This is a genomic window from Allobosea sp. P4_C6 (assembly GCF_056402015.1).
This window is the reverse complement of sequence record NZ_JBFUIF010000037.1, coordinates 1-42,342: the sequence shown is the minus strand read 5'-3', so window position 1 is coordinate 42,342 and position 42,342 is coordinate 1. Positions and strand designations below refer to the sequence as shown.

Annotated in this window: 24 protein-coding genes and 1 pseudogene; 16 read left to right on the top strand and 9 right to left on the bottom strand. The window is 65.2% G+C overall.

The features are described 5' to 3' along the window. A pseudogene (locus AC1DVA_RS21230) lies at positions 1-452 on the bottom strand (right-handed parallel beta-helix repeat-containing protein); the annotation flags it as partial. Positions 453-745: 293 nt separating this feature from the next. Between AC1DVA_RS21230 and AC1DVA_RS21225 the strand changes: the two are divergent. Together AC1DVA_RS21225 and AC1DVA_RS21220 are read left to right on the top strand one after the other, a co-directional pair. Then, positions 746-2,095, top strand: coding sequence for a lipopolysaccharide biosynthesis protein (locus tag AC1DVA_RS21225; RefSeq protein WP_265051304.1), 1,350 nt, complete (start codon positions 746-748; stop codon positions 2,093-2,095). Next, entirely contained in the window at positions 2,092-2,850 is a 759-nt protein-coding gene (locus AC1DVA_RS21220) for a 4'-phosphopantetheinyl transferase family protein (RefSeq protein WP_476807185.1), read from the top strand. Before AC1DVA_RS21225 ends, AC1DVA_RS21220 begins: the two co-directional genes overlap by 4 nt. Here AC1DVA_RS21220 and AC1DVA_RS21215 read toward each other — a convergent pair. The 6 genes from AC1DVA_RS21215 to AC1DVA_RS21190 all read right to left on the bottom strand — a co-directional run bounded on the left by AC1DVA_RS21215 (position 2,819) and on the right by AC1DVA_RS21190 (position 19,345). Next, entirely contained in the window at positions 2,819-5,074 is a 2,256-nt protein-coding gene (locus AC1DVA_RS21215) for a condensation domain-containing protein (RefSeq protein ID WP_476807184.1), read from the bottom strand. The two genes, AC1DVA_RS21220 and AC1DVA_RS21215, sit on opposite strands and share 32 nt — an antisense overlap. 8 nt (positions 5,075-5,082) lie before the next feature. Next, positions 5,083-13,074 (bottom strand): hybrid non-ribosomal peptide synthetase/type I polyketide synthase, encoded by a 7,992-nt coding sequence (locus AC1DVA_RS21210; RefSeq protein WP_476807183.1) that lies wholly within the window; start codon positions 13,072-13,074, stop codon positions 5,083-5,085. Next, a complete protein-coding gene (locus AC1DVA_RS21205; protein ID WP_476807182.1) occupies positions 13,067-15,100 on the bottom strand; it encodes an amino acid adenylation domain-containing protein in 2,034 nt (677 codons plus the stop codon). The genes AC1DVA_RS21210 and AC1DVA_RS21205 overlap by 8 nt, the downstream gene beginning before the upstream one ends. 322 nt (positions 15,101-15,422) lie before the next feature. Further along, complete coding sequence (locus tag AC1DVA_RS21200; RefSeq protein WP_476807181.1) at positions 15,423-16,202, bottom strand: methyltransferase, TIGR04325 family; 780 nt, start codon at positions 16,200-16,202, stop codon at positions 15,423-15,425. A 474-nt stretch (positions 16,203-16,676) separates the two neighbouring features. Then, positions 16,677-18,086, bottom strand: a complete 1,410-nt coding sequence (locus tag AC1DVA_RS21195; protein ID WP_476807180.1) for a mannose-1-phosphate guanylyltransferase/mannose-6-phosphate isomerase — start codon at positions 18,084-18,086, stop codon at positions 16,677-16,679. A 35-nt stretch (positions 18,087-18,121) separates the two neighbouring features. After that, positions 18,122-19,345: a polysaccharide biosynthesis/export family protein gene (locus tag AC1DVA_RS21190; RefSeq protein ID WP_476807179.1), complete on the bottom strand. Its 1,224-nt coding sequence runs from the start codon at positions 19,343-19,345 to the stop codon at positions 18,122-18,124. Positions 19,346-19,760: 415 nt separating this feature from the next. On the opposite strand from AC1DVA_RS21190, the gene AC1DVA_RS21185 reads away from it, so the two are divergent. The 13 genes from AC1DVA_RS21185 (at position 19,761) to AC1DVA_RS21125 (ending at position 39,486) form a co-directional block, all read left to right on the top strand. After that, positions 19,761-20,744, top strand: coding sequence for a UDP-glucuronic acid decarboxylase family protein (locus AC1DVA_RS21185; RefSeq protein WP_265051312.1), 984 nt, complete (start codon positions 19,761-19,763; stop codon positions 20,742-20,744). Then, positions 20,744-21,535 carry a WecB/TagA/CpsF family glycosyltransferase gene (locus AC1DVA_RS21180; RefSeq protein ID WP_265051313.1) on the top strand — a complete coding sequence of 264 codons (792 nt, stop codon included), beginning with the start codon at positions 20,744-20,746 and terminating at the stop codon, positions 21,533-21,535. Before AC1DVA_RS21185 ends, AC1DVA_RS21180 begins: the two co-directional genes overlap by 1 nt. A gap of 93 nt (positions 21,536-21,628) precedes the next feature. After that, positions 21,629-22,642, top strand: a complete 1,014-nt coding sequence (locus AC1DVA_RS21175) for an NAD-dependent epimerase/dehydratase family protein (protein WP_476807178.1) — start codon at positions 21,629-21,631, stop codon at positions 22,640-22,642. A 146-nt stretch (positions 22,643-22,788) separates the two neighbouring features. Beyond that, on the top strand, positions 22,789-24,264 hold the full coding sequence (locus AC1DVA_RS21170; protein ID WP_476807177.1) for a sugar transferase: 1,476 nt from the start codon (positions 22,789-22,791) through the stop codon (positions 24,262-24,264). A 90-nt stretch (positions 24,265-24,354) separates the two neighbouring features. Then, positions 24,355-26,538, top strand: a complete 2,184-nt coding sequence (locus AC1DVA_RS21165; RefSeq protein ID WP_476807176.1) for a GumC family protein — start codon at positions 24,355-24,357, stop codon at positions 26,536-26,538. After that, positions 26,535-26,849: a hypothetical protein gene (locus AC1DVA_RS21160; protein WP_476807175.1), complete on the top strand. Its 315-nt coding sequence runs from the start codon at positions 26,535-26,537 to the stop codon at positions 26,847-26,849. Before AC1DVA_RS21165 ends, AC1DVA_RS21160 begins: the two co-directional genes overlap by 4 nt. A gap of 246 nt (positions 26,850-27,095) precedes the next feature. Further along, on the top strand, positions 27,096-29,258 hold the full coding sequence (locus AC1DVA_RS21155; protein ID WP_476807174.1) for a right-handed parallel beta-helix repeat-containing protein: 2,163 nt from the start codon (positions 27,096-27,098) through the stop codon (positions 29,256-29,258). Positions 29,259-29,416: 158 nt separating this feature from the next. Next, positions 29,417-31,159 (top strand): type I secretion system permease/ATPase, encoded by a 1,743-nt coding sequence (locus AC1DVA_RS21150; protein WP_476807173.1) that lies wholly within the window; start codon positions 29,417-29,419, stop codon positions 31,157-31,159. Beyond that, the gene (locus AC1DVA_RS21145) at positions 31,156-32,565 is read left to right on the top strand and encodes an HlyD family type I secretion periplasmic adaptor subunit (RefSeq protein ID WP_476807172.1); all 1,410 of its coding nucleotides are present in this window, start codon (positions 31,156-31,158) and stop codon (positions 32,563-32,565) included. The genes AC1DVA_RS21150 and AC1DVA_RS21145 overlap by 4 nt, the downstream gene beginning before the upstream one ends. Before the next feature lie 289 nt (positions 32,566-32,854). Then, positions 32,855-34,267 (top strand): mannose-1-phosphate guanylyltransferase/mannose-6-phosphate isomerase, encoded by a 1,413-nt coding sequence (locus AC1DVA_RS21140; RefSeq protein ID WP_265051321.1) that lies wholly within the window; start codon positions 32,855-32,857, stop codon positions 34,265-34,267. A gap of 579 nt (positions 34,268-34,846) precedes the next feature. Further along, complete coding sequence (locus AC1DVA_RS21135; protein ID WP_476807171.1) at positions 34,847-36,142, top strand: tyrosine-type recombinase/integrase; 1,296 nt, start codon at positions 34,847-34,849, stop codon at positions 36,140-36,142. A gap of 28 nt (positions 36,143-36,170) precedes the next feature. Continuing rightward, positions 36,171-36,929 carry a hypothetical protein gene (locus AC1DVA_RS21130; RefSeq protein WP_476807170.1) on the top strand — a complete coding sequence of 253 codons (759 nt, stop codon included), beginning with the start codon at positions 36,171-36,173 and terminating at the stop codon, positions 36,927-36,929. 436 nt (positions 36,930-37,365) lie between these two features. After that, a complete protein-coding gene (locus AC1DVA_RS21125) occupies positions 37,366-39,486 on the top strand; it encodes an AAA family ATPase (RefSeq protein WP_476807169.1) in 2,121 nt (706 codons plus the stop codon). A gap of 1,140 nt (positions 39,487-40,626) precedes the next feature. Here AC1DVA_RS21125 and AC1DVA_RS21120 read toward each other — a convergent pair. Further along, a complete protein-coding gene (locus tag AC1DVA_RS21120) occupies positions 40,627-40,848 on the bottom strand; it encodes a hypothetical protein (protein ID WP_476807168.1) in 222 nt (73 codons plus the stop codon). A gap of 370 nt (positions 40,849-41,218) precedes the next feature. On the opposite strand from AC1DVA_RS21120, the gene AC1DVA_RS21115 reads away from it, so the two are divergent. Then, on the top strand, positions 41,219-41,854 hold the full coding sequence (locus AC1DVA_RS21115) for a peptidoglycan-binding domain-containing protein (RefSeq protein ID WP_476807167.1): 636 nt from the start codon (positions 41,219-41,221) through the stop codon (positions 41,852-41,854). 158 nt (positions 41,855-42,012) lie between these two features. Here the strand turns inward: AC1DVA_RS21115 and AC1DVA_RS21110 are convergent, their stop codons facing one another. Then, positions 42,013-42,222, bottom strand: a complete 210-nt coding sequence (locus AC1DVA_RS21110) for a hypothetical protein (protein WP_476807166.1) — start codon at positions 42,220-42,222, stop codon at positions 42,013-42,015. Positions 42,223-42,342 lie beyond the last annotated feature (120 nt).

Sequence of the window (42,342 nt, the reverse complement as noted above, 5' to 3'; positions counted from 1 at the left end):
AGATAGGCCACGATGGCGATTGGGATGATGATGCGCGCGTGAATCCTGAAATAGCCGACGATCTGGGCAAGTCTCGCCGGGCGTTCGACCAGCAATGCCGCCACGATGAAGGCAAAGCCGGCATAAAGCGCGACAGCTCCGTCACGCAACGCATCGACCTTGTAGGTGCCGATCCCCTGAAGAGTTCGCAGCAGAACCCAACCCATGAGCAGGGCGGCGCTGATAGCGGGGATTGTGGCGAGAAGCGAGGTTGCGCAGCCGGAAGCCAGGAATGCCAGGATGCCGAGAACAAACAGTATCTCGCCCATGAAGAGCGGCGGCACGCCGAGATAGGCGAAGCTCTTTCCAAAAAGGACATATCCGGCGAAGCCGAGGGCGAGGATCGGGAAATAGCGATCGGTCGCTCGCCGATCGGAAACACCGGCCGCCTGTATTGATGACGCCTCGGCCACGATCCGCTCCCGTCATGCGTCCGCGATCGCGGCCGCCACCAGGCCAGACTAGCGCGCGGGCGATTCGAAGCAGGATGGGCTTTGGGGGTAGCCACACCCTCGGCCTCGGCACCCGTCCACCTTGCGGGTAGTCCCTATGCGCAGCGCAACGGCCGCGGCGGTGACGGTAGACTTCCATCGTCAGGAACGATCGGGTTGCCGCTTGCAACCCGCGGCGGAGGCAAGATGAAACGTGATGAAGGAGCCCGCTCGGCAAGGGACCGGTATCCCTGCCGATGCCGGACAGTATGACGATGGTTCCTGATCTGGAGATGTCCGGCGGGCGGCCCCGAAGCGGTTTCAGGGCGCGCCTGCACCCGGCCATCGGCCCCGCGCTGTCCTTCGGCGACCAGGCGTTTTGCAGCGTCTGCAATTTTCTGACGACCGTCCTGCTGGCACGCGCGCTCGGTCTGGAAGCCTTCGGGCTCTACACGATGGTCTGGCTCGCGCTGTATCTCGCCATGAGCCTGCAACTCGGCCTGATCGTCAGCCCGATGATGAGCATCGGGTCGAAGGAGGATGGGGCGGAAGCGGCAGCCTATTATACCGTGGTCTTCGTCCATCAGGCCGCCTACGTCACCGTGGCGGCGATCGCGATATTCGCCATCCTGAAGTTCGCCACAGTCGCGACATCGCTCGATGGCGTGGCTCTGCCGGGCGCTGCCACCGGTGCTGCCTACCTGACGCAGGATTTTCTGCGCCGCTACCTGTTCGCGCGTCGCCGCCCGACAGCGGTCCTGTTGATCGACATCGTCAATCAGGCGCTCAAGCTCGGCGCGGTCGCCGTTCTCTGGCATATCGGTCTGATCAGCGTCGCCAATGCACTCTGGGCCGTCGCGATGGCGACCGCTGCCTCGGCGGTCTGTGGCCTGTTCCTATCGGGGCCATTTCTCTGGAAGCGAGACATCTTCTCCGACGTCACGCGCCGGCAGTGGCATTCGGCGCGCTGGCTCGTTCTCACCGGCTCCGTGCAATGGGCGCTCGCCTATAGCGGTCTGCTGGTGACCGCAGGCCTCTTCGGCCCCAAGATCCTCGGCGCTTTACGAGCGGCCCAGAGCCTCCTCGCCATCGTAAGTGTCGTGCGCGAAGCGCTTGAGAACGTCGTTCCGCCGCTCGCCGGCGAGGCCTACGCGACGGCGGGATTGCCAGGTCTCCGGCAGACGCTGGGGCGTGCCATCGGATTCGCCTTGCTGATCGGCACCTCGGCGACGCTCGGCCTCATGCTGTTCGGTCCATGGCTGCTCCATCAGCTCTATGGCGGCGAGATCCTCGAATTCGGCTGGGTTATCGCTTGGTATTCGCTCATCTTCCCGATGACGCTGGTGAATGTGGTTCTGGGCTGCGCGTTCCGGGCACTCGAACGTACGCAACCGCTTTTCCTGGCCACCCTCGCGGCAGCCTGCTTCAACTTGCTCGCGGTCTATCCGGCGGCGCTGATCTTCGGCGTGGCGGGGCTGATCACGGTCGGGCTCGTGTCGGAGCTGGTCATCCTGATCGTCCTGTCGATCCTTGTCGCGCGAACGGCTGGCCTCTTCACCAGTCGCCGGCCGCGAGAGCCTGGCCGCGCCGTGGATGGCGAGACGGCAACGGTCCCTTCCCTATGATCCCGCTGTCTCCGTCGCAGGTGCATCTCTGGTGCTGCCGCACCGACCTCGGCGAGATGGAGGCGGCAGAACGGCGCCTGGTCCTGTCCGGCCAGGAGTGCGCCCGCGCCGATCGCTTCCGTGTTGCGGATGCAGGCATCGCCTTTGTTGCCGCGCGAAGCTGGCTTCGACGTGTGCTGGCCGCCTATACGCTTGTCCCGCCATCGTGCCTGCGCTTCGAAGAGACATCGTTCGGCAAGCCGTTTCTCGCCGACGCGGGCAACCGCGCGCCCATCGCGTTCAATCTCAGCCATTCCGGTGAGCTGGCTATCGTCGCGGTGACGGCCGGACCGGCCGTTGGTGTCGATATCGAGCGCATCCGCCCCGTGCCGCCCGACGTCGCCGCGGGATGCCTGACGCCCGGCGAAGCCGCGGCGCTGGCGGCGCTGGCGCCCGAGCTTCGGGAAGAAGCCTTCATTCGTTGCTGGACGCGCAAGGAAGCCTATCTGAAGGCGATCGGCGCGGGGCTGAATACGCCGCCATCGAGCTTCGCGGTGTCACTTGATCCATCCGAGGCAAGGCTTCTGCATGTCGAAGCGGACGCCGGGGAGGCCATGCACTGGCAACTCGCCGACCTGCGGCCGGCGCCGGGCTATTGCGGCGCGTTGGCTGCGCGCCGGCATGGCTGGTCCGCGATCTGGATGGCCCGCCCGGAGCCCGTGCCAGTGGACGGGGGCACCCACGCTATGATGGGACTGGCTGCACTGCATCCATGATGCGTAGCGCCATCGACTGCGAGCCTTCTTCCGAGAAAGCGCCTTCGTGGCCCTCCCCGCGAATGGCGAAGCAGGGGCTGTTGGCCGCGATATGGCTCGCCCAGCCGAGCGTGGGATCGGGCGGCCAGCCTTCCGGGATCGCCTCGCTGCGGAAGAGCAGAACGCGGCCCCGATAATCCGGCAGGACATAGTGCTGGACCAATGTCTCCAGCTCGTCGGTCGTCCGCCAGAAGTCGGCCTCATCGGCCACTTCCTCGGCCGCCCTCCAGAAGAACAGGCGTTTTGCCTGCCGGACGGCGGCGGTCGATTGCAGCCAGAACGACATGCGCGTCGCGAAGTTGCGCGGACCGCCACGCCAGAGCCGACGGGCGAAGCGGCCGGCGCGCCTCAGCCTGAAGCGCGCACGCGCGATATAGGGTTGGCGCAGGAAGTAGCCCGGCGCCCAGCAGTCGATCAGCACGAGCAGATCGACTTCGTGCCCCGCGGCCACGAGCTGCCTCGCCACCTCGAATGCGATCACGCCCGACCGGCAGAAGCCGGCAAGCCGGTATCGGCCGTCGGCCTTGGTCGCGATGATCGCGTTGCAATAGGCGGCTGCCAGCTGCTCGATCGAGGCCGGCGCGGCTCCGTCGAGGGTCGGCTCCGTGAGCTGCAAGGCGACGAAGGGCTGATCGGCCCCCAGTTCGCGCGAAAGCGGGCGGTAGAGGCGCAGATTGTGGGCGGTATGGTTCAGCGCGAACAATGTCGGCTGCGTGCCGGCTTTCTGCAGCCATGTCCGGCGCAGCGCCGAAATGTCGATGGCTGGTGTTGGGAGCGGAACTGCTGCCACGGGCGCCGGCGACGACGCCAGCCGTGCAGCTGGCAACGCAGATGACAAGGGCGCGGCGGGGTCGGCAAGCGCCGCCTCGGCAATGCTCTCGTACTGGGCCACGAGCGCCTTCGCCGTCGCTTCGTCATAGAGGTCGCGGTGATATTCGCAGGTCAGGCGCCAACCCTCCTCCCGCTTCACCAGGATGAAATTGAGATCGTAGAGCGCGCCCGGCAGGGGGGAGGGAATCCCGGACACCTGAAAGCTGTCATTGGCGAGCTCGCCGATGAAGGCGCGCTGGACGATGAAGTTGATCGAAACCGGCGGCCTGCTGGCATCCCCGCTGCCCGGCAGCAAGGGGACGACCTTGTCGAACGGCCATTCGTGGTGATCGACCGCATCCTCGAAGGTGTCGCGCGCCGCCCGGCAGAGGTCGATGAAGGATAGACCGTCCGTGACCTGTGTTCGCAACACCAGCGTGTTGACGAAGGGCCCGACGATCGATTCCAGTTCGACATCGTCGCGAGCCGCCATCTGCGTGCCAAGCCCGATGTCGGAGCTGCCCGTGCGCTCATGCAATAGCGCCAGGAGCACGGCATAGGCGGCCGAGAAGAAAGTGGTGCCTTCGCTGCGCGCCAGCTCGGTGAGCTTCGTCGTCAACGGGCGCGGTAGCAGCCGCGAGAGCGAGGCGCCATTCGCGCTGCGAACGGCGGAGCGTGGACGATCCGGCGGCACCACGACGTCGGGCAGGTCGGCGAGCTGCTTTCGCCAATAGGCTTCCTCCCGTGCGAATTCGCCGCCGGCGAGGCCCTCCCGGCTTGCTTCGGCGAAGTCGGAATACTGTAGCGCGAGATCGCGGAGGGCTGGTTTGCGTCCCCGGCCAAGCGCCTGGTATGCGGCCACGAAGTCCTTGGCGATGATGCCCATCGACCAGCCGTCGCTGACGATATGGTGTGCGACGACGAGGATCACGGCCTCAGCCCGGCTCTGCCGCAACAGTGTCGCCCGCAACAGGGGGGCCTCGTCCAGGGTGAAGCTGGTTCGTGCCTCGATCTGTGCGATGCGGTCGGTCTCCCTGGCCCGGTCAGTCTCCGTCAGCCCTGAAAGGTCGATCTCTGGCAGCTTGAACGGGACATGCTCCGCAATGGCCTGAACAGGGCGGCCATCCTCCACCCTTATCGAGGTTCGAAGACTCTCGTGCCTGTCCAGGATGGCCTGAAACGCGTCCTGCGCGAGGGCTGCCTCCAGATGTCCGCGGATACGCCATTTGACGACGATGTTGAGCGCCGGCGTGCCCGGATCGAGCCGGTCCAGCCGCCAGTATCTCTCCTGCGCCGAAGAACATCTGGCCGTCATCACGATGCGGTCGGGAATGTGAATCTGGACTTCTGGCTCGCGGGTGAAATGGTTTGGCATGGACTCGCTCACCCCTGCTCACGCTGCGATACGGGATTTGGCACATCCGCCTGCGCCGTCTCCCGGGGGCGGCGCCAGGCCCGCTTCCAGAGTGTTGGAGTGGGAGCTACCGGCTCGCTGACGTCACCGACGGGCAGCGCGGCAGCGACGCCGGCAATCGTGCGGTTGCGGAAGAAATCGCGGGCGGAAACCTTCAGCCCTTCGCGGCGTGCGCGCCCCGTGATCTGGAAGATGCTGAGGGAGTCGGCCCCCAGATCGAAGAGATCGTCATCCACGCCGATATCGTCGCGCCGCAGCACTTCGCTCCAGATGCGGATCAGCGTTTCCTCGACGGAGGTGCGCGGTGCGGCCCTGTCCGCCCTCGGCACTACGATCCCTGCGTCGGGAGCCGGCAGCGCCGCACGATCGAGCTTTCCGCTCGGGGTCAGCGGCAGCGCCGGCAGGCCGACCCAGGCCGTCGGCACCATATAGTCCGGCAATTCCTGCGCCATGATGGTTCGCAGCTCGGCCGGGGCCCGTTTTTCGGCGGTGGTGATGTAATAGCAGACCAGCCGTGGCTCGTTCGGAACGTCCTCGCGGAGGATCACGGCCGAGACGATGCCGGTCTTGCGAGCGAGGACCGCCTCGATCTCGCCGGGCTCGATGCGGAAACCGCGTAGCTTCACCTGATGATCCAGGCGCCCGAGATGCTGGATGCGGCCGTCGGGAAGATATTTGGCGCGGTCGCCGGTGCGATAGGCCCGCGCGCTTGTAGCGGGATCGATGGGGTTGGGGATGAAGCTCCTGGCCGTGAGCTTCGGATTGCCGGCATAGCCGCGCGCGAGCCCGGCGCCCCCGATCAGCAGCTCACCGGGGATGCCGACGCCGACCGGTTCGTCATTCGCGTCGACGATATAGAACTGCGTGTTGGCGATCGGCAGGCCGATCGTGACGACTTCGTCCGCCGGCACGATGCGGACGACCGAGGACCAGATCGTCGTTTCGGTCGGTCCATACATGTTCCAGAGTTCGCCGCCGCCTTCGAGCAGCTTGCGGGCGAGGTCGAGCGGCAGGGCCTCACCGCCGCACAGCATGCGCAAGCCCGGCCACGAGCGGAAACCGGCTTCCAGCAACAGCCGCCATGTCATCGGCGTCGCCTGCAGCACTGTTGCCTGGCTCTGTTCCAACCGTGCCAGCAACTCCGTCCCGTCCCGCGCCTCGTCGGCAGTGGCGATGGCGACGCGACCGCCACGGATCAGCGGCAGCAGCAGTTCCAGCGCCGCGATGTCGAAGGTGACGGTGGTGACGGCAAGGATGGTGTCGCCTTCGCCGAAGCCCGGTTCCCGTGCCATCGCGAAAAGCAGGTTCGACAGCGCGCCATGCGTGATCTCGACGCCTTTCGGTGCACCGGTCGAGCCGGAGGTATAGATCACGTAGGCGAGGTGGTCGGAGGCGATCGGCGCCGTCCGGATGCCCATGAGCTTGGGATCGGTCTGGTGAACGTCGATGATCGCGACGCCTTCGTCAGGCTCGACGACGGCAGATTCCCCCGGGTTTGCCGTCAGGAGAGCCACGGCCTCCGAGTCCCGCAGGATCCTCTGGATCCGGGCTTTCGGCATGCCCGGATCGAGCGGCACATAGGGGAAGCCGGCCTTCAGCGCGCCGAGCATCGCGGCGACGAGCGCGGGCGAGCGTTCGATCAGCAAACCGACGCGGCTTTCGGGCGTGTCGATCCGGGCCGTAAGCTCGGCGGCGATGCGGTCGGACCAGGCATTGAGCGCGGCATAGGACAGCTGCTCGTCGCCGCACGACACCGCAATCGCATCGGGACGCTGCCGGGCCTGCAGCTCGAAGGCTCCGATCGTGCCCTCTTCGATCTTGAAGGCGATCTGCGTGTCGTTGAGTTCGGAGACCAGGCGCTGGCGCTCGCCGCCCTCGATCAGAGGCATCGCCGCGATAGCCATGTCGGGATTGGCGACGAAGGCGGCGAGCAATGTGCGGTAGTGCCCGAGCCAGCGATCGATCGTCGCCGCATCGAAGAGATCGGCGCCGTAGCAGCAGTCGATCCGCAGGCCGTCATTGGACTCGACGACGTTGAAATAGACATCGAAGGTCGAGAAGGATTTCGGGTTCGGCTGCGCACTGGTTCGCACGCCGGGTCCGAAGTCGAGACTATCGGCCAGGCGCTCGAGATTGAACTGGACCTCGACGAGCGGCAAGCGGCCGTGAACGGGCGGGACGCGAAGCCGCTTGAGCAGGGCACCCAGCGTGCAGCTCTGATGGTCGTAGGCGTCCAGAATGACGCGGCCGACCTTGTCGAGATGGGCGGAGAAGGGCTCCGCCGGGTCGATCCCGCTTCGGATCGGCAGGAAGTTGACGCAGTGCCCGACCGGAGCGGCGCCCTCCAGTAGCGACTGTCCTGCGGCGGGGACGCCGACGACGAGGTCGCGCTGGTCGGAGAGCCTCAGCATCAGAACCTGGAAGGCGGCAAGGAGCGTGGCGAAGAGGGTCCTGCGACGCTGGGCGCCCGCCGCCTTCACATTGCGGTAGAGCTCGGCGTCGATGAAGGCCGTGCGCGTGCCGCCACTGAAGCTGCGCATCGCCTGCCGGGGATGGTCGGTCGGCAGTTCGAGCGGGGCCGGGATGTTCTCGAACACCTTGGCCCAGTAAACTGCGGATTCCTCCGCGCGCGCATCCTTCCGGACCAATTTCGCATAGTCTGCGAAGGGCATGGCGGGCTGCAGCGCGGCGAAATCCGAGCGATAGACCGCAGCGATCTCGTCCAGCAAGATGTTGGTCGACCAGCCATCGCAGACGATGTGATGCGCCGACAGGACCAGGACGTGCTTCCGCTCGCCCACCCTGAAGATCTCGGCTTCCGCCGCGGGGCCTTCCACGAGATCGTAGGGCCGGGCCGCCCGTGCCTCGATCCGGGCGCGCAGGGCGCTCTCGGGGTCGCTTTCGTTGGCGAGATCGACGATCGCGACGGGCAGCGCATCCGAGGGTGCGATCCGCATCGTCTCGCCATCGGCGGAGAAGCGCGCATGAAGGATCGCATGCCGTGCTGCGACCTGCCTTACGGAAAGGGCGAGGCTGTCCACGTCGATATCGCCCTCGAGCGTCAGACTGACGGATTCGTTGAAGGCGGCGCTGGCCTCCGGCCCCGTCTGGTCCGACAGCCAGATTTCCGCCTGAGCCTCGGTCAGAGGAAGCTCGACTGCGATCGGGATACGCGCGATCTCCGCAGGCAGGCTTGCTTTCGGCAGGTGCATTTCGGCCCCGCCGCCGGGCAGCATCCCGTCCTGCCGCATCAGCCGGAGGCTGTCGCGGAACGCCTGGACGATCGCGGCGACCTCGGCATCCCCGTGCTGCGTGGTCAGGAAGCAGGGATAATGCTCCTGGATGAAGATGCCGCGCGCCCGCAGATGGTAGTGCAGTAGGCTGCCGAGCCGATGGTCGCGGCCCGGCTCGAAATACATCACGCTGCCATAGCTTTCGATCGGCACATCCCAGCCCGCCTCGGCGAAGGCGCGCTTCAGCTCCTCGACAAGGTGCTGCATGCGGCTCGTCAGCCCCTCGGCCAGCGCCGCGCCCTGTTCCTTGACGTGCCTCAGCACCGCGACCGTCGCCGCCAGCACGAGCGGATGCCTGACGAAGGTTCCCGCGAAGAAGGTGACGCCGACTTCCGGCACGCTGTCGTCGCCGAAGCGCCAGGCTCCGCCGTCGAGCGCATCCATGAAGCGGGGCGTGCCGGCCAGCAGGCCGACAGGCAGGCCGCCGCCTACGACCTTGCCGTAAGTGGCGAGATCTGGCCGGATGCCGAGCAGCGCCTGGACGCCGGCCGGATGCACGCGGAAGCCGGTCACCACCTCGTCGAAGACCAAAGCCGTTCCCGACTGTTCGGTGATCGCGCGCAGTTCCTTGAGGAAGGCGGCCGGGAGGTATCCGGGCTTGCGGCTCTGGACGGGCTCGACCAGGACGGCAGCCAGCTCATGCGCGTGCTCGCGCAGCCAGGCCAGGCTCTCATCCGTGCCGTAATCCAGCACGGTCATGCGGCCAACGGCTTCCGCCGGGATGCCAGGCGCGGCCGGCAGGGAGCGGCGCTGCTCGCCGGCACCGACGCCCCGCACCAGCACCTCGTCGAACTGGCCGTGATAGGCGCCGGAGAAGGCGACGACGCGGTCGCGGCCGGTGACCGTGCGGGCGACGCGCATCGCCGCCATCACGGCTTCCGAGCCGGTATTGCAGAATGCGACGCGCGCGTGGTTGGTCAGCTCGCAGAAGAGCCGGGCGGCCTCATGCGCCAGTGGCGATTGCGGGCCGATGGCGAAGCCTTCTGCGAGCTGTGCCTGGACGGCCTCTACGACGAAATCGGGTGCGTGCCCGAAAGCCGTCTGGCCGTAACCGTTGACGAGGTCGATGTAACTGTTGCCGTCGATATCCCAGATATGGGCGCCCTTCGCACGCGCCGAGACGATCGGATAGACCATCTCCTTCCAGTCCGCAGCGAAGCCGGAGACCGTGCGTGGATCGGCCAGGACCGGGCGGTGCTCGTCCGCGAGCCGCTTCGAGCCCGCCGTCCTGCCGACATAGAGCGCGGTCAGTCGGTCGATATGGGCGCGCTGCCCTTCGCTGAGCGTCTCTCCGCCGGCGCGGATCAGCGCCTTGAATCGCGAGGGGGATGCAGCAGCGGGCGCTTCCCTGGCAGCGGCGGGAGGAGCAGCCTGCGGTGGCTGGGCCTGTGGGGCTGGCTGTGCCGGCTGGCTCGCCGGGGCCGATGTCTCGATGGCGGGCGCTGTGGGCTGGCCGGTCATGGCCTGCAACTGGCGCTCCATCAGGCGCGACATCGTATCGAGCTGCTCGCGCATGAGCGCGTCGAGCCCCGCGCCGCTCGGCCGTTCCGCAGCGATGGCGGGGGTGAGTGGGGCAGCGGCGGGTTGCGCTGCGGTCGGCACAGCCGCCACCTGGACCGCAGGCGCGGGCACGACCGGAGCAGGCTTCGCGACCTCCGGGCGGATTTCCGCGATATGGCGCGTCACGTCGTCGACGCTCGGCAGATCGTCGAGAAGCTGCCGGAAACGGATCTGCACGCCGAACGTCGTCTGCAGGCTCTGGGCGGCCTGGGTCAGCAACAGAGAATCGAAGCCGAGTTCGAGGAAGCTCGCGCCGGTCTCCTCCGCACCGAAGGCACGTCCCGACAGGTTCTCGAAGACCGCGGCGACCCGGGTGCCGAGTTCCGAGCGGCCCAGGGGAATGTCGGCATCGGCTTGGCGGTACATGGCCGGATCCTGATCGGGTTGGCTTGAGAGCGGGATTGAAACAGCGGCGGCCGGCAGCGCGGCCGGCACAACCGAAGCGTCTCCTGTCGAGGCAGCCGGGGGCTCGACCCAATGCCGGCTGCGCTCGAAGGGATAGGTCGGCAGGGAAACCCGCCTTCGGCCGCCCTCGGTGTGATAGGCGGTCCAATCCGGCGCGGCGCCGACACTCCAGAGGCGCCCGACGGCTGCCGCCAGCATCTCCTCGGCATCGCCCTGCGGCGACGGCAGGCAGGACACGGCGATACGTCCGGCACCGGCTCCTTGCAGTGCGAACGTCGACAGCGCGGATCCGGGGCCGACCTCGAGCATCGTGGGCGACAGGTTGCGCACCAGCGTGGCAATGCCGTCGGCGAAGCGCACGGGCTCGCGGGCATGCCTCGCCCAGTAGATCGGGTCGGTCGCCTGCTCCGCGGTGACCCAATCGCCGGTGACGCCGGAGACATAGGGCAATTCGGGCGGGTTGAGGCGGATCGCCGCGACTGCCTCGGTGAAAGGTTCGATCAGCGGGTCGAGCATGCCGGAGTGGAAGGCGTGCGACGTCTGCAGTCGGCGATGCGTCACGTCACGCTGCGAGAACTCCGCTTCCAGCGCCTCAATCGCCTCGAAGGGGCCGGCGAGCACAGCCATGCCCGGCGCATTGACGGCGGCGACCGAGACGCCCTCCCGCGCCAGCGCCGCGACCTCGGCATCCGGCAGGCGCACGGCCAGCATCGCACCGCCGGGCAGGTCCTGCATCATGCGCCCACGCGTGGCGACGAGCGACAGTGCATCCTCAAGCGAGAAGACGCCTGCGATGCAGGCGGCCGCGAACTCGCCGACGCTGTGGCCGATCATGGCGGCGGGACGCAGGCCCCAGCTCATCAGCAGCTGGGACAAGGCATACTCAACCGTGAAGATCGCGGGCTGAGCCATCACGGTCGCCGCGAGGCGCTCCGAATGGGCGCCGCCATTGCTGGGATAGAGCAGGCTGCGCAGATCGAGATCGAGCCGGGGCTTCAGGATCTCGCAGCAGAGATCGACCGTTTGCCGGAAGATCGGCTCGCCCGCATAGAGCTCCCGCCCCATCTGCGGATACTGCGCGCCCTGTCCCGGGAACATGAAGACCAGATCGCCCGTGCCGGACACCGCGGCGGCTCGCGCCGTATTCTGCTTGCGCAGCGCTTCCGCGGCCCCGCCATGGCTGCTTGCCGCCACCGCGATGCGATGGGCGAAGTGCCGCCGCCCGCTCTGCAAGGTGAAGGCGATGTCGGCGAGGTTCTGCTCGGGATGCGCCTCGATATGATCAGCCAGCCGATCCCGCGCCGCTGCGAGCGCAGCCGTGCTCCGGGCCGAGACGGCCAGGATCTGGTTGCGGCGGGCGGAAGCACGCTCCCCGGTCTCCGGGGCTTGCTCCAGCACGAGATGGACATTGGTGCCGCCGAAACCGAAGGCGCTGACGCCGGCGCGCCGTGTTCCTTCACTGACAGGCCATTCCTGCCGGCGGTCGGCGATGAAGAAGGGGCTGTTCGGCAGATCGAGCGCGGGATTGGGCTCGCTGACATGGAGACTTGCCGGCACCGTTCCGGAGGAGATCGAGAGTGCCGCCTTGATCAGCCCGGTCACGCCAGCAGCCGCGTCGAGATGGCCGACATTGGATTTGACGGAGCCGAGCGCGCAGAAGCCGCGATCCTCGGTCGTCAGGCGGAAGGCGGCGGTGAGCCCGGCGACCTCGATGGGATCGCCCATCGGCGTGCCGGTTCCGTGGCATTCGACATAGCCGATGGAGCGCGCGTCGATATCGGCCGACGCATGGGCCATGGCGATCGCCGCCGCCTGGCCGTCGACGCTCGGCGCCGTGAAGCCGACCTTGGCCGAGCCGTCATTGTTGACGCCGACGCCGCGGATGACGGCGTAGATGTGGTCGGCGTCGCCTACCGCATCCTCCAGCCGCTTCAGCAGCACCATGCCGGCGCCGCTGCCGAAGACGGTGCCGTTGGCGCCGCTGTCGAAGGCACGGCAATGGCCGTCCGTCGACATGATGCCGCCATCCTGGGCGAGGTAGCCGCGCCGCTGCGGGAAGGTGATCGAGGCGCCGCCGGCCAGCGCCATGTCGCAGCCATGGCTCAGGAGATTCTGCACCGCCTGCGCGACCGCTAGCAGCGAGGTGGAGCAGGCGGATTGCACGGCGACGCAGGGGCCGGTGAGGCCGAGCTTGTAGCCGATGCGGGTCGCCGTGAAATCGGAGGCCGAGCCGACCAGCATCGGCAGATTGCCGACCTGGAAGCCGGAGGTGTACTCGGCAATGGCCGTGCGGTCCTGAAACAGGTTGTGCAGCAGATAGGTGCTGGAGGTCGCCCCGGCGAAGACGCCGATGCACTGGCCCGGAGATGCGGGATCGTGGCCGGCGTCTTCCAACGCCTCCCAGGCGCATTCCAGGAGCAGGCGCTGCTGCGGATCGGTGACGGCCGCCTCGCGCGGCAGCATGCCGAAGAAGGGAGCGTCGAACAGTTCGGGGCCTTCGAGAACGGATCGGACCGGGACATAGTTCGGCAGCGCCCGTGTCGCGGCATCGAAGCTGTCTTCCAGCTCCGCCGGGTCGAAGCGGGTGATGGATTCGACGCCATCCAGCAGGTTCTGCCAGAAGGCCGGAACATCCGCCGCTCCGGGGAAGCGTCCGGCCATGCCGATGATCGCGACGGCGTTGCTGGGAAGGCGGTCACTCATCGCGGCTACCTACGGGTGTGGCGACTTGCGAAGAGGGGGGCAGTCCCCGTGAGCGCATCCCGCGCTCGCGGGCTGCGGCGAGACTTCCGAGCACGCCGGAGGCCGCGGGCGTCAGATGCCCGGACAGCGCGCGCAGATTGGGCCGGCGATAGAGATCGATCAGCCCGAGCCCCGCCAGATCGCGAACCAGGCGGCGATGAATCTCGACCAGCAGCAGCGAGTTGCCGCCGAGGTCGAAGAAATTGTCGTCGATGCCGAGATGATCGATCTGGAGGACGTCCGCGACGACCTCGGCAAGCCGGCGTTCGAGCGCGTTGCGTGGCGCGCAGTAGGGGGCGACGCTGTCGGGCCGTGACCGGTTGGGCGGCGGCAATGCCGCGCGGTCGAGCTTGCCGTTCACCGTCAGCGGCAGATGCGGCACGAAGACGAAGGTCCCCGGCACCATGTGATCCGGCAAGGCCTGGGCGAGATGAGTTTTCAGGGCGGATGGCGAAGGGCGTTCGCCGCCATTCGCGACGAGGTAGCCGACGAGGCGATCATGCCCGTCATCGGAACGGAGCAGGACGGCAGCCTGCCCGATCGCAGGATGCGACAGCAGAGCGGCCTCGATCTCGCCGAGTTCGACACGGAAGCCCCTGATCTTGACCTGCTGGTCGGCCCGGCCGAGATGCTCGTACTCGCTGTCCTCGTTCAGCCGGGCGAGATCGCCGGATCGGTACAGCCGTTCGCGTGGCTTGTGCGGATGCGGCACGAAGCGGCTGGCGGTCAGGTCGGGCCGGTTGAGATAGCCGCGGGCCAGTCCCGCTCCCGCAACGAAGATCTCGCCGACCTCGCCGGCTGGAACCGGCTGCATCGTCTCGCCGTCGAGCAGCAGGATGTCGAGATCGGGAAGCGGGTGGCCGATCGGGCTCGCGCGCAGTGCGGTATCCGCGGGCGACATCGGGCGATAGGTGACGTGAACGGTGGTCTCGGTGATCCCGTACATGTTGACGAGATGCGCATGCTCGCCCCGGCGCCTGTACCAGCCGGCCAGCCGCCGCGGATCAAGCGCCTCGCCGCCGAAAATGACGAGCCGCAGCGCCAGCCGGTCCCGACCCGAAAGGTCGTGGTCGGCACGATCGAGCGCGGCGAAGGCCGACGGCGTCTGGTTGAGGACCGTGACTCCGTCATCGGCCAGCAGGCGCAGGAAGGCGACGGGATCGCGTGCCGTAGCCTCCGGCACGATCACCAGCCGTCCGCCATGGAGCAAAGCCCCCCAGATCTCCCAGACCGAGAAATCGAAGGACACCGAATGGAACAGCGTCCAGACATCGGTCGGCCGGAAACCGAACCAGTGCTGCGTCGCGCTGAAGAGCCGCGTGACGGCGCCGTGTTCGATGGCAACCCCCTTGGGGCGCCCGGTCGAGCCGGAGGTGTAAATCACATAGGCGAGGTCGCGGGCCTCAGCCTTGCGCGCGGGCAGTGCCCGATCCGTCGCCTCGGCATCGCCCTGATCGTGCGGATCGAGCCGCCGCCGGCCCGATGGCAGCCAATCGGCGCAATTCGATGCCGCAACGACGAGCATCGCGTTCGCATCCTCGACCATGAAGGCCAGGCGCTCGCCAGGGTAGGCCGGATCGAGCGGCAGATAGGCGGCGCCGCTCTTGAGGATGGCGRGCATCGCGACGATCAGATCGAGCGAGCGGGGCAGGCAGAGGCCCACGATCGCGCCCGGCCCCGCCCCCATGGCGGTCAGTCGATGGGCGAGCCGATCGGCGCGGCTGTCGAGCTCGGCATAGGTCAGGCTGGTCGACCCGAGGGACAGAGCGACATGACGCGGCTGTGCGGCGACCCTCGCGGCGAACAGGGTGACGAGGGTTGCGTCCCCGAGAGGGCTTGTGACGCCGGCGCTGCTGTCGGGCGATGGCGAGTCCTGTGGGGCGACAGGCCGGCTCGCCGTATCGTTGCGCTCGGCTCCGACGGGCGTTGGCAGGCCGCCACGTCCAGAGGGGCGGCGGGAGGATTTCCTGACGAACATCTTGCTCATGCAGGAAGGCTATGCGTACAGCCCGCGCGACAAAATGGGAGCAGGTGGAGTAACGCCATCTCCCCAAGGATACGGGGCCCAGGCGCGAACGGTTAGCGCGCGACACCCGTAGAATCGGCAGGAATTCCGCAATCGGGTATTGGGATCGCGCGCGCTTGCTCATTAGGCGGATGCGCACGCTAGGGTTGACGGGCTCGGAGATCGAAGCTTCCGGCGGTTTGGCGCATGCGGCGTCGTCCCGGCATGTCCGCGCGGCTGATGTGTCCATGATTTGGGCTGTTGCCCACCAAGGGGCGATTCCGACGCAGCTCGGAAGGATGCCCTATTGCCGTACCCACGCTTCGCCGACGACGCTGACGGATCTTGTGCCGTGGCGGCTGGGGACCACGAAATTCCGATCCGGAATGTCCCAGCGCGCCTGCAATGCGTAGCCGAGCGAGCTCCGAGCTTCCGCGAGCTCATCCTCTCCGAAAACGCGATACGGCATCCGCCCTCGACCAAAGGATTCGAGGGTGAAGAAGCCCCCTGATCGGGAGAGTGCGACCTTGTTGAGGATGATGGTTCGGGGCGCCCGCGCGCACTGCGCCACGATCTGCTTTAGGGAGAGCTCGACATATTGCAGCGAGCCGGAGCAGAGCAGCAGATCGCACGGCGCCGTTTCGCCGATCGTCTCGTGAAAACTGAGAGCGGATGCCCAGCCGGGCCTTTGACCGACCCCTTCGCGGCACACCGCCGGCACATCGACCACCTGCCACCGAAAGCCGTCCGGATAGGTCAGGTAGCTCGCATAGGCATAGTATTTGACGCCTACATGCCCGCCGAAATCCGTCATCGTCGCGAGTGCGCCGTCTTTGATCAGCCGCTCCATGAAGAACATCACGGGCCAGTCGAACGCCTGGACCTCCTTGAACTTCTCGAGATTGATCTGGACGATCTCGTCGTCGTCGTACTCCGCGCGCGGCCGCCCGGTCAGGAATGCGACTGCGGCGGCCCTCGCCTCGAAGCATCCCCAATGCCGGCCGTAGCCGATGCGAAACAGATCGTTCAGCAGGTCCGACCGCCGCGCCTGTTTCAGTACCGGGATGGACCAGATGCTCCCCACGGCCGTTCCTCCGCTTCACTGCTAAAGTCGTCCGATCAGGCTCGCGGCCGGCTCCGCAAAAAGAATGGCCAGGGCAAGCAGAAGCAGAGCCAGGGTCGCCCGCAGGCGGGTCGGCGGCGGTGCGAGGGGATGCGTTTGTCCGGGCGAATGGGTTGTCGGCTGCTCCTCCCGGCTTGCGGTCGGAGCGAGCCGTAGCGGCGCCTGCTTGGCAGAGGCGCCGAAGGCTGCGGTCATCAATTCGATGCCGCCTTTGTCGCCAGCGAGCCAATGCTTGGCGAAGGTCGGGTGGCGGACCGCAGGCAGAGTCGAGGAAGAAGTGCGGCTGCCGCGTTCTTGCTGGGCGGGTCTCGCGGACGTGATCAAAAGTGCCTCCGTTTCACTATGCCGAGCCGTATGTTTCTGCCGCCGGACGGCGGGAAAGATGCGATCTGCCCTTTGTTCCGCTGGAGATGCCGGCCCCGTTGGGCAAGGCATTCAAACCCGTCTGCGGCTATCGTCCATGCGAATGGCGTCGTCTTCGCCGAGATAGCTGCCATTCTGGATGCCGATGAGTTCGAGCGGCTCTGCACCGACATTCTCCAGCTGATGCGCGGTTTCGAGCGGGATGAAGATGTGCTCGTTCGCGCCGAAATGGCTGACCGTGTCTTCGATGGTCACGGTGGCCGTGCCTCGGACGACAACCCAGTGTTCGGAGCGGAAGCGGTGCTTCTGCAAGAGCAGCCGCCCCTGGGGAGCGACGATGAAGCGTTTGACCTGGAAGCCCTCGCCGGCATCGACGATCTGGTAGGAGCCCCATGCGCAATAGACGCTGGCATGCGTCTCGGCCTGGCTGCAGCCCTTGCTGCGCAGCAACTCGACCACCTGCTTGACCTCGGCCGCACGACCGCGATCGGCGACGAGCACGGCATCGCGGCTGGCGATCACGATGAGATCCTCGACGCCGAGCACGGAAGTCATCGGACCATCCGTCGAGACGAAGCAATTATGGACGTCGAACAGCTCGACATTGCCGCGACGGGCGTTGCCGGAGCCGTCATGATCGCTGAGCGCCCACAACGCGTCCCAGTTGCCGACATCCGACCAGCCGCATGATGTCGCGACGACTGCCGCTCTCTCGGTGCGTTCCATGACGGCAAAATCGATGGAGCGCTTCCCGGCTTTGACGAAATCGGCCAGGGCCAGGGCCAGGGCGCCGTTCTCCTCCTTCCCGTTCGCAACGGCGTTCTCGACCGCTCTCACGGTTTCCGGCTCGAAGGATCGGTATTCCTCGATGAGGGTGCTGGCGCCGAACAGGAAGTTGCCGGAATTCCAGAGCCAGCCATTCAGCAGGTATTCGGCGGCACGGCGCCCATCGGGCTTTTCGGCGAAGCGTTCGACATGCCGGGCTTCCCCTTCGAGCATCACCCCCGGCTCGATCCAGCCATATTCCGTGCAGGCGTGGCTCGCCACGACCCCGAATGTGACTAGGCGCCGTGCTCGTGCAGCGGGAATGCCGTTGGCAACGGCGCGCCGAAACGCCGCCGGGTTTTCGACGACATGGTCCGAGGCGACGACGAGCACGGGCGTGTCGGGTCCCTCCCTGGCCGCGATCATGCAGCCGGCGAGGATGGCCGGGCCGGAGTCCCGCCGCTCGGGTTCGAGCACGATATCGGCCGACGCGTTGATTTCGGCGAGTTGCCTCTCCGCCAGAACGCGGTGGTCGCGATTGGTCAGGATGATCGGCCGATCGAACAGCTTGTTTCGGAGCCGCAGAACCGTGTCCTGAAATGTCGAGCGCTCGCCGAGCAGCATGGCGAATTGTTTCGGCAGGGAATTCCGGGAGGTCGGCCACAGCCTTGTCCCGGCGCCACCACACATGATGATCGGGCGTATCTTGCAATGCATGGGAAGGTCCTCTCGCGGCGTATGCCGCGTGGTGGTCATTCCTGACTGACGAGACCCGTGATTGGGCGCATGCTTGCCTTGGCTTCGCCGGAGGCACGGTCTTCGGGCGAGCCCGCCTTGGGCGTGATCTGCACGATGTCGCCGGGTTGCAGCGAGGTTCCGAACGTCGCGGCAATCGTCACCGGTACCAGGCCGCCCTGTCTGGTGATCCGGATGTCCCAGTCCCCTGCGGTTCCGCTCCCGCCATTCGCGGCCAGCCTGCGCCGGCGGCTTTCGGCGATCTCCCGCGCGACCGGCACGCTGCGCCCCACTTCCAGGATCTTCAGGCGCGTCTCCTGAAGCTCGAGCACGACGCGGCGCATGAAGGCCGTATCGATGTCTTCCAGCCGCAGCGTCACTTCGCCCAATGCGGTGTCGTTCTTGGCAAGTTCGGCTTTGATGCGGGCGAGCTCGCTGCGCGTGCGGGCGTATTCCCGCTCGCGCTCGACCTGGACGTTGCGCAACCCGTGGCCGGTCGCGGCGAGCTTGTCGTATTCGGTTGATTGTTCGCGAGTGAGTTCGATCTGCCTTCGCGCCAGTTCGGCCTGCTCCGTCAGGGCGGTCTTCTCGGATTGGAGACGAGCCACCTGTTGCCGCAGCAGCTCGCGCCCGCCTTCATGTGCACGTCGTTGGAAGTCCAGGATTTCCTGCTCTCCCGCAGTGATCTGGGCGCTGCCTGTTTCGGCGCCCGGCGAAGGCGGAGCGAGCTGCTTTGTGCCGTCGCGTTCCGCTTCGAGCCGCAGACGCCTTGCCGTCAGGCTCTGGAGCGACGTCTCGAGCAGCCGCTCGCGCTCATCGGCGAGCAGGAGCTCCGATTTGAGGACGGAGATCGATTCGTCTCCCACCCGGTAGCCCCCGGCGAGCGCCACGGCCCCGAGGACGTTGAGACCTTGCCGGAATGGGTAGCTGCCGGGCGAGCGGACCTCGCCCATGATGTAGACCGGCTTCAGCTCGGCCACTCGCAGACTGACGACGGCATCGCGGAGATAGCCGTCCATGAGGGCAGTGCGGATCCGCATCTCCGCATCCGGCACCGACAACCCCGCGATCCTGATACGTCCGGCCAAGGGCATGTTCACGGCGCCCGCCCCGTCGAGCACGAAATCCCCGGAGAGGTCCGACTGGCCGAAGACCGAGACCGTGACCTTGTCGCCGATGGAAAGCGTTTCGACCGCTTCCCGTTCCGCCGCCATGGCCGCGATCGGCAGCAGCAGCGCCACGAGAAGCGGCAACAGGCGGCGCCGGAAGTGGCATTGCCACGACCATTCGGCACGGGCCGGTTTTTCGGAAGCGGGACGCAGTTCCCGGTGACCAGATGAAGGGGACAAGGCAGTTCCACACGGTCCTGCCCGGACGGACCTCGGGATTGAGCGCCGGGCAGGAGGCAGGATGTCAGCACTATGTCCGCTTTCCGCGTCGCCATTCAGGTCAAGGCGGGTCTCGGCAGGATTAATCCGAATGTGCACTGCAGCATCCGCGATTGCGGCAGAGCGTCATGTCGGCCTGCCGGGGAAGTAGCCCTTCCTCGCCCGCGCCAGGAAGAAGGCCCCCCAAAGCGCCCTTTGAGAACGGCGGCCTTGCGGCAAAGCTGCAGGCCTCTTCTTGCGCATGATTGCGACCCGTTGGAGTTTCCACATGCAGAAACGCATTCTCGTCACAGGTGGCGCCGGCTTCCTGGGTTGCCATCTCTGCGAGCGACTGGTCGCTCAAGGCCACCAGGTGCTGTCGGTCGACAACTACTATACGGGGCGCCGCGAAAACCTGAGCGGGCTTCTCGGTCAGCCGCTGTTCGAGGCGGTGAGGCACGACGTCACCTTCCCGCTCTATCTGGAGGTCGACGAGATCTACAATCTCGCCTGCCCGGCCTCGCCTGTGCACTACCAGCGCGACCCGGTGCAGACGACGAAGACGAGCGTACTCGGCGCGATCAACATGCTCGGCATGGCCAAGCGGCTGGGCATCCCGATCCTGCAGGCCTCGACCAGCGAGATCTACGGCGATCCCGACGTCCACCCGCAGGTCGAGGATTATCGCGGGCTCGTCAGCATCAGCGGGCCCCGCGCCTGCTACGACGAGGGCAAGCGCTGCGCGGAAACGCTGTTCTACGACTACAACCGGCGCCATGGCGTGGCCATTCGCGTCGCCCGCATCTTCAACACCTATGGCCCCCGCATGAATGCGGAAGACGGCCGTGTCGTCTCCAACTTCATCGTCCAGGCGCTGAAGAACGAGCCCATCACACTTTATGGAGACGGGCAGCAGACGCGGGCCTTCTGTTTCGTCGACGATCTGGTCGATGGCCTGATGCGCCTGATGAACGTGACGAAGCCGCTGGATAGCGCCGTCAATCTCGGCAATCCCGTCGAGACCACCATGGCGGAGATCGCGAACCTGATCGTCTCGATGACGGGCTCGCGTTCCGAGATCGTGTTCAGGCCCCTGCCGCAGGACGATCCGAGGCAGCGCTGCCCCGACATCAGCAAGGCGCAGGAGCTGCTGCACTGGACACCCAAGGTTCCGCTGCAGGAGGGCCTGCGGCGCACGATCGCCTATTTCGAGGACTGGCTGTCGCGGTCGCGCGATCCGGTGCGGCGGATGGAAATCGCGAGGGCCGGCTGATGACGTCGGAGCCCTCCCTTCCTCACGCGCGCATCATGGGCGTCAACGTCAGCGCCATCAACATGGCGGATGCCCTGCGCACGGTAGAGGACTGGATCGGCCGGAAGGCGCAGCATTTCATCTGCATCACCGGTGTCCACGGCGTGATCGAGAGCCAGTCCGACCCGGCGCTCATGGCGATCCATGAGCGTGCAGGCCTGGTCACCCCGGATGGGATGCCGCTGGTCTGGATGGCCCGCAAGCTCGGATATCGCGATACCGAGAGAGTCTACGGCCCCGATCTCATGCTGGCGCTCTCGGCGCTCTCTGCCGAGAAGGGCTATCGCCAGTATTATTTCGGCGGCGCTCCAGGCCTCGCGGACCGTCTTCGCGACTGTCTCACCAAGCGTTTTCCAGGCCTCGCCGTGGCGGGCACCCTCTCGCCGCCGTTTCGAGCCGTCGCACCCGACGAAGACGATGAGATGGTGCGCATGATCAACGAAGCCAAGCCGGACATCGTCTGGGTCGGGCTCAGTACGCCGAAGCAGGAATACTGGATGGCCGGACATGTCGGGCGCATCGATGCGCCCGTCATGATCGGCGTCGGCGCTGCTTTCGATTTCCTGGCCGGCACGAAGCGCCAGGCGCCGCACTGGATGCAGCGAAACGGGCTCGAATGGCTGTTCCGGCTGATGTCGGAGCCGCGGCGCCTCTGGCGTCGTTACGGCAAGATCGTGCCCCAGTTCATGATCGGCGCCAGCTTGCAACTGCTCCGTGAGAAGAATGCTCCGGCAGCTACTCCTAAAAGCTAGCCGATCTCAATAGAGGTATAATTCAGTTTTACCACTGCTAATGGAAACTGAAAATCGCTAACACCGAAACTCAATTCTTAGTGGAGCGATGTAATGTCTAGCAAATACGTGTTGGTTACCGGCGCCGGCGGCTTTATCGGCTTTCATCTCGTGAATTATCTGAAGAATAAGGGCTACAAGGTCAGAGGCGTCGATATCAAGGAGCCCGACTACGAGGACAGCTCGGCGGATGAGTTCAAGCTCCTGGACCTCCGCGAGATGGAGAATTGCCGGGAAGCCGTCTACGGCATGGACGAGGTCTACAACCTAGCTGCGGATATGGGCGGCATCGGCTACATTTCCGGGGCGCATGCCTCCATCACCTACAACAATACGATGATCAGCGCCCAGATGCTCAAGGCGGCGCATGATGCCAAGGTCGAGCGTTTCCTGTTCTCCTCCTCGGCCTGCGTTTATCCGCAGCACCTGCAGGATGTGCCTTCCGTCGTGCCTTTGAAGGAGGCGGATGCCTTCCCGGCCGATCCGGAGCCCGGATATGGGCTGGAGAAGCTCTATACCGAGAAGCTGTGCGAGTACTTCACCGAGGATTACGGCTTCCAGACCCGGCTTGTCCGCTTCCACAATGTCTACGGACCGCTCGGTACCTATGACGGCGGCAAGGAGAAGGCGCCGGCAGCGATCTGCCGCAAGGTCGCGCATGCGGCCTCCGGCGACACGATCGAGGTCTGGGGCGACGGCAAGCAGACCCGCTCCTTCATGTATGTCGACGATTGCGTCGAGGGCATCTTCCGCATCATGCGATCGGATTACTCCGGGCCGCTCAATCTCGGCACCGATGAGCTGGTCGATGTCAGCGGGCTCGTCGACATCGTCGCCGAGATCGCCGGCAAGACGATCAACAAGCGCTTCAACACCAACCGCCCGCAGGGCGTGCGCGGTCGCAACAGCGACAACACCCTTCTGCGTGAAGTGCTCGGCTGGGAACCGCCGATGCATCTGCGGCAAGGGTTGGTTCCGACCTATCGCTGGATCGAGGCCGAGGTGAAGGCCGGCGGCATCGAGCGTCACATCATGCCCCAGGTGGAGCCCATGATCGCTGCGCAATAGATCGGCGGCGCGTCCTGCGGGACGCACGCTGTCGATCCAACTCATTGTTGCAGCGCCAAACTCTCCCGAAAAGCGGAAATCCGCTTTTCGGTCTGGTGCTCCGGCGGTTCGGTTCTCCTTACCGCGCGATATCACGGGAGGCTGCCATGCCGGATATCATCACCACCGCGGTCTCGCCTGCCATCGCCATGCCGAGGCCGGATTATCGGGTGGGCGCCGGCGTGGCTCCCGCGACGCGCCGGCTGCTTGTCGCCGCCGGGTTGCTGATCGGTGATCTTGCCACCCTGACGATCGTCATCGGCATTCTGCAGTTTGGCGCCCGCATCGGCGGGTTCGGTGCGGACACCGCCATGCCCGGGCTGATGGTCGTCTGGGTCCTGGCCCTGTGCGGGGCACAAGCCGGCTTCGGCCTCTACGGCTCGGAACGTGCCGAGCCCGTCGACCGGCTGCGCCGGCGTACGCTCGGCAATGCCATCGCCGCGATGGTCGTGATCGCCTGGGTGTTGATCGGAGAACGGCCTGCGCCGCTGATCGGCATCGTGGCCGCCGGATCGCTGCTGGCCATCGCGCTCGGTTATTATGTCGAGATGCTGGTCCGTGGCGCATTGCTCAGGAGCGGGCTTTGGGCCGCCCCGACGGTACTGTATGGAACCAGGGCGGCCTGCGCGGCGCTTGCCCGCCATCTGGCGCTGCGGCCGGAGCTCGGGTTGAGACCGGTCGCGATTCTCACGGATGACGACGGGGAGTCGCTTGCCGAAGCCGGCCAGGCGGCCGGTCTTCCCGTCATCACCTGCGGACAGGCGAACATCATTTCGGAGCGGATCGAGGTCGCGCTATGCGCTTCGGGCGATTTGCCTGCCGAGAAGGCGGACTGGCTGGAACGCCTGCCGTTGCGCCAGATCTTCGTCGTCCACGACGCCTCGGCGCTTGAAATCCTGACCCCCCGGATGCGTGTCATGGGCGGGCTGCTCGGCTTCGAGCGGCGCAGCGCGATTCACATCCCCCGCAACCTGCGCCTGAAGCGGCTGGTGGATCTCGTGCTCGGCATACCGCTCGCCATTCTGGCCACTCCCGCGATCATCGTGCTCGCATTGGCCGTGAAGGCTGTCGATCCCGGGCCCGCCTTCTACGCCCAGCCGCGGATCGGCCGAAACGGCCGCATCTTCAAGGTCTACAAGCTCCGCAGCATGTTCTCCGATGCCGAGGTTCGCCTGGCGGCCCATCTCGATGCCGATCTCACGGCGCGGCACGAGTGGGAGCGGTTCTTCAAGCTGACGCACGACCCGCGGATCCTGCCTCGCATCGGGCAGTTCATCCGCCGCTCCAGCCTCGACGAGTTGCCGCAGCTCTGGAACGTGCTGCGCGGCGAGATGAGCATCGTCGGACCGCGACCCTTCCCGGCCTACCACAATCAATGCTTCGACACGGCGTTCCAGGCGCTTCGGACCAGCGTCCCGCCGGGTCTGACGGGATTGTGGCAGGTGACCGATCGCAGTGACGGCGATCTCGCGATCCAGAAGCGCCAGGACAGCTTCTACATCCATAACTGGTCGTTCTGGCTGGATTTGTACGTGCTGCTGCAGACCGTTCCGGCAGTGCTCATGGCGCGCGGGGCGAAGTAGCGCGGCGCAAAGGCCCAATCGGGCTGCCTCCGCGGAAGCGGGCAGCCTCAGTCGTCATCCAGAGACACGAAGCAGGCGGGACAAGCGACCATGGATTTCTTCAGCGAGATGAGGGCTCCTCGCCAGTCTCAGGCGCTCTCCCGATATTACGATGCCGCGACCTTCGACTTTCTCTCGATGCTCTGGCGGCGGCGTGGGCTGATCCTCGGGGTCACCTGCGGAGCCGTGCTGGTTGCCGCGCTCGCTCTGGTGGTCATGCCGCGTCGCTATGCCACCGATCTGGTCCTGCAATTCGACTTCACGCGCGATGATACGGCGGGAGGGGGAGGCAAATCGAGCAGTGTCGCGCTCGAGGCTTCGACGCTCGTGGAGAGCGAGGCGCGGATCATCCGCTCGCTGGCGACCGCGCGGGCCGTGGTATCGCGGCTGGGCCTCGACAAGGTATCCGAAAAGCCGGCCTCCTCCTTGTCCAGTCTCGTTGCGGGCGGCGTCGACCTGGTCTTCCCGCCCTGGGTCCGTGAGACCGCCCGCGAATTCGTGGGCCTGGGCGGGTCGACGAGCCCGCCGGCGTTGCGTGATGTCGTCGCGCAGGGGCTGCTGTCGTCGCTGACGGTCGGCAACGACTCGAAGGCGTATCTGGTCACGCTCACATATCGCGATACCGATCCGGATCGCGCTGCGCTCATCGTCAACGCCTTCGGCACCGAATATCTGCGGCGGAAGATGGAAGCGAGCACGAGCGCCTCGCAGCGCTCCAGCCAGTGGTACGGGGTGCAGGCGCAGGAAGCGCGCATCAACCTGGCGCGGATCGAGAAGGAAATCGAGGAGTTCCGCGTCCGGACCGGCTTCGTCGAGCTCGGGCAGGACGGCGCCGACATGCAGCAGCAGCAGCTTCGCGACGTGCTGACCCAGATCAACGCCGCGTCGGCGACACGTCTGGCGGAAGAGATGCGCCTGCGCCGGGCGCAGGAATCCATCGCCGCCGGCAACGTTCCGCAGGCGACGGATCTCGGCGGATCTCCGGTGGTTCAGGCGCTCCTGGACGAGGAGGGCAAGGCGCGCAGGGCTCTCGACGAAATGATCAGCATGGCCGGCGATCGCCACCCCGCAGTCACGCGGCTGCGGCTGACGCTCACTTCTGTGCAGGACCGCCTGAAGAAGCAGCTCGCCCAGTCCGTGGCCAATATCGACACCGACGTCCAGGCAGCCCGTGCCACGGAAACGGCGCTTTCGGCACGCGTCGCGACACTCCAGACGAAGTCGATCGAGGCGCGAGGCCTCGAGGGCCAGTTGCGGACCTTGCAGGCGGAGGCGACGGCCGCGCGCGACCGCGTCAAGCAGTTGTCCGATGCGCAGCAGCAGGCCAGTGCCGTGAGCGAGCTGAGGCCGGTCATCGCGCAGATCCTGGCTCCCGCCGAAGTACCTTCCCTGCCGAACACCCCCGGCCCGGGACTGGTGCTGAGCCTCGGCCTGCTCACCGGGCTCGCGGCCGGGGCCACGCTGTCCTTCATGCTGGAGAAGCGGGATCGCGGTTTCCGCAGCGAAAGCGAGTTCGCGCTCGAGAATCACAGCAGCTGCGTCGGGCTCCTTCCCAAGCTCGAGCACTACCCGAATGGTCTGGAGAGCCTCGTCTTCGCCGAAGCGGTCAGATCGACGGTGGCGGAGCTGTTTCCTCCCACGAATCCGCCGAAGGTGGTGCTGATCACCTCTTCGGCACCGGGCGAGGGCAAGTCCTTCGTGGCGTCGGCGATGGCTCGCGTGCTGACGGTGATGGGGCAGCGGGTTCTGGTGGTCGACGGTTCTCCGCGCCGACTCCTGCTGGGCGAGAACTTCCCGCATGAGGCGTTGCTCGACCAATGCCTTCCGCAAGGCGGCGATTCAGACTCTGCGAGCGCGACCTCCATCGCCACGGTGCGGCGCGCATCCGGCCTGAGGGACGGGCAGAATGTCTATTCGAATCCGGCTTTCGAGGCGATGCTGCGCGAGGCGCGCGCGCGATATGACGTGATCCTGTTCGAGGTCGCGCCCGTGCTGCTTTCGGCCGACTGCGCCTTGCTGCGCGAGCACGCCGACACCGTGCTGCATGTCGTCAAATGGAACGACACGCTCAGGACGACCGTTTCCGCCACGCTCGACCATCTCACGCGGCTTGGGCTCGACGTGGGAGGCATCGTGCTCAACGGCGTCGATCTCGAGGAACAGGGGCGTTACAACGCGACGGACCGCGGGCAGGCCTACCGCAATTACAAATCCTTCTATCAGGCTTCGGCATGATCGGCCGCCCCGCCTCGCCTTCGCTGGCCGATGCCGATCGCCCGGCGCTTCCGGCGGGCACGGGCTTCAGCTGCCGGGATTGCGGCTCTCCGGCTGTGCTGCTGCCGCGGGACCTCTCCGCCCAGGCGCTCGTGATTTGCGACCGCTGCCAGAGTCCGATCGCGACTCTGGCGGCCTTCCGGGAGTATGTCGATCGCCTGGCGGCAGGTGCCCAATGTTGCGACCATCACCTGACGATCTGCCAGATGGATGCCGGAAGGCCGGTTTCGTCCACAGGAGGGTCAGTTTTTAATGAAGAAATAATCGATTGATATAGTGTACCAAATTCGGACGGATAGTACGATCGGACTAATACCGTTTGATATAAATTCAGGTCTTTGGGTAGAACGCGATTGCCGGTCAGGGGTATCTAGGGGCTCGACCACACCGAGTGTGTTCTTGCCCTAACAGGAGACCCCTTTATGGCTAATTTCTACGTATCTACAACCGGAAACGATAACAATTCCGGACTCGATCAATCCTCAGCTTTTGCGACTCTTGAGCGTGCCCAGGAAGCCATGCGGCAGAGCGGGGGCGCCGATACGACCTACCTCGCAGGTGGTACCTACCATCTCGACAGTCCCATTCACCTGACGTCGGCCGATTCCGGCTCATCCTTCGTGGCGTCCCCCGGACAGAACGCCATCGTCAGCGGCGGTACGCCGATCACTGGCTGGACCCAGGGCGCGAACGGCGTCTGGTCGGCCCATGTCGATGACGCCCAGATCCTGCAACTGACCGTCAACGGCGTGCAGCAGGTCGAAAGCCGCTTTCCCAACGTCGATCCTTCCGATCCCATCCGAGGCGGCTGGCTCTGGGGGCAGGATCTGCCCGGTGGGGCCGATCCCAGCAAATCCCTCGCCTTCAATCCGTCGGACTTCCCGTCGGGCCATGCCCCGCAGGTCGGGCAGACGGTGACGGTGTTCTCCGAGAATGGCTACGCCAACGACCACCTGACGATCGCGTCGGTCAGCGGCAACGTCATGACCTTCACATCCGAAGCCAATTACGATCTCGGCCCTGCGAGCCGCTTCTTCGTCTCGGAGCCGGTGCCGGATGGCGTGGGCGAGTGGTCGTTCAACAGCCAGACCGGCACCGTCCTGTTCAAGGCGCCCGCCGGTTTCACGGGCGACGGCGCGGTCGCATCCTCCGATCACAGCCTGTTCGTCGTCGATGGCGCGAAGGATGTCGGCATCAAGGGCCTGACGCTGACCGACACGGCAGCGGTATCGGGCGATCCCAACACGGCAGCGATCGAGGCGCATAATGCGACTGGGCTGACGGTGGACGGGAACCATTTCGTCTATGTCGGCCTCGGTGTCGCGTTGCATGGCAGCAGCAACGGCAATGTGGTCTCGGGCAATAGCTTCGACCACATCTGGTCGAGCGCTGTCGCCCTGACGTCAGGGACCAGCGGCAACAAGATATCGAACAATGTCATCGACCACTCGAACGAAGCCTTCGTTCAGTACGGCTCGATCGACATGCAGGAATCGGCGCGCAACCAGATCGACCACAACACGATCACCAATGTGCCGCGCTTCGCCATTTCCGAGAACAACCACGATCCCGACATCGCATCCGGCGGCAATGTCATCGAGTACAACGACATCCGCCATGCCGGCCAGCAGACGCCCGATGTCGGCGCCATCTACCTGTTCTCTCACGAGGATCCCGGCGCACTCGGCGACACGATCCGCTACAACAACATCGTCGATACCGGCGGCCTCAACACGCAGGAGGGCGGGTTCGCGGAAAACTGGAGCTCCGGCATCTATCTCGACAACCTCGCGAGCAATGCGCAGATCTATGGCAACTTCATCGAGGGAACGTCCTTCAGCGGCATTTTGATCCATGGTGGATCGAATAATTCGATCCATGACAATACGCTGCTGGACAACGGAAAATACGGTATCGCGACCATCGGTGTCGACGGCTACGCCATCACCGGCAACGAGACCTACGAGAACTTCATCCAGGTCTCGAAGGATGGCAGCAACACGATCGATACCGATCAGACCAATGCGGGCCTGATCCACAACAACGTCTATTACAACCCCGATGGTAGCGAATTGACCGTCGCGGATCTCTCGCTGTCGAGCTTCCAGCAGCGCGGCGGCGACGTGGGTAGCGTCGTGACCACCCAGGCCGGCTTCGCGAATGCCGCGAACGGCGACTACAGCTTTACATCCGGATCGATGGCGCAGTCGCATGGCATCGAATCGGCTCCGTTCGAGTCCATCGGAGCAACGGGTGTGAGCTCGGCGCCGGATACGGGCACACCGGCGACGCCTCCCCCTGTTACGGCGGAGCCCGCTCCTCCCGTCACGGCGGAGCCCGCTCCTCCGGTTACGGCAGAGCCTGCACCGCCGGTTACGGCTGAGCCTGCGCCGCCCGTCACGGCAGAGCCCACGCCGCCTGCCGTCGAACCGACCCCGCCGGTAGCCGAGCTGCCGCCGCCGGTCACAGCGGAGCCCGCCCCGCCGGTCGTCGCAGAACCCGCGCCGCCCAGCGAGGAGCCATCCGCGCCGGTCGTTCCGTCAACGCCCACGACGCCGGGCGGCTGGGGGGGGCATCACGTCTCCTGGGGCGGCAACGGCGGCGGTCGCAACTGGTTCCAGGATTTGCAGGCGCAGCACGACAATCACGACCACGGCCATTCCTCGCACTGGCACTGGTAGGTCGCGGTCCCTGCCTGGCGATCCGGCTCCACGACCGGAGCCGGATCGCCGATCTTCGAGAATAATCCCGGCGGCAGCTCCTCGCCGCCCCCGCAGAGTCGGTATCCCCCGGCTCTGCCTCTCCTGAAATTCCCATCGCTGCAAGGAAACCGACGAAGATGCTTTCGCAAACGGTCCGCAGTCTGACGCCCGCATTCGCTTCGCTTTTCGGGCTTTCCTTCGTTCTCAATCTCTTCGTCTTCGTTTCCCCCCTCTATACGATGCAGATCTATGACCGGGTGCTGACGAGCCGGAACGGCACGACGCTCGTCATGCTCTCGCTGATCGTCCTTGCCTTGTTTGCGGCCTATGCCGCACTCGAGCATTTCCGCAGCCGCGCGCTCGTACAGCTCGGCCTGTGCGTGGACCGGGCGCTGTCCGAGCCGGCATTCGAGGCCGCGTTTCGCGGTGCGTTGGAGGCCAAGGGCTCGCAGCACATCTTGCCCATCCGCGATGTCGAAACCCTTCGCGCGACATTGTCCGGCAGTCTCGTGCCGGCCCTGATGGATGCGCCCTGGATCCCGATCTATCTCGGCCTCTGCTTCATCCTGCATCCGGCGATCGGCCTCGTTGCCACCGTCGGCGCCGCCGCGATCCTCGGCGTCGCCCTGCTGAACGAGCGCGTCACGAAGAATTCCCTGGTTCGCGCAGCGGAACTGGGCCACGGCGCCAGCGAGCGCCTCGCGGCCTCCCTCCGGAATGCCGAAGTCATCCAGGCGATGGGCATGGCTCAGGCCATCCGCGGCGAATGGCGGCACCGGCAGCGCAGAGCGCTCGCCTATCATACGATCGCTGCCGATTGGGGCGGGACGCTGCTCGCAGCGACGAAGCTGCTGCGGCTGGTCCTCCAATGCGCCGTGCTCGGCGTCGGCGCCTATCTCGCCATCCACCAGAACATAGCGGCGGGCGCGATCTTCGCCGCCTCCCTGATCATGGGGCGGGCCCTGGCACCGATCGAGGGCGCCGTCGGCCAGTGGAAGAGTTTCGTGTCCGCGCGAAGCGCGTTCCACAGGCTCGGAACGGCCTTGAAGCCCGCCTCAGCCGGCAGCGAGGTCATGACGCTCCCCCACCCGGCGGGCTCCTTGCGCGTCGAGGGCCTGAGCGTGCGCGCTCCGAACGGACAAGCGCTGCTTCTGCAAAATGTCTCGTTCGAGGTGGAGCCGGGCGAGGTCGCGGCAGTCGTCGGATTGACCGGCTCCGGGAAATCCTCCCTGGCCCGCGCGCTTGTCGGTGTCTGGAACCCCGACCAGGGCGTCGTGCGCCTCGACGGCAACGACATCCGGCATTTTTCCGACGAGCAGCGCGGCCGGATCTTCGGCTACCTTCCTCAGGATGTCGAACTCTTCGCCGGAAGCGTGCGCGACAACATCACCCGCTTCGATCCCGCCGCCACCGACGATGCCGCCGTTGCCGCCGCCTCGGCCGCCTCGGCGCATGACCTCATCCAGAACTTTCCAGCCGGCTACACGACGCAGATCGGCGACGATGGGGCGATCCTGTCCGGAGGACAGCGGCAGCGGATCGGCCTGGCGCGAGCGCTCTACGGCCAGCCCGCGCTGGTCGTGCTCGACGAGCCCAACGCCAATCTCGACATGGATGGCGATGCCGCGCTCGCCCGCGCCCTGTCGGGCCTGCGCGCCGCGGGCGCCATCGTCGTGGTGATCACGCATCGCCCGCAGCTTCTGTCCCAGGTCGACAAGATCATCCTCATGCAGAAAGGCCAGGCCGTCAGGGTCGGCCTGCGCGACGAGATCCTGCCCGTGCTGCTGCAGCCGGGCGTCGGGCCCCGCGTTCAGCCGCCTCAGCGTGGAGCGGTACGACAATTGGAGCCGCATTCCGTGGCGAGGTGGGCGCGTCGATGAAACTGTCGGTGAATATCGCGAAGAAGCTGTCGCTCCACACAACGCAATGGCGTCGGCGCCTCGAGCCCGCTCTTGTCGGGGCAAGGCGCATGATCCTGCTGGCGCGAACGCCTGCCGAAGCGGGTGGCGATTGGCGGACCCCTGTTCAGAAGGGCTACATCGTCGTCGCCGTTGCATTGGGGGCCGGAGGAGCCTGGGCGGCGACCGCCCGCCTCGACAGCGCCGTCGTGGCCCATGGCAGCGTCGTCGTGGAGAGCGACCGGAAAGCGGTCCAGCATCTCGAGGGAGGCATCGTCGAGGCTGTCGCGGTGCGTGACGGTTCCGAGGTTCGCGCCGGCGAGGTGCTGTTGCGGCTCGACGCCACGCATGCCGCCGCGCAGCGCAGCGTGGCGCGGCTCGGCGTCCTCCAGGCTTTGGGCGAGGAAGCGCGGCTTACCGCACAGATCGACCAGCTCGACCGCATCGCCTTCTCGAATGAACTGACCGAGGCCGGCGAGAGCAAGGAGGCGCGCCGGATCGTCCTCGATCAGGAACGCCTCTTCAAGGAGCGCGTCTCGGCCCAGAAGATGGAGGTCTCCATTCTGGGAGAGCGTTTGACGCAATCCCGGAAGCAATATGAATCGACCGAGGCGCAGCGCAATTCCGCGACGACCCAGGCGGCCAGCATCAACGACGAGCTCACCAAGCTGCGGCCTCTCGCCGATCAGGGCTACATCGCGGCGACGCGCATCAACCCGCTGCGCCGGTCGCTGACCGAACTCGAGGGCCGCATCGGCTCGCTGAACGCGGATCTCGCGCGCTTATCCGTGGCCAATGACGAAATCCGGCTCCAGATGAGCCAGATCGGCTTCAAGGCCGCGGAAGAGGCGTCGACGAAGGTCGCGGACTGCCGGGTCAGACTCGCCGATGCCCGCGAGAAGCTGCGCATCGCCGAGGATGTGCTGGCGCGTGCGGAAGTCCGCGCCCCGCGTGCCGGCAGGGTCGTGGCTTCGAAGGTCCACACGGTCGGAGCGGTGGTGAAGCCGGGCGAGACCATGATGGAAATCGTGCCCCAGGACGACGATCTCGTCGTCACCGCCAAGATTTCGCCGATGGACGTGAACAGCCTGCGCCCCGGCATGGCGGCCGAGGTGCGCCTGCCCTCGTTCAAGGGACGGGCGACGCCCTTCACCGTCGGCGAGGTCAAGTCGGTAGCGGCCGATGCGCTGCGCGACGACGTCTCGCAGCAGATGGTCTATGAGCTGCGCGTCAGTGTTTCGGCCTCGGGCTTCCCCCCGAAGATTCGTTCGAAACTGAAGCCCGGCATGCCGGCCGAGGTCTTCGTGCCGACAGGCGAGCGCACCGCCCTTGCCTATCTGATGCAGCCCCTGATGGATTCCGTGCGTTCGGGCCTCAGGGAGGAGTGAGGCCGGCGGCGGCTTGAACGGGCATCGGCCCGAAAGCTGCCGGGAAGCGGCTGAAGATCGCGGAGGCCCGACTCTGCCGGCTGCTCGTGCCGGCGGATCGGGCCTTTTGCCGCGGCCCGGCTGTTTCCCGCTGCGTCAAGCCCTACCGCAAGGAGTAGGTCAATGGAGTGAGCTATTCGCCGAGATATGCCGCATGCTAGCTTGGCAGCTCAGCCTGATCGGACGCGCGAATAACAGTCATTCCCAGAAATACCTGCCGTTGATCAGCGACTTCGAGGAGCGTGAATCCATGTCGCAGAAGATCATCCCCGTTGTGATGTGCGGAGGAGTCGGCATCGGCCTATGGCCGATCGCGCGCGACACGATGCCGAAGCAGTTCATCCCGCTCTTCGGTCAGGAATCGACTTTCCAACGGGCGGTTCAGCTTCTCTCCGATAAGGCGGTCTTCGACAAGCCGATCGTCGTGACCAGCTCGGAATACCGGTTCACCGTCGCGGATCAGTTGCAGGCGATCGGCGTGCAGGCCGAGATTGTGCTCGAACCCGTCAGGCGAGACTCCGCTCCCGCCGTGGCGATCGCGGTCGAGCTCGGCCTTGCGCGCGACGGCGCAGCCATCGTCGGCGTCTTCGCGGCAGATCATGTCGTGCAGGATGGCGCGCTTTTCGTCGAAACTTGCGCCAGGGCTGCCAAGGTGGCCGCACAGGGGCGCATCGTGACGATCGGGATACCGCCGACCTATCCGGCGTCGCAATACGGCTATATCCGGCCTGGAGCGGAAATCACCGATGACGCCCGCCAGGTCGAGGCTTTCGTCGAGAAGCCCGACGCCGTGCAGGCTGCGCGCTGTCTCGCGGACGGCTATCTCTGGAACTCGGGCAACCTCATTTTCGATGCGGCCACGATGCGGGCCGAGCTTGAGATCTTCGCGCCGGGTGTCATCCGCGCGGCGCGTGAGGCCGTCGCGAAGAGCACGAGCGATCTCGGCTTCCGGGTGCTCGACACCGGCGCCTTCGCCAGGGCGCTGAAGATCTCGATCGACTACGCCGTCATGGAGCGGACAACGAAGGCAGCGGTGATCGCCGGTCATTTCGGCTGGTCGGATGTCGCCGGCTGGGCTGCGATCTGGGACCTTTCCGACAAGGGAAAATGCGGGAATGTCGTCGAAGGCAGGGGCTATGTCGTGGACGGCGCGAACAACCTCGTTCGCTCCGAGGAGGCCCTCGTCGCCGTGGTCGGCCTCGACGATGTCGCCGTCATCGCCACGCGCGACGCCATTTTGGTGATGCCGAAGGCGAAGGCCGACAAGGTCAAGGACGTCGTGGCCATGATCGCGTCCAACGGCGAGGCGGAGGCCGGTGCCCATCGCGAAGTTCACCGGCCCTGGGGCAAATATCTCTCGATCGATCTGGGTTCGCGCCATCAGGTCAAGCGCATCACGGTCAAGTCCGGTGGCGTCCTCTCGCTCCAGAAGCATTTCCACCGGGCCGAGCACTGGGTCGTGGTGCGCGGCACGGCCGAGGTGACGCGCGACGAGGAAACCCTCGTTGTGCACGAGAACGAGTCGATCTACCTGCCGATCGGCTGCACCCACCGCATGGCCAATCCAGGCAAGATCCCGCTCGAGATCATCGAGGTGCAGGTCGGCTCCTATCTGGGCGAAGACGACATCGTCCGCATCGAGGACATCTACAAGCGGGTTTGAATTGATGAGCTGCTGCCGCAGGCGACGGAGCTGATGCGCGAGCGCTCATACGCTGCGCTGCGTTTGGCGGCTTTCGCCTCCGCCTGATAACGCCGCAGAAGGGCGCTCGCCGTCATCGTGAAGGTCACGGGGCTAGAGACAGCGCGGCCGTGTCGCTCTCCGCCTCCGGCGCTCGGGCCCGTGCGAAACCCCTGCCTTCTCAAGGAATCGCCTGGTTGCCGCAGGGTTGCCTGCACACCTGAACCTTGCTTGCCAACCGCCCCCGTCCTGCGGAGCTCAGCCATGAGCACCCCCCGCCAACTGCGACAGCAGGGGTCTCCGATGATCGCCAAGATGAGGGGCTAAGGCAGAAACTCGCGAGAACCCGCGAGATTCCAAAAATGGCGCGCCCGACACGATTCGAACGTGTGACCTTTGCCTTCGGAGGGTAACGGTCGTGGCATTTCCTGTGATTACCTCACATCCCTCCATATTTCCAAGCGTCTGATTTTATGCCAGATTTGTAGAAATCGATGGGCAATAGCGTTGCGTGGATTTGCCCGAGATTACCTGCCGCTGCTTACCTGGTGCTTACCCGACATGGCCCGCTTATCGATCAGGACAATTGATGCCGCCAAGCCGAAGGGCTCGGATCTCTTTCTTTGGGATGACGATCTGCCGGGCTTCGGCCTGCGCGTGAAGCCGAGCGGCGCGAAGTCGTTCCTCGTCCAGTACCGCAACAAGAATGGCCGCAGCCGGCGCCTCACGATCGGGCGCTATGGCGTACTGACGCCTGATGAAGCCCGCGACATTGCAAAGGACCATCTGCGCGACGCGGCGAAGGGCCATGATCCGGCAGAGAAACGATCTGCCGACCGCGAGGCAATGACGGTCAAGGAACTCTGCCAGGACTATCTCGACAAGGCGGAGAAGGGGCTGCTTCTCACACGTCGCGGCGCGGCCAAGAAGGCCAGCACGCTCTATGTTGATAGGGGCCGCATTGAGCGGCACATCAATCCCCTGCTTGGCAATCGCACTGTCAAGGATCTGACGACGGCCGATGTGCGGGGCTTCGTCCGTGACGTGACGACCGGTAAGACGGCAACGGACGTGAAAACCAAGAAGCGGGGCAGGGCGATTGTTGAAGGCGGCAAAGGGACTGCCGCTCGTACGCTTGGCTTGCTCGGTGGCATCCTCTCCTATGCGGTCGATGAGGGTTATCGTGATGACAACCCGTCACGCGGCGTCGTTCGTGCGAAAGACGGAAAGCGCCGCGTGCGGCTGGAAGGGGATCGCTACAAAGCCTTTGGCGATACCCTGACCGCCCTGGAGGCCGATGGCGCTTGTTGGCAAGCCATCGCACTCGCCCGCTTGGTCGCATTGACCGGCTGCCGGCGAGGCGAGCTTGAGCAACTTCGCCATGGCGAGGTCGATATCGCCGGCCGGGCGCTGCGCCTTGGGGACACGAAGACCGGCGAGAGCATCCGCCCGCTGGGCGCGGCGGCGGTCGCCGTTCTGCGAGAGGTGATGAAGCGGTCGCAGAACTCCGAGTGGGTCTTTCCGAGTGTGAAAGAAAGCGAGCGCGGTTTTTATCAGGGGCTGCCCCGTGTTTGGCGGGACGACATCGGAGCGGCGATCTCAGGCGTGACGCCCCACGGCATGCGCCACTCGTTCGCCTCGCACGCTGACGACCTGGGCTTTTCCGACCCAACGATCAGGGCGCTGCTCGGGCACGCGCGAAGCGGCGTGACCGGCGCCTACATTCATAAGGTGGACAAGGCCTTGATCGCCGCTGCCGACCAACTCGCCCAGCACATCGATGACCTGATGCAATACGGCAAGCAGCCCGAGGCCGACGTCATCCCTATGGCCAGTGGAAAGCGGAAGCGTTCCTGAGCCTTCACTCGACTTCTTGCGAGGCATAATGGAAAAAAACCTCAAGCAAGTATTCCCGGCTGCCCGCATCATCCCGCGGCTCATCGTGGAGGACGAACTCGCCACAGAGTTGATAAATCTGGCTAGTCGGGCCTATCGCGGGGAAAAGCATGAGGGTTCCGAGGAGGCCGTTCCTCTGGCGGCAATTCTGGCCCCGGCCCACGCCGAACGAGCCGCAGCCTTCTTTGTTTCTGCTAAGTACTACGCAACGAGCGTTCCCGAACTCAGATCTCTACTTTCGGGGAAAGGTTCCGGGGGAAAGCTTCGCCGGAGCATTTCGAAACTAGCGAATCTCCTTGAGGACGCTGATTATCAAATTCCTTTTGTTCAGATGATGGCTTTGCATTCTTACGGTGACCCAAATTTCGATAGCAATAGCATTACAAGTCGCGAGAATCTTGAAGAATATCAGTGCCGTCTTGAAAAGTGGAAGGAAAGATTGTCTCCATCTGTTGTTAGAGGGACGCTCCTGATCTGGAAACAATTGATGGATGATTGCCACGCTCAAACTAAAGCCGCAGGCGCTTCGGAGAAGACCGCAGAGCGGAACTTTGTGGCGCAACTCGGCGGCTATTGGCGGGACGAACTGAATGCGAAGCCGGGGAACTCCCGCGCAGAGATGCCTGATGGGTATCGGCAGGTTGGCCTTTTTCCGGACTTCGTTCGCGCAGCCGCGAAAATCATACCCGCAGAGTACCGTCCCCGCAGTCTTGATTATGCCATAAGGAGAGAAGTCGGAAGGAGATAACCGCCTTTTCAAAATCGCAGTTTTCTCCACATAGTTTCCGGGGGGCGCCTGCATTTTCTTAGGGGAGCCGACGAATGCGTCGGGTCTCACCTAGGAGCTTCCATGGACCCCAACACACCCCTCCGGCGCACCGAGGCAGCGGCTTATATCAACTGAAGGGGGGCGCGTGACACCATGCCCCCCAATAAGCTGAACCCTAAGGCGCCAGGTTTGGCGTCCGCAGAGCCCGAATTGCTTCGCTGGGGAGCTAGCAATTTCGACCTTAACACGCAGCGGCTCGCGTTCAAGCAGATTTACAGGCGCGTCGCTGTCTCCGAGCCTCTCGCGCTCGTCATCGCCGCTCATGCCGGCCTCATTCGGGAGGCCCGCCAATGATCACACCTAGCCTACACGATTTCGACTTCCTGCTCGAGCACCGACTGGCGGAGCTGCACGCATGAGCGCCGCAGAGCAGCCGTCCGAAAGGCCCGCCGCCTTCCAGGGCGACCTGCGCAACCTGCCCGACGCACTCGCTCCCCTCAAGGCCCTGCCCAACTGGGTAGTGTGGCGCTGGAATTGGGCGGTCAACAAGCGCGGCGTCGGCAAATGGGACAAGCCGCCGTTCCGGCCGAGAAACCCGAGCCAGTACGCCAGGAACAACGACCCCTCGACCTGGGGCACCTATGACGAGGCGCTGGCCGCGTTTGAGAGTGGCCAGTGCGATGGCATTGGCTTCAACCTGTCCGGCACCGACATCGCAGCATTCGACATCGACAAGTGCCGTAACAAGGAAACCGGGGCGATCGCCGAGGAAGCGATGGCGCTGGTGGACGATGCCGCCTCGTACACCGAAATGACGGTTTCCGGCACTGGGTTGCGCATCATCGGGTTCGGCTCAGGGGGCAAGGTCCATCGCAAGCAGGCATTGCCCGGTGGCACCGTTGAAGTCGAAAGCTATCGGGACGCCGAACGCTACATCGTCGTCACCGGCATCCCTTTGCCGGGCGCGTGGCCGCACATGGCAGACATCACATCCGAGATGGATGACCTTGTCGCTGATCTGKACGGCAAGCCGGATGACGACAATGTCCTGAAGTTCACGCAGCGGGAACCGTCACAAACCAATGACGACTTTCTGCCGCGTGAGCTGGTCGATTTGATCGAGCGCGGCCCGGCGCCGCAGGAGGATCATAGCCGCGCCTTCCATCATGCGGTCTGCTGGTTGTTCGATTGCGGCTGGGCTGCCGGCCGTATCGAAACCTACATTGCCGGCAAGCCGATCGTTCCCGAACGCTACAAGAACAGGCTCGCTGGAGAAATTGCGCGCTGCATCGGTCGAGCGAAACCAAAATCGGATTGGGCGCGAGGTGAAAACCATTCCGAAGGACCGAAGGCCGACGCCGAACCGAAGGCGGAGGGCGGACCGCCGCCGATCGAAATTCTATGGCACGGGCAAGCCCAGGACCGCGCGCCGCGATCCTGGCTGATCAAGAACACCGTCCCGGAAAAGGGAAGCGGACTGGCGTCAGGTCAGTGGGGCGCGGGAAAGACTTTCGTCGCCATCGACCTCGCCGCCGCCATCATGACCGCCACACCCTTCGCCGGGCGCGAGGTCACAAGGCAAGGCGGCGTGCTGTTTGTGGCAGCCGAAGGTGCGAGCGAAATTGAGATCCGCCTTCGTGGCGTCGTGGATCACAAGCTCGCGGCACTGAAAATGTCGGAAGCCGCGGTCGGCAACCCGATCGATGCCGATCTTGATCGACTGCCGTTCGCGTGGATCGAGGAATGCCCTTCGCTCAAGGACGGGTTCGATCGGCTGGTTGAGGCTTCGCTTGGCGTGGCGCGCAGCATCGACGAGCAATTCGGGTTGCCGCTCGCGCTGATCATCATCGATACGCTGAACGCCGCCGCCAACTTCAAGGACGGCAACGACGCAGCCGAAGGCCAGTTCATCATGAACCGGCTTAACGAGCTGAGCCGCAAAACCGGCGCGTTCGTGATCGCGGTCGATCACTTCGGCAAAGCAGTCGAAACTGGGACGCGCGGCTCGTCGGCCAAGGAAGCCGCTGCCGACATGGTGTTGGCACTTCTCGCGGATCGGGACGTTGCCGGCAACATCAGCAACACCCGCATGGCGGTTCGGAAGCTGCGAGGTGGCAGCACCGGAGCCGAAACCCCGTTCAACCTGCAAGTGGTCGGCCTGGGCAACGACGAGACGACCTGCATCATTGAATGGAAACAGGGGGCGAGGAGCGATCACAGACCGACCGATCAACGCGAGCGTTGGCCAAAGTCAACCAAGGTTTTCAAGGCTGCCTTAATCGAAGTGCTGATCAACGAGGGCAAGGAATGCGACCCGTTCGGCGACGGCACGATGAAGGTCAAGGCCGTGCCGGTGGCGTCCGTGAGGAAGGAGTTCATGAAGCGCTACCCGTCCGACACCATTGAGGAGAACAAGCGGATAGACGCCAAGCGGCAGGCATTCAAACGAGCCATGAAGCGATCAATGGAATGCGACCTGATCGGGACGCGCGACATCGGTGGAGTGGATCACCTATGGCTGGCCGTACAAGATTAACGGGACACCCACAGGACGGACGGACCGGACACTTACTAGTGTCCGCGTCCGGTTCGTCCGGTTGTGGGCACGGACAGAACGGACGAACGTCCTGTTTGTCCTGTTTGTCCGGGCTAGCCCTGGGCGCCACTTCTTGTGGCGGGGAATGCGGCGCCCGCCAGCGGCCAGCGCATGTGCCCAGCAGCCGCGGGTGATATCCGATCAGTCGCATGGAGCGTCGCCAGGGCCGCCCGCAAGGTTTTTGGCGGACACAACGGCATCGCAGTCGAGGCGCCGGAGGGCCCTTCTCTTTTTATCGAACCGGAATGGCCGCTGCCCGCCGCCTGGGAGGACGCGCGATGACCAACCGCGCCTGGCCGGATGCCCGGTCTACCGAGAGAGCGGAACCGCGCCATGGCTGAGCCAAGTCTGCCGATCGGACGCAGGGAAGGCGACGCCATGTGGGCGGGATTCTCGAGACGCGCTTGCCGGGCTAATTCGCCACGGCGTAGATGCGTGGTGCTACGGGCGAGAGGGGCCACCTGCACGAATGCGGCCGAGCTCGACGTTGGAAGCGAAATGATTCGCCAAAGCCGGGCAGTCCCATACTGGCGCTATGGCGGAGCCCGCTGTTCCAAGGCGCATGTCGAAGTATTGTCAGCCCATGTCGGGATGCATGCCCGGAACGTTCATCGAGCCCGAGCGCTGGCGTCGGGGCGAGCGTCGGTGATGTCGGTGGTCGCGTCACCTCGCACGCGCCCCACGGCGGCGCCTAAACCGGATCAGCAGCGCCGCTAGGCCGATAAGCCCTGCCAGGCCCGTCCCAACTCCGATCAAAAACTGCCCGGAGTACGGATTCGGGTATGGGGGATGGCTGTATGGGGAACTTGCCGATGAGGCGCGTGCACGGGGCCGCCTGCTGATGAAATACGCGGTTATTCCGCAGCCAATCGCAACAGCGAGAAACACGGCAGCGACGATCAAGCTGGCGGTTACCAGCCCGAACCGAAGCGCGAGCACAGTGTGGCCCGCGTCAATCGCATATCCGAGCGCAAAAATGGTGATGAGTGCCGCGACAGCGAGCAGTCCATAGCTGAGGGCTGCGCGCTTGATCGCCGCGGTGGCTTGAGCGGTGAAGTAGGCGACCAACGCGCTCACAAGCTATCGAGCCGCCCAGAAGCCGAGCACGACGCCTGCTGCCGCTGCCCACCCCAGCGCCCGCAACGGCCGAGCCTGGATTTCATCGATGAGGAGCTGCTGAAATTCACTGACGCTTTCCGAGGCTGCATCAGTGACTTCGTCGATCACTTCTACCGCTTCGCTCTGGCCCTGAGCGGCGAGCTCATCGGCATTTCGAGACATAGCCTTGAAGCCATCTTCCATGACGGGGTCTCCTAGAGGTGCATGAGCGGCGGCGGCGGGCGGCAGGTTTGAAGGCAACGGCGCGYGGCCTTCGCTGTTCCGAACTCAGAACCGATTATCCCCGGAATAGTTGCGTGCCCGCATCTCGACGCTGCCGTGTCGCGAAGCTTGTGGCCGCGTCGGGAACCTTGTGGGAACCAACCGAGCACCTATCTCGTTGTCAGCGCGGCATCCTCGGATGCCTGCCGCCCATCCTGCTGCAGAATCCGGGAGCACCCAACTCCCGCCGTGATCGAACGCCGGAAACTCCAACTCCGGCGGTCCAGCAAATCCTCTCGGGTCAGTTGTTGTAGCTGTTTGTGGCAAGAAACCAAGCAAAGGAGCGCTGCCGATGGGCATGAAGACGAGCTTGACTTTGGGCTCCCTCGCTGTCGCCGCACTCTTAGTCGCCGGTATAGCTTACTGGGAGCTCCACGAAAGCTCGCACACCGCTGCTTTGTCGGGTACGACTGGCGCAATCCCAGCTGCACCTCAGGCCAGTACTCCGCCTCCAGCGCCTGCGCCTCAGGCCAGTATTCCGCCTTCAGCGTCTGCACCTCAAGGCAGTCCACCCCCTCCAGCGCCTTCGCTTCAAGCCAGTGCTCCGCCTCCAGCGCCTGCGCCTGCGCTTAGACCGTCCCCCCCCCCACCTGTGAGCGCACAGTCCAACGAGCCCGCGGCATCCCCGGCCACGCCGCCAAGCCCACCCGCGACAGCGGAGCGAGTGCAGGCAACAGAACCTCCCTCGGCAACGCCTTCGGCCCCAACGGCAACCCTGCCTGCTGAGGGCCAAATGTCTGAATCGGACCGACGACAGGTCCAGCAATTATTACAGCGCCTGGACTACTACCAAGGACCCATTGATGGAAAATTCGGTCGGTCGACCCGTGCCGCCATCCGTCGTTTCCAGGACAGCCTTGGCGTCAAAGGTACCGGCTACTTGACCGCCGCGGAGGCTACTCGCCTGAAGGGGTCTGTACCCAGATAAATGATTGAATAGTTGGGCAACACCACCAGCGACCGCGACGGCTCGACCCATTCTCACGCCGGCATAAAGTCTGGCTCCTATCCCCAACTCTAGAGCTGGCTGGGGAAAACTGGACGTCCGGATAAGGGGACTTTGATAGGTTTTGCGCGGAGCGGGCATTAACGGGCTTCTCCTTCACGGCAAAAAGCGGCCTGCCATTCAGCCTCCGTCATCGGGCTCTGGCCTTCCGCCTCATCAAACGCGATAGCCGCCCCATCCGTGATGCCGTCCCTTTCTGCATCGCTCAGCGGGTGGGCGCTGATATCGTAGCGCACGCTATTGCTGGCGCGTGTCTCCAGTTTCGCGATGCGCTGCGACAATCGCGTCATGGCGCCGGCCTCGCTGCGCTAGCAATGATGGCGGCATTCAACGCGGCGTCGGACATCAGCGTCACAGCGCGGCTGCCCGGCGTTTGATCGAGCCGGTCACAAGGCTCGGCATCTGAAAAG

Excerpts from the sequence above, each read along its gene's own strand:
- AC1DVA_RS21225 (WP_265051304.1), top strand. The coding sequence starts at position 746 with ATGGTTCCTGATCTGGAGATGTCCGGCGGGCGGCCCCGAAGCGGTTTC.
- AC1DVA_RS21220 (WP_476807185.1), top strand. The coding sequence starts at position 2,092 with ATGATCCCGCTGTCTCCGTCGCAGGTGCATCTCTGGTGCTGCCGCACC.
- AC1DVA_RS21215 (WP_476807184.1), bottom strand. The coding sequence starts at position 5,074 with ATGCCAAACCATTTCACCCGCGAGCCAGAAGTCCAGATTCACATTCCC.
- AC1DVA_RS21210 (WP_476807183.1), bottom strand. The coding sequence starts at position 13,074 with ATGAGTGACCGCCTTCCCAGCAACGCCGTCGCGATCATCGGCATGGCC.
- AC1DVA_RS21195 (WP_476807180.1), bottom strand. The coding sequence starts at position 18,086 with ATGCATTGCAAGATACGCCCGATCATCATGTGTGGTGGCGCCGGGACA.
- AC1DVA_RS21185 (WP_265051312.1), top strand. The coding sequence starts at position 19,761 with ATGCAGAAACGCATTCTCGTCACAGGTGGCGCCGGCTTCCTGGGTTGC.
- AC1DVA_RS21180 (WP_265051313.1), top strand. The coding sequence starts at position 20,744 with ATGACGTCGGAGCCCTCCCTTCCTCACGCGCGCATCATGGGCGTCAAC.
- AC1DVA_RS21175 (WP_476807178.1), top strand. The coding sequence starts at position 21,629 with ATGTCTAGCAAATACGTGTTGGTTACCGGCGCCGGCGGCTTTATCGGC.
- AC1DVA_RS21170 (WP_476807177.1), top strand. The coding sequence starts at position 22,789 with ATGCCGGATATCATCACCACCGCGGTCTCGCCTGCCATCGCCATGCCG.
- AC1DVA_RS21165 (WP_476807176.1), top strand. The coding sequence starts at position 24,355 with ATGGATTTCTTCAGCGAGATGAGGGCTCCTCGCCAGTCTCAGGCGCTC.
- AC1DVA_RS21160 (WP_476807175.1), top strand. The coding sequence starts at position 26,535 with ATGATCGGCCGCCCCGCCTCGCCTTCGCTGGCCGATGCCGATCGCCCG.
- AC1DVA_RS21155 (WP_476807174.1), top strand. The coding sequence starts at position 27,096 with ATGCGGCAGAGCGGGGGCGCCGATACGACCTACCTCGCAGGTGGTACC.
- AC1DVA_RS21150 (WP_476807173.1), top strand. The coding sequence starts at position 29,417 with ATGCTTTCGCAAACGGTCCGCAGTCTGACGCCCGCATTCGCTTCGCTT.
- AC1DVA_RS21145 (WP_476807172.1), top strand. The coding sequence starts at position 31,156 with ATGAAACTGTCGGTGAATATCGCGAAGAAGCTGTCGCTCCACACAACG.
- AC1DVA_RS21140 (WP_265051321.1), top strand. The coding sequence starts at position 32,855 with ATGTCGCAGAAGATCATCCCCGTTGTGATGTGCGGAGGAGTCGGCATC.
- AC1DVA_RS21135 (WP_476807171.1), top strand. The coding sequence starts at position 34,847 with ATGGCCCGCTTATCGATCAGGACAATTGATGCCGCCAAGCCGAAGGGC.
- AC1DVA_RS21130 (WP_476807170.1), top strand. The coding sequence starts at position 36,171 with ATGGAAAAAAACCTCAAGCAAGTATTCCCGGCTGCCCGCATCATCCCG.
- AC1DVA_RS21120 (WP_476807168.1), bottom strand. The coding sequence starts at position 40,848 with ATGGAAGATGGCTTCAAGGCTATGTCTCGAAATGCCGATGAGCTCGCC.
- AC1DVA_RS21115 (WP_476807167.1), top strand. The coding sequence starts at position 41,219 with ATGGGCATGAAGACGAGCTTGACTTTGGGCTCCCTCGCTGTCGCCGCA.
- AC1DVA_RS21110 (WP_476807166.1), bottom strand. The coding sequence starts at position 42,222 with ATGACGCGATTGTCGCAGCGCATCGCGAAACTGGAGACACGCGCCAGC.